Below are 57,671 nucleotides of genomic sequence, written 5' to 3' on the forward strand. Positions count from 1 at the left end.
AAAACAAGACCCAGAAAGCGTTTAAAAATAACGTATATTAGCAAAGTAATACTAATTAAAATAAACCCTCATGAAAAGAACTTTTACTCTATTTGCCTTGATTAGTTTATTCTTGGCAAGTTGCATAAAGCAAGACCAAACCTACGTTACTCTCAAAGGTCATATTCTTAATGCACCATCAGACACCATCTACATTTATGACAATTTTGACGCCTATCAAAAAGTTATTATTCTCGATGAACATAATAACTTTAACGATACCCTAAACATTAGAACTGCGGAATATTATTTTGAAATTGGAGAAGAATCTACCAACCTATTCCTTAGCGAAGGCGACGAGATGGAAATTACCTTAGATTACCTCTCTTTCGACGAAACTATCAATGCTAGTGGAAAAGGTCAAAAAATTAACAATTACCTTTTTAAAAGAGTATTATTAAGAGAAAAAAATATTTACGAAGACCCTACTTTCTTTGATAAGGATTCGGCTCAATTCTATCACAATCTTAATACCTTTTTTGATAAAGAAATACACACCTTAGAACGTTTGCATTTAGACTCTCACATATTTGCCGAAGAAAAAGAAGGTATAGCTATGACTAAGAAAAATATTGGTTATTTCTACCGCAGCAAACAAGAACTCAAGCAACTTGCTATGTTAGAAAATGCTCCCGAATTTACGCTCAAAGATACAGATGGCAACAGTGTATCTTTATCTGATTTTAAAAGCAAACTTGTATTGATAGATGTTTGGGCAACTTGGTGCAAACCTTGCATACAAGAAATTCCTGACCTCAAAGCTTTACTACAAGACTATGAAGAAAGTAATCTTAGCTTTGTAGGCATAAGCATAGACCAACAAGAAGATATTGAATTATGGAAAGAAAAGGTAGGAGAAGAACAACTACCAGGAACACAGCTCATTATGGATAACGGCTGGCAATCCAAATTTAAATCTGACTATGTGGTTTCAAGCGTGCCTCGCTTTATTCTTATTGATGAAGAAGGTAAATTTATAGATGTAGATGCTCCTAGACCTTCAGAAGGCAATAAGCTTAGGATATTAATTGACGAACATTTGTAAAAAAAGGGAGAGCAATTTGCTCTCCCTTTTTTTTATCGGTTGATATGAACCACATGAGGAAATGGAATTTCTACACCTGCTTTGTCCAGTGCCAACTTTGCATTTTCATAAGTATCGAAATAAACATCCCAATAATCGGCTGGTTTACAATAAGGTCTAACCACAAGCGTAATGGAACTCGAAGATAAGTCCGATACGCCAACATAAGGTTTGGGACTTTTAAGTACCTTTTTGTGATCTGTCAATACAGCCATCAATGCCGATTTAGCCTTTTTTAAGTCTGAACTATATGCCACTCCAACTTTTATATCTACTCTAATCTTTCCTTCGATCGTGTAGTTAACAATGTTACCGTTAGCTATAGCACCATTGGGGATAATGACTCTTTTATTGTCAGGCGACACCAATTGAGTGTTAAAAATATCAATTCCTCTAACCTCACCTATCAAACCCTGAGCCTCAATAAGATCGCCTATTCTGTAAGGTTTAAAGACCATTAATAGGACACCTCCAGCGAAATTAGCTAAAGAACCTTGCAAAGCTAAACCAACCGCCAAACCAGCCGCTGCTATGATAGCCGCAAAGGTAGTTATGTCTATTCCTAAGGTGGAAATAACTAAGAGTATCAACATAATTTTCAGTGACCAAGACAAAAGGTTATTAAAAAACCCTTGAAGAATTAAATCGTATTTGGTTTTTTTCATAATTTTATTGAAGCCCAAAAGCAACTTTTTAATTATCCAAGAGCCAATAAAATAAATAAGTAAGGCACCCAAGACTTTGGGACCATAATGCGTGATGAAATCAATTGCTTTTTCTAGCAACAAATCTGCTTTTTCCATGTTTTAAGTTTTTAAAGTTTAAGTGGTAAAAGTAATTAAAAAAGAAGTTCTTAAAAAGAAATGTAAACAGTTATACAAAAACAGCAATTTATTGTTGCGTTGACGAAACAATAAGCTCAATAGGCATGTAGAGTGTACTACAGTCTTTTATTGGTTTTATTCCAGCAAGTGAACTATGAATAAACTCTTTATATTTTGACACAACTTCATCAGCGTTAATATCTTGTATATAAATGAATTCTAAATTAGTCATGTTTTTAATTAGCTTACGGTCAATCTCTAGATTGTATTTTGGAATTGAGTAGCCAGAAATTACGAGAATATTAGTGTCTTTAGTATGTTCTAGTGCTGATTTTAATACGCTTCTGTTTTCCCCTCCCCATTCTTCTTCATAAGCAAATGATAATAAAGAGTAGAGTTTTTTTTCAGTCGCAAACATATATCTTCTTAGGATTTCCTTTATTGAGTCTTCCAAGACTGTTGAGTGTTTATTCGTAAAATAATGCTCATTATGTTCTCTATCCAAGAAGCCAAGCATACCATTTAACTTAAAGATTTGTGGATTATGGGCGAAGCTTCTATGTTTAGTTGTCATTTTGAGATTTGAAAAGGATGTTTTATGCCCCCAATCGTTTTCGAAAAACTCTTCGTATGATGACTCTATAAGATTATCGTAATTCCAACTTAATATTTTAATCTCTTTTTTTAACGAATAATCGTGCAATTGGTCTGTAAAAAAATCTTTATATCTAGTTTCTCTCAATCTCTTTATCAATTGATTGTTTTTGAAAATTTCTTTTCCTCGTATTTCAAGTATCGTTAAAGCTACTGAATACGTATGTTTAAATTCGTTAGATACAGGCTGATTTCTAACAAGTTGTCTTTTGCAATATGCGTCAACAGATAGTCCAAATTTTCTCACTCTTTCTACCATATCTTTTAAATTTGATATAAGTGTATTTGCTGCCTCTTCTTGTGTGAATTTTAAATCTCCAACTTGAAGTACTTCCTTAGCATTAAAATTCTTACTGTGTTTATAATTCTCAAGTAATGAAATGACACTAAAAATAGCATTATTCATTTCTTTAACGACTGGCATCCCATTTGCACTAGCCCCAGCCCCTAATAAGTAGGTTACATTTTTTTTCATGTTCTTTAATTTTGTTCAATCCAAATCTAAAGAATATCAATTTAAAACTCAACATTTAAATCATTATATTATATTTGTTTTCCCAAATGAATCAGATGGAAAATTTTGTTGTTTCGGCTCGTAAATACCGCCCTGCTACATTCGATACTGTAGTGGGTCAGCAGTCCATTACCAACACTTTAAAAAATGCCATCAAAAACAACCATTTGGCTCAAGCTTTTTTATTTTGTGGTCCTCGAGGAGTTGGCAAAACATCTTGTGCCCGTATTTTAGCTAAGACCATCAACTGCATGAATCTTAGCCCAGAAATAGAGGCTTGTAACGAATGTGAGTCCTGCCAAGGCTTTAACAACAACCACTCATTCAACATTCATGAATTGGACGCTGCCTCCAATAATGGCGTGGATAAAATTCGTGAGTTAGTAGATCAGGTACGCTTTGCACCACAAGTAGGCAAGTACAATATCTACATCATTGATGAGGTACATATGTTATCTCAAGCGGCTTTTAACGCTTTTCTAAAAACTTTAGAAGAACCCCCTGCTCATGCCTTGTTCATACTTGCTACTACCGAAAAACATAAAATCATACCAACCATTTTATCACGTTGTCAAATATTTGATTTCAAGCGCATACAAATTGCTGATATCGCTGAGCACTTGGCTTATGTGGCAAAAAATGAAGGTATTGACGCCGAGCAAGAAGCCTTGCACATCATTGCTCAAAAGGCCGATGGCGCACTGAGAGATGCTTTATCTATTTTTGATCAAATCATTAGTTTTTGTGGCGATAAACTGACTTATCAAGCCGTTATACAAAACCTTAACATACTTGATTACGACTATTACTTCAAAGTAACTGATGCTTTGTATCATTCGGATATTCCTACGGCACTCAACGAATTCAACGAAATCCTAAATAACGGTTTTGACGGCCATCATTTTATCAACGGCTTGGGCATGCACTTCAGAAATTTACTGGTAGCTAAGGATAGTAGTACACTAAGTTTATTGGAAGTTGGCGATAGCATCAAAACGCGATACCTCGAACAAAGCCAAAGTTGGCAACAACAACACTTATTACAGGCTCTTGAACTTTGCAATAAAGTGGACTTGAACTACAGAATGAGTAAAAATCAGCGTCTGTTGGTTGAAATTACCTTAATGCAAATTTGTGGCGTTAAAGAAGATAATACTACAGTAGAAAAAAAAACTTTCGTCGTTAAGCAAAAGCCGTCAAACGAAGTAAAAACTGTAGTAACAAAGGAAATTGAAGAGCAAAAAGTAGTTGCTACTCCATCAATCCTACCAAAAGATGAAGAAAAAGTAGAAATTGACATACCCAAGACATCCACAAAAGCCATTAAAATTGTCAACTTTAAAGACAACATTCCGAAAAAGACCATTTCCATTAACCCTCATTCTAAAACAGAAAAACAAGATGAGAAAAAGGATAATAGTGTAGTCCAAGAAGAAAAGCGTAATGAACAAGCGTTTTCACAAGAAGACCTCAACGAAAAATGGGAACAATACGCCAATGAAAAAGAGAACGTTGGCAAACACAATTTACTATCTATTCTAAAAGATAAAAAAGCCATATTGAAAGAAAGCTTCAATGTGTGCATAACATTAGACAATAAAGTTCAAGAAGAGGTGATAAACGATGAAAAGACTAAGCTTTTAGGGTATCTGAAGTCACAACTAGAAAACGATTACATCAGCTTAACAGTTGAGGTTACACCTCTTAAAGAAGAAGAAATGAAAGCTTATACTGCTGAAGATAAATTTAAAAAAATGGTCAAAAAAAATCCTGACTTATTGAATCTAAAGGATAAATTTGACCTCGAAATAGACTTCTAATTACTAAACAAAAAACTATGAAATCCAAATTAACCATTATTCTTATTCTAGTCGCTTTAGCATGGATAGGATATAACGTCAATAAAAACATGAATAAATTAGAGAATAGCTACGAGAAGGTGCAAAACGATCCTATGAATGCCAGAATTTATACCTTGGACAATGGGCTTAAAGTTTACCTTTCAGTATATAAGGATGCTCCAAGAGTACAAACTTATATTGCTGTAAGAGCTGGTAGTAAAAATGACCCTGCCGATGCCACAGGTTTAGCACATTATCTAGAGCATATGTTGTTTAAGGGCACGGACAAATATGGATCTTTAGACTATGCTAAAGAAGAACCTATGCTTAAAGAAATAGAAGCTTTGTATGAAGAGTACCGTCAAATTGATATGAATGATACTGAAAATAGAGACAGAGTTTGGGCTCAAATTGATTCTATTTCTGGAGAAGCTGCCAAATTTGCTATCGCTAACGAATACGACAAAATGGTTTCTAACATAGGGGCTAAAGGAACCAATGCCTACACCTCTGCCGAGGCAACCGTTTATGTCAATGATATACCTTCCAATCAATTAGAAAAATGGTTAGACATAGAGTCTGAGCGTTTTCGTATGCCAGTCTTTCGTCTCTTTCACACTGAACTAGAGGCTGTTTACGAAGAAAAAAACAGAGGATTAGATAGCGACGGTCGTAAAATGTTTGAGGCATTATTAGAAGGTCTTTTCCAAAAACATACCTATGGAACACAAACTACCATAGGTACTATTGAGCACCTTAAGAATCCTTCTCTTTCGGAGATTAGAAAATATTTCAACAAAAACTATGTGCCAAACAATATGGCTATATGTATGTCAGGAGATTTTAACCCTGATTCGGTAATCAATTGGGTTAACCAAAAGTTTGGTGCTTATGAAAGAAAAGACGACCCAGAGTTCGCACCTGGCGTTGAAGAACCCATATCCGAACCAATTATAAAAGATGTTTTCGGTCCTGAAACAGAAAGAATTTACTTAGGCTATCGTTTCCCAGGCGTCAAGGATAGAGAAACACAAGTAATGCGAATTATTGATATGGTGTTAAGTAATAGTCAAGCAGGTCTTATTGACCTTAACTTGAACCAGCAACAAAAAGTACTTCAAGCCAGTTGTTTCCCATACATCCTATCAGACTACAGTACGCATATTTTATATGGTTCTCCAAAGCAAGGGCAATCTTTAGACGAATTGAAAGACTTGCTTATCGCCGAAGTAGAAAAAGTTAAAAATGGTGATTTCCCAGATTGGCTTTTACCAGCTATTATTAGCGATATGAAACTTTCAAAAATTAAAGTTTACGAAAGCAACTCAAGTAGAGCCAATGAATTTGTACAATCGTTTATTCAACGTATCGAATGGAAAGACTACGTTAAAGAAATGGAAGTACTAGAAAGTATTACCAAAGAAGAAGTCATGGAGGTAGCTAAAAAATACTACCAAGACAATTATGTTTATGTCCGTAAAAACTTAGGCGAAGATACTGGAGTTATTAAAGTAAGTAAACCTGCCATCACCCCTGTTGAAGTTAATAGAGATTCTCAATCGGAGTTCTTGTCTAAAATCTTTGAAGAAGAAGTGCCCAATATAGAGCCTGACTTCTTAGATTATGAAAGTGACATAAAACAAGCTGACATCGGCGTACCATTATTGTACATGCAAAACAAAGAAAATAGCAGATTTAAACTATTCTATATCAGCGATAGAGGCAAAAATCACAGCAAAAAACTAAGCATGGCTATTGACTACCTCAACTTCTTAGGTACTGAAGATATGAGTCCAGCTAAGAAAAAAGAAGAGTTTTATAAATTAGGTTGCGAATTATCGGTAAGTAGCCAAAACGAACAAAGCTACATCTCTTTAACAGGTCTTGATGATAATTTTGAAGAGTCTGTAAAGCTTTTCGAAAAATTACTTGCCAATGTAGTTGCCAATGAAGAAGCATTAGAAAACCTCAAAATGAATACCCTTAAAAAGAGAGCTGATGCTAAACTCAACAAGCAAACTATTCTTTACAGTGGTATGAGCAATTATGCCAAGTATGGTCCAGTCAATCCGTTTACTAATACGCTTTCTGACGAGGAAATAATGGCAATTACTTCAGACGAGTTGATTGATATTATCCGAAACTTGACTTCTTATGAGCACCGTGTTTTATATTATGGACCAAAATCATTCGAAGAAACAGAAAAAAGTATCGCCGAATTACACCCTATTCCTTCTGAATTGAACCCAATTCAAGAAGTAGAGGATTTTAAAGAATTGGACATCAACAAAACATCGGTTTATGTTATCGACTACGATATGAAACAAGCCGAAATATTAATGGTAGCTAAAGGTCAAGCATTCAATGCTGAAAAAATGCCTCTTATCAAACTTCATAACGAATACTTTGGTGGAAGTATGGGAAGTATTGTTTTCCAAACTTTACGTGAGTCTAAAGCTCTAGCTTATTCGGTATATAGTGCCTACAGTACACCTAGAGAAAATGACAAATCGCATTATGTAACTGCCTATATAGGAACTCAAGCCGATAAATTGGCAGAAGCTATGGTGGGCATGAAAGAACTGCTAACAACTATACCTGAAGCAGAAGCTAATTTAGAAAATGCTAAAGAGGCAGTCATTCAAAAGATTCGTACAGAACGTATTACCAAAGACCGTGTGCTTTTCAACTACGAATCGGCTAAAAGACTGGGCTACGATTACGACTCTAGAAAAGATATTTTTGACAATATCAACAAGTTCGAAATGTCAGACTTAACTAATTTCCACAACGAGCACATCAGTGGTAACGATTACACCATTTTAGTACTAGGAAATAAAGATGATTTAAACATCGATGCCCTGAAAGAATATGGCGATGTAAAATTCTTGTCTTTAGAAGACGTATTCGGATACTAAATAGTAAATTTGCACACTTAAAAATTGAATAAAATTATCATGAGTAAAATAAAAGTTGACAACCCAGTAGTAGAATTGGATGGCGATGAAATGACGCGCATCATTTGGAAATTTATCAAAGACAAATTAATCCTTCCTTATCTTGATTTAGATATCAAATATTATGATTTAGGAATGGAAAGTCGAGACAATACAGATGACCAAATAACTGTTGATGCTGCTAATGCTATTAAGAAGTATAAAGTAGGTATCAAATGCGCTACCATTACTCCAGATGAAGCAAGAGTGGAAGAATTCGGACTTAAAAAAATGTGGCGCTCACCAAACGGTACTATAAGAAATATCGTAGGTGGTACTGTATTTAGAGAACCTATCATCTGCTCAAACGTACCACGATTAGTGCCTAACTGGACCAAACCTATCTGCATTGGACGTCACGCTTTTGGAGACCAATACAAAGCTACCGATACTGTAATCCAAGGCAAAGGTAAACTAACAATGACATTCACTCCTGAAAACGGAGAAGAAGTCAGCTGGGAGGTTTATCAATATGAAGGGCAAGGTGGTGTAGCTATGAGTATGTATAATACCGATGAATCTATCTATGGTTTTGCACGTTCTTGCTTTAATCAAGCACTAGCTAAAGGCTGGCCATTATATCTTTCCACAAAAAATACTATCCTAAAAGCTTACGATGGTCGTTTCAAAGATATCTTCGAGGAGGTATATCAAAATGAATTCAAAAGTGCTTTTGATGAGGCTGGACTAACTTACGAGCATCGTCTTATTGACGACATGGTTGCCGCTGCCTTGAAATGGAATGGCGCTTTTGTATGGGCTTGTAAAAATTATGACGGTGATGTTCAATCTGATACAGTAGCGCAAGGCTTTGGCTCACTAGGACTAATGACCTCAACACTAGTAACCCCTGAAGGCGATGTGATGGAAGCTGAAGCTGCTCACGGAACAGTAACTCGTCACTACAGACAGCACCAGCAAGGTAAAAAGACTTCTACTAACCCTATTGCCTCTATTTTTGCATGGACAAGAGGCTTAGCTTTTAGAGGTAAACTAGATAATAATCAAGCACTTATTGACTTCTGCCAAACTCTAGAGAATGTTTGTGTAGAAACTGTCGAAAGTGGTGTAATGACAAAGGATTTAGCTTTATGTATTCATGGCAAAGACTTGAACGAAAGTCATTATGTTGTTACAGAAGAGTTTTTAGAAGCTTTAGACAAGGGTTTAAAAGCTAAAATGGCTTAGATATTTTTTTATAATCCTAATACGGATTATTTTTTATAATTTTGGGTTTATGAAATGTGGCTTATCACATTTTATAAACCCTTTTAAATATGAAAAAAATTATCCTCCTTATCTCTGCATTATCTATAATGCAAATGTGTGTGTATGCTCAAAATGTAGGCGACACAATTGTCATCGAATCTTTTAACTATTCTCAAACCTACGGCGTTAACCAATGGTCTCCAGGTATTAGAGATACAATTATTGATTTTTCAATTTTACCAGACCAACCCATCGAAAAAGTGTTGATGTTGTACAACATGCGTTGTAAAAACAATTTAGTTTCCAATTCGAGTAATAGAGATCAAGGTTGTGGTGAGTGGGATTCGTCTTGCAATACTTACTTACACGACTCAACACGAACAGACTCAGTTACATATACTCACCCTAATTATGTCATTTCAAACTTTAGTGGGACAAATTTTTCTTACACCTCACAAGAAATTTACGACTTATACCAATATGAAGAAAACACTGTAACACTTAACAATATTTTATCAGAAAACAGTTACGACCTCCTCAATGGTAATACTAGTTCAAACTCTACTTTGAATGGCTCTAATAAATCAGGAAAATCACAATACTTATATACAGCGAATGAGCTTATAGCAGCTGGATTTTCTGCAGGCGAAATAGATGGAATTATAGTTAATGCCAATAACTCTGGCACTATACATTTTCTAAGGCTAAAATTGAAATCAACAAGCGACAATGAAATTTTAGCTAACAACCCAATAACAGATGGGCTTAGCCAAGTATTTTTTGATGATGTGTTTAACTTTCAAGTTGGTGAAAATAGACTTCAATTTGAAACCCCATTTGAATGGAATGGCACAGATAATCTTATCGTTGAATTCTCCTTTACAAACTCAACACCAACAAATGACATACAGCTAACAAGTACGCCTTCTAACAATTTAGGCATATTTACGAATAATGGCTATCATATCAATACATCTTTTGGTGGAAATGCAGAAATTCCAATTGACAACCTATCTTCTATTCAAAATGAAATTACCGTTTCTTTTTGGGCAAATGGAATTCCAAATTTAATGCCTACAAATACTTCCATTATTGAAGCTATTGATAGTAATGGTCAAAGAACATTAAATTTTCATTTGCCATGGAGCAACAGCAATGTATATTTTGATTGCGGTAATTCAGGAAATAATTATGATAGAATTTTAAAAGCTGCATCTGAAAATGAGTTTGAAGGACAGTGGAATCATTGGGCGTTTACTAAAAACACTAATACTGGATCTATGAAAATATACCTTAACGGTATAGAATGGCATAATGGAAATGATAAAACAAAACCTATAAACATTAACAAAATTATTTTGGGTGCTGATAAAAATGGCAATTTAAACTACAAAGGACTTATTGATGAACTAAGAATTTGGGATAAAGAACTATCACAAACAGAAATCAATGCTTGGAAAAATATCAATGTTGACAACACACATCCCTACTACTCAAACCTCAAATCCTACCTAAAAATAGATGAAGGCAATAGCACCCAACTAACAGATGAATCCAATAGCAATATCATAGCTGAAGGAAATTCACCACATTTTTGGAACTTTATAAGAGGAAATGAGCTCAATCGCTTTTTTAGTAATGACAACAACAGACCTAACATTACACTTTTAAGAGGCGATTACGATTTATCTGTTAATCAAACAAGCGTATATGACTCTATAATGAGACAACCTAATTTGGTAAAAAACTATACAATAACACAAAATATTGGCACTCAAATACACGATGAAGTTGAAGTCGTTTCTGAAACTTTCCTTTGGGAAGCAACTGAACAAAATGTGTATGATGCAATAACGGGCAATATATTATCAAGCAATACTATTTCTAGCGAGGGAACATACACCATAACCGACCTAGAATACCAAAGACGTTTTCCTTCAAAAATTGAGATTATGTCTTTTGTAACCCCCTATGGCTTAGGTCTAGATTTAGGTCCAAAAGGTAAAACATGGACATTTGATATGACCGACTTTTTACCCATTTTTAAAGGGCAAAAAAGAATGACTATGGAAAGAGGGGGGCAATGGATGGAGGATATGGATATAAAATTCTTATTTATTCTAGGGACACCTCCTAGAGATGTTATCGGATTTAATCAAATATGGCGACCTGAATCTAGGTCTTACATACATCTAGAAAGTGACCGATTCTTTGCTCCTAGAGAAACTAAATTAAATCCGTTAGCTAAATATTTTAAAATACGTTCTTCTATAACAGGACATGGTCAAGAAGGTGAATTTATAGGAAGACAACACTACATAAATATCAATGGTGGCAGTAGTGAATTTAATTGGCAAGTATGGAAAGAATGTGCTGAAAATCCTATCTATCCTCAAGGTGGAACATGGATTTACGATAGGGCTGGATGGTGCCCTGGCAGCCCAACGGACATTCAACACTACGATATTACACCTATGGTTAGCCCAGGTCAAAATGTAACTATAGATTACGGCGTATTAAACGCTAGCGGAACTTCCAATTATATAATAAACAATCAATTAATTACCTATGGAGATATCAACTTTGATTTAGACGCAAGTATTGTCGAGGTACAAGAGCCATCAAACCGAGTTGAATTTAGCCGTAATAATTCCATTTGTCACACTCCAAAAGTTGTAATAAAAAATACAGGAAAAACTATTCTAACCTCACTAAAGATTAAATATTGGGTAAATAACTCTACCAACCCTCTTACCTACAATTGGACAGGTAACTTAAAATTTGATGAAAGTGAAGTGGTAAGCTTGCCATCATCATTAGCCTTATGGTCAAGTGTAAATGCAAGTGATAATGTTTTTTATGCTAGTGTTGAATCGCCTAATGGAGGTCAAGATGAATATGAGTTTAATAATACATATAAATCAAAATTTGATATTCCAGAGGTAATGCCTGAAGAGTTAGTCATATTTTTTAGAACGAATAATGCAGCCTATGAAAGTAGTTGGAAAATACTAGATTCAGAAAATAATGTCATTTTATCAAGAGATAATATGAGTAATGGAACATTATATAAAGATACCATAGAATTAGCCTATGGATGCTACACATTTAGAGTCGATGATTCAGGTGATGATGGTATTGACTTTTGGGCTAATAATGACGGAATTGGTTTTTGTCGATTGTATAAAAATGGAGGGTCACTGGTCAAAAATTTTGAACCAGACTTTGGAGACAACATCAATTTTAAATTTACGGTTGGCTCACCCTTAACTTACGAACAGTTAAATATATCGGAAGATATTTCATTGTATCCAAACCCCACTAGAAATAGCTTTACAATTGAAGGAGAGGATATCGAACAAGCCGATATCATAATCTTGGACAATCTCAGTCGAAAGGTAAATCTGCCTTTAGACAGAGGTTATAACAAAGTCAAATTTGATTCAAAAAGCTTAGCAAAAGGAATGTATCTCATTCAAATTAAATTCAACAATAGTATTCAAACTAAAAAATTAATTATTGAGTAAACTCAAATTTGTTTTTTTCTTTAATATCCCATCAGAATTGATGGGATATTTTTTTTGAAGTAGTAAGACCATTGATAAGGTTTTTGATTAAAATCATAAATTTTTTATACCTTGTCAAAGTTTAACTTATTCAAATAAATAATATTATGAAGTATTTTTCAATTCCTCTTTTAGTGATATTTTCTGTGTTTTTCTTTTTTTCATGTGAAAAAGAAACTGAAACAATAATAATACCTTCTAATATAAACACTACTCCAAACTCAAGTCAAATCAACAAATTCTTTGAGGATAATTTAGATGAAGCAACTCAAACCATTAATGTTAATAGCTCTGCATCTAACCAAAGTATTACCTCAGACAAAGGTATTGTCTATACCTTTGGCTCAAATACTTTCATCAACACTCTAGGCAATCCAGTAAATGGAAGTTTTAACATTGAGCTAGTTGAAGCATTAACTAAAAAAGAAATGATGCTGTTAAATCGACCAACATTTACTCATAGCGGGCGACTACTCGTTTCTGGCGGTGTTGTTTATTTAAACGCCACTCAAAATGGCCAACAACTCAGCATCAACGATAGCAACCCTGTAATGGTAAGTATTCCGACTGACAACTATATTCCTATGGATTTCTTCGATGGTAGTTTTGACAATCAAGGTGGATTCGGTTGGGACGAAAGTGAAGATGATACCGTTATCACCAATACTAATGGCAATGGACAGGATTCTACATTTTTTGAAGATTTCTTCAGCTTTGACTTTGAAATAGATTCGATTGGTTGGATAAACTGCGACTACTTCTATAACTCTGCCGACCCTTTAACACAAGTTGAGGTTGTTTTACCTGATACTTTTAACGGAGACAATTCGGCTGTTTTCATTTATTATAGCGATATTAATTCAGTAGCAAGTCTTAGTGACTACGATGCAGATGGTACATTCGATTTGGGAGCATCTTACTCAACACCAGTTGGTATGGAGGTTACCTTTGTAGTCATTTCGGAAAGTGATGGAACATTCTTTTACAACTTTGTAACAAGCACTATTACACAAGACCATGTGGAAGTTATTAGCGCACTTACATCAGTAACTGAAGCTGAGCTAGAAGTACTTCTCAATAATCTGTAAAAGAGTTAAAATATTTTAGAATTGTATTTTTCTGAATATTTAGGAGAAATACCTTTATAAAAGTCTTCTATTTTTTGAAGGTCTTTTTGGATTTCTCCACTTGGTTGAAACATTTCACCTATACCTGCTTCTTTTTTTGCATAATCAAGATAGGCAAGTGCTATGGGTATATTAGCACCAACTGCAATGTGATAAAATCCAAGTTTCCATTTTTCTACTTTTGAACGACTACCTTCAGGTGCAAGTCCTAAAACTAATCCATCAGAAGATTTAAACAATTCGATAGCATAAGCGACGAGATTATTATGTTTAGACCTATCCACAGGAATACCACCCAACAGGCGAAAAATCCAACCATAGGGAAAGCGAAACAATTGACTTTTACCAAGATATTTGGCTTCTATCTCAAGCATATATCCAAAACATCTGCCAATAATGAAATCCCAATTGCTAGTATGAGGAGAGACAATGATAACGTACTTTTTCTGAGTGGGAATATCACTCACCACCTTCCAACCCATAATATATAGTATCAGTTTTGAAACTATTTTTTTCATATCAATTATTCAAAAAATTCTTTTTTAAAATTTATCAAATGTAACTTTTTTGTTGTTCTTGTAAGGGCGGTATACAACCATCTAAAGTATTCTTTGCTTAGCATATCAGAAGTAAAATAGCCCTGTTCAACAAAGACATTTTCCCATTGTCCCCCTTGAGATTTATGGCACGTAATAGCATATGCAAATTTGACTTGCAAGGCGTTAAAATATGGGTTTTGCTTAATCTCTTTATTACGCTGAGCTCGTTTTGGGATATCTGCATAATCTTTAGCCACCTCATCGTACAATTTTTTATATTCTTCGTAAGTCATAGCGGGAGTCTCTGATGTTAAGGTATCTAATAAGACTATACATTCTAAATTTTCTTCATCTGGATAATCTACTAAGCGAACAGATATTCTTGCAAATCTGAAATCATACAACTCATTGATTTCATAAATTCTCATAACCTCAACCATATCACCATTGGCAATAAAGCCAGCCTTACTTCCCTCAGGTAACCAAAAATAATTATTCCTTACCACCATCAAAAAATCGCCGGTAGATATATCATCTTCTAATCCTCTAATGCGGGCTCTTATTTGTTGATTGTATAAATTAGCTCTTTTGTTGGAACGGCAAATTACAACTGTCCCTTCTACACCACTAATAGAATAGGCGTCTTCCAAAGCTTCTTGGATATCCATTCCAACATCTAATCTCACCACCTCGCTATTGCACTTGACATGTGGTAAGTCAAAATCATTAGCACTAATTTTATCTCGTAAATGAGTAGCGTTTTCTAAAACCATAGAAGATGATTGTTGCCGAACAACTTGAGTCAATTCTGCAGAATAAACATCTTTTCTGTAGGTAATGCCTAATAAATTTTCATCGAGAGCAGGACTAATATCAAGGTTTACAGGAGGTAATTGAGCTGTATCACCAATTAAAATTAACTTGCACATTACGCCAGAATAAACGTACTCAATTAAATCGTCAAGTAGCACCCTCCCACCAAAACCTTTATCCGAGGCATCAGGAATCATTGAAGCCTCGTCTACTACAAAAATAGTATTGGTATGCTTATTTTCTTGTAAAGTAACATAGGTATTACCTTGAGAATTGGTACGCATCCAATAAATTTTTTTGTGAATCGTAAAAGCACTTTTCTTTGAGTACACAGACAATACTTTAGCTGCTCGACCTGTTGGCGCTAGTAAAACTACTTTTTTACCTACAGACCATAAACTATTTATTAGTGAACTTACAAGGGTTGTTTTGCCTGTCCCAGCATAACCTTTCAGTAAAAACAAACTGTTGGAAGATGAATTTTCTACAAATTCGGATAACTGATTTATAAGCTCGGATTGTTGAGAGGTCGGCTCAAAAGGGAATTTATTATTTAAAAGTTGGATTAATTTTGTGCTATTCATTGGTATTATGAAGTAGATACAAAACTACCAAAATATCCTTAAAAAAATTGTAGCTTTGCCAGTGCTAACTTATTTGAAGAATCATGAATAGAAAAACAACACAATTAATACTTTGGCCCGTTATTATAATATTAGCTTGGCTAGTATACAGAAGTCCAATCAGTTTGAAAGAATTTCAGGAAGAAACTAACTTCCGTAAATCCGCAGTTATTCAGGATTTAAAAGATATTCGAACTGCACAAATAGCCTTTAAAGACAAATACAGAGTTTATGCTGGTGATTTTAACAGCTTATTGTCTTTTGTAAAAAATGATTCTTTAGCAGTTGTAAAGGCTATCGGCGAAACTCCTGACTCTCTAACTGAAGACCAAGCACTTATGGCTGGAATAATAAGTAGAGATACTGTATTTGTGCCAGTTTATCAAACTATTTATAATCAAGATTATTTAGATACTAGAGATAATAGATTTCCTTTTGATTTAGAAAAGTTATCAATGGTGCCTTTTTCTGATGAAACGTTTAGTATAGAATCAGGAACTATCGAAAAAGGTAAAGTTGTCGTTCAAGTATTTGAGGTATCTACAACTTTTGGTACTTTCCTTAACGGATTAGACGCTACAAACAAAGGAATTGACTTAGACAATACCTTAAGAGTAGGCTCTATGTCAGACGCATCAATCAATGGAAACTGGGGCGAATAAACCAAATCATTCTCTAATTGATACAAAATCCTTAGAATTGCAATCTATTAAAGATTGTCATTTATCCATTCAAATTGGCTTGAATGGATTTTCTTTTTGCATAAGAAATAGCGCAGAAATTTTAGCTTTAGAATCGTATAAAGATTCATTGTCTCAACTTGAAAAAAGTATAGAAAAAAACAAGTGGTTATCTCAAGAGTATGCTTCAACAAACATCACTATTAGCACTAAAAAGTACACCTTAGTACCTGCCTCGCTTTACAAAAATGAGGATAGAAAGAAGTACTTAGAATTGAATCATATTAGAACAGAACAACTAGATAGTTTAGCAGATGAAGTTAAACCCATAGGAAGTTATGCCGTTTACGGAATATCCAAAGCTGAACAAGACATCATTACAACTTTCTTTCCTAAAAGTAATTTAAAACACTTCAGTTCAATACATCTTCCTAATATGTTAGCCCAACATAAAAATAGTGAAGGTAAAACTATGATTGTCAATGTTGATTACAAGCAAATGCACATTACAGTCATTGACCATTCGAAACTCTTATATTTCAATGTATTTAACTATAAGACAGCTCACGATTGCATCTACTATATACTATTTGTTTGCGAACAATTGGAATTAAACCCTGAACATATTTTACTGGAATTGATGGGCGATGTTAAAAAAGACTCCGAATTTTATGAGTTAGCCTATACTTACGTACGCCATGTCAAGTTTGCAAAACGAAGTGTTAATTTAAGTCCAAATATAGATTCTATTTTAGAACACGAGTATTACACACTTTTACACCAACACCTGTGCGAATAATTGGCGGAAAATATAAAGGTAAATCCATAGTTGCTCCAAGAAGTTTACCCGTCAGACCAACAACAGATTTTGCTAAAGAGAGTCTATTTAATATACTCAACAACTCCATAGACTTTGAAGAAATTAAACTTTTAGAACTTTTTGCTGGAACAGGAAATATTGGCTATGAATTTGCCTCCAGAGGTTGTCCACAAATTACTTCTGTTGACCTCGACTTTAATTGTATTCAATTTATAAAAAGAACCAATAAAGAATTGGGCTTACACCATAAAGTCATTCGATCCGATGTCTTTAGGTTTATTAAGTCCAATAAGGAAAAATACAATTTCATATTCGCTGACCCTCCATATAACCTCGAAAGGATAAAAGATATTCCTAAACTTATTTTTTCTAAAGACGTTTTAGAGAACGAAGGAACATTAGTGATTGAGCATGATAAATACACAGACTTTAGTGATAATGATTATTTTAAAAATGTACGTCAATATGGTCGAGTAATGTTTAGTTTTTTTAACTTTAACGCATGACAAAAAAAATAGCAGTTTTTCCTGGTTCCTTTTCTCCTTTCACAAAAGGACATCAGTCCATTGTGAATAGAGCCCTACCTCTTTTCGATGAAATTATAATTAGTATAGGTATTAATTCATCTAAAAATGATTACTTCTCCATTCAAGAAAAAGTGCAATGGATTGAAAATGTATTCGCTAAAGAAGACAAAGTAAAAGTAATGAGATACGAAGGGCTGACTATTGACCATTGTATCGCCGTAAAGGCTAATTATATCCTTAGAGGTTTGAGAGATTCTCACGATTTTAAATATGAAAAAGGAATAGCTCAAATGAATCATTCTATGCAAAATAACATAGAAACTATCTTTATTATAACAGAAGCCAAATACTCACACATCAGCTCAACATTAGTAAGAGATATTATCAAAAATGGTGGTGATGTAAGTCAATTTGTTCCTGAAGAAATCAATCTTTAATTTCTTTCCGAATCAATTACTTTTTTAACGCTAGAATAAGAATTTTTCATCAATTCAGGAATATCGTTTTTACTTCTCCACTCTACTCTTTCTATACCCTCCTCAGTTTGCGGAACAAATACACCAGAATAAGTAGAATTCATGAGATACCAGTGTGTTTCTTTTAGCACCATTTTACCATTCATAGAATATGTGTGATAGGTTTGAATCAGCTTGTGTTCAAGGACCAAGTCTTTAATGCCACACTCCTCCTCAACTTCTCTTAAAGCACATTCGGCAACATCTTCATTATTTTCTAACTTTCCTTTAGGCAAATCCCATTTACCATTTCTGTATATAAATAGATAATCTTGGTGTTTTTTTACTAAACCACCAGCTGCTACAATAAGTTCAAACTCTGCTTTGAAGCTACGCCAAGATGACTCAATATCATCAGATTTTACCCATAATTTTAAAGTGCCTTTTTGTGGTATAGTTTTTATAAAATCAGCCCAATTAAACGATTCATTATAATCGTATTGAGTGTAGGTGGGTTTTGCCACAGAATTAGATAAAATTAAGGAATGATGATTTATAAAAACTTCATACATTAGCACCATGATTTTAGACATTGAAACTGCCAAGCAAGTTGCAAAATCATTATTGCAAATCAAAGCTATTATTCTTAATCCTGATGAACCATTTGTCTGGGCCTCTGGCTGGCACTCTCCTATCTACTGTGACAATAGAATTAGTCTTTCTCATTCTGAGGTAAGAACCTTTATACGTCAACATTTGGTGGAAGGTGTTATTACAAGATATGGTAAGCCTGATGTAATTGCTGGCGTAGCTACAGGTGCTATTGCACATGGTGTTTTAGTTGCTCAAGAACTAGGCGTTCCTTTTGTTTACGTAAGAGCATCAGCTAAAGAACATGGTCGAAAAAATCTTATTGAAGGCAAGGTAGAAAGTGGGCAGACAGTTGTAGTCATTGAAGATTTAATAAGCAGTGGTAAAAGTAGTTTGGCAGCTGTTCAAGCACTAAGAGATGGCGGCTTAAAAGTAAATGGCATGGGAGCTATCTTTAGCTATGGCTTTGAACACGCTAAAAAAAGCTTTGAAGAAGCATATTGCGAGTTATTCACACTTGGTGATTATGACACGTTAATAGATCAAGCATTAGAAACAAAATATATCACCAAGGACGATGTTGAAATGCTAAAAGTATGGCGAGAAGACCCTTCAAATTGGAATAAATGAGTTTAATAGAAAGTCAAGCTGTTACTATCAATAAATCCGATGAAGAAATTTTTAACTTCATTAGTGATTTTACCAATTTTGCGACCCTAATGCCACCACAGGTACAAGACGTAAAAATTACCCAAGACAGTTGTTCTTTTAGCATACAAGGTATGCCAACCATTAACCTTAAAATTTACGAAAGAACACCTTTTTCTAGTGTTAAAATGAAAGCTGAAGATGGAAAGTTACCCTTTACCCTATCATGTTCTTTAGAAAAGGTAAATGAAACTCAATGTATTGCTCAATTTCATTTTGAAGCAGAACTAAATCCAATGATGAAAATGATGGTAGCCAAACCATTAGGTAATTTTTTAAACCTGCTGACTGAAAAACTAAAAGAAATTAAATCATAAATTTTATTTCACCCATATTGTAGAAATCTAAACGACCATTGACTTCTACAAGCAGTTGACCATTCTCATTGACAGAATTTATAATACCATCAAAAGTCTCGCCATTCTTAGAAAATTTTTGAACCTCACCCTTTTGATATAAATTTTGGTGATAAAGCTCATTAATCATTAAGGGCTTTTGTTTAAGTAAAAAATAATTTTTCTCAATATTCTTACAGATTAACTCTAATAATTCTGAAATAGTCGGGATTGTTTTTAGACACTCAGCCATAGACGTAGCTGCTGGTAATTGACTGATATTATTATTGATATTTATTCCTATGCCAACTACACTTTTTTCAATATTACTAGCTCGAATTGAATTTTCAACAAGAATTCCTGCCACTTTTTTACTATCTATAAGTATGTCGTTAGGCCATTTTATTTTAGTAGTAAGAGAATAATTGTTAAGAGCTTGGCACAAGGATAAAGCGATAAACTTATTGAACAAAAACTGTTGACTAATATCTAATTTAGGCTTTAGTAAAACACTCATACACAGCGACTTGCCAACTTCAGAAGACCAGCGATTATTTCTTTGACCTTTACCTGCTGTTTGTTCTTTGGCTATAACGACTGTTCCTTCAACCAAGGATATATTTTGGGACAAATCAATCAAATAGTTATTGGTGGAATCAACAGAAGAAAGTTCAATAATATGTTGTCCAACAAACAAGCAATCCATAAGACAAATTAACGGATAAATTTCTGTATTTTTGCCCCTTAATAAGAATCATAATTTCTAAACGTTTTAATGAGCATAAAAAAAGAGCTAAAAACATCAGATATTCTTGCCAACATCATTATTGAAGGGATGCAAGAAATAAAAGCTAAAGAAATTGTGAGTCTTGATTTAAGAAATATTGAAACATCCGTTTGTGATTTTTTCATCATTTGCCACGGTACTTCTAGCACTCATGCCTCAGCCATAGCTGATTCTGTAATAGAAGAAACACTAAAATCAATTAAAGAAAAACCATGGCATAAAGAAGGATTAACTAACGGTGACTGGATACTATTAGACTATGGGAATGTAGTAGCTCATATTTTCCAAAAAGAAACCCGAGATTATTACAATATTGAAAAATTATGGGGCGATGCTGATATTCAGCTTATAAAAGAAACTGCATAGACAATGAAAAATAAAAAAGAAGAGCCTAAAGGAATCAAATTCAATTTTTATTGGATTTATGCTATCATAGCTGTATTATTTTTTGGCATTCAAATTTTGAATGTGAATACAACATCTGAGACTTCTTGGCAAGAATTCAATAGAAAAATGCTTCAGAGCAAAGAAGTAGAAAAAATTGTTGTTGTAAACAGAGATATTGCTCAAATCTATATCAAAAAAGAATTCCTCAAGCGTGATAAATACGAAGATATAAGTAAGAAATCATTTGGAAATGCAGTCAATGAAGAAGGTCCACATTACTTTTTTCAAATTTCATCTCCTGACAACCTTGAAGAAAAGCTAAAAGAAGCACAAAAGGACTTTCAAGAAGAAGATAGGGTTGAGATAAAATATACCACCCAAAAAGATGTTATTGGCGATGCGTTTAGTTGGATTTTCCCAATTCTTATAATGGTTGCCATTTGGATATTTTTCATGAGAAGAATGAGTGGAGGTGCAGGTGGAGCTGGTGGTCAGATATTCAATATTGGCAAATCAAAAGCTACTCTATTTGACAAAACTAAAGTTAATGTTTCCTTTAAAGATGTAGCCGGATTAGAAGGTGCTAAAGAAGAAGTTGAGGAAATTGTAGATTTTCTTAAAAACCCGAAAAAATATACTGCTTTAGGAGGAAAAATACCAAGAGGAGCACTTCTTGTAGGCCCTCCAGGAACAGGAAAAACTTTGTTAGCAAAAGCTGTTGCTGGCGAAGCACAAGTGCCTTTCTTCTCTCTATCTGGCTCAGACTTTGTAGAAATGTTTGTTGGTGTAGGGGCTTCACGAGTTAGGGATTTATTTAAACAAGCCAAAGAAAAGTCACCCTCAATCATTTTTATTGATGAGATTGATGCTATTGGTAGAGCTAGAGGCAAGAGTAATATTACTGGTGGTAATGATGAAAGAGAAAACACATTAAATCAGCTACTTACTGAGATGGATGGTTTTGGAACTAACTCAGGAGTAATTGTAATAGGTGCTACCAACAGAGCTGACATTTTAGATAGGGCACTATTAAGAGCAGGTCGTTTCGACAGACAAATTTTTGTGGATTTGCCAGACCTTAATGAAAGAAAAGCAATTTTTGAAGTTCACGTAAAACCATTAACATTAGCTAAAGATGTGGATGTAGACTTTTTGTCTAAACAAACTCCGGGTTTTTCTGGTGCAGACATTGCTAATGTATGTAATGAATCCGCTTTAATAGCAGCTAGAAAAAATAAAAAAATCGTTGAAAAACAAGACTTTCTAGATGCCGTAGACAGAATCATTGGCGGTTTGGAAAAGAAGAATAAAATCATCTCAAAAGATGAAAAAAGAACAGTAGCATTTCACGAAGCTGGACACGCTACAGTTAGTTGGTTTATGCAATTTGCATCTCCACTAGTAAAAGTAACCATTGTTCCTAGAGGTCGTTCACTAGGTGCTGCCTGGTATTTGCCAGAAGAAAGACAACTGACAACGACAGAACAGCTAAGACATGAAATGTGTGCTGCATTAGGAGGTAGAGCAGCAGAAAAAATCATTTTCAATAAGATATCAACTGGAGCCCTTAGCGATTTAGAAAAGGTTACTAAACAAGCCTATTCAATGGTTTCTGTATATGGGCTTAGTGACAAGGTCGGAAATATTAGTTTTTATGATTCAAGCGGTAGAGAAAGCTTCAATAAACCTTACAGTGAATCTACAGCAAAACTGATAGACGATGAAGTTAGTAAACTTGTTGAAGATTGTTATCAAGAAACTATCAAGTTGCTAAAAAAACACAAAAGCAAACTCACTAAACTCGCTGAATTACTTTTAGAGAAAGAGGTTATCTTTAAAGAAGATTTATTGGCTATATTTGGACCACGACCATGGGACAAAGAAGAAATCAAGGAAGAAAAACCTAAACCAAAAAAAAGAAAAGCTAAATCTAAAAAAGATGAGCCAAAACAAGTGGACAACGCTAGTGAAGACAAGTAAACCTTATCAACTCAATCTCATAAAAGGTAAATTGTTGGAAAACGATATTCAGTCTGTAATCATCAACAAAATAGATTCATCTTACTTAAACTTTGGCGAAGCGGAACTAAAAGTTCTAGAATCTGATTTTGAAAGAGCTCAAGAAATATTAAACGATGTCGAAAAGTAACCTAATAACTAGAACCATTACGGGTTTACTTTATGGACTTACACTAATAGCAAGTCTTGTAATTAACTATAATACTTTCTATATCTTTTTCTTTATTGTGTTAGTACTAGGTCTTAAAGAATTTTATCAATTAGTAGAAAAAAAAGACATAATCCCTCATAAAAATCTAGGATTTATTATGTCTTTAGGTCTATATTTTTCGTCTTATTTACTACATGTAAATGAAAAAATGAGCTTTTTCACTCTCAATTTAGTTTTAGCTCTTGCCTTTCTGTTATTTGCTGTAGAACTTTTTAGAAATAAAGAAATTAGCTTCGTGAATATTGGCTCTACGATTTTAGGGGTAATTTATGTAGCATTACCACTATCATTACTTACATTTTTAGCTTTCGACACAAACAATCAATACAGCTATCACTTAATTCTAAGCCTATTTATCTTAGTATGGCTGAGCGATGTTGGCGGTTATTTTGCTGGCATAAACTTTGGAAAACATAAATTACTAGAACGCATCTCGCCAAAGAAAACATGGGAAGGTGTTGCTGGTGGCTTAGTGCTATGCATTATAGGTTCATCTATCTTAAGTCAATTTTTTCCCATAATGAACATCTACATGTGGCTAGTCCTTGGAGTATTAGTATGTATAAGCTCAGTAATTGGGGACCTAATAGAATCCATGTTAAAACGCTCAGCAAACATCAAAGATAGCGGCAATATATTACCAGGTCATGGCGGTATTTTAGACCGATTTGATAGCGTCTTATTCGTGATACCAATAGTTTATATTTTCAAATTTTTCATTTTATGAAACTCATTCACAAAGAAGGATACAGAATAATTCTCACAACAATAGTAATACTCTTAGGGTTAAACTATGCTATTGCCTATTTTGGCATAGAATGGCTCAATACAATTACGCTTATAGCTTCTATAATTTTCTTTTTCCTAATCCTACAATTTTTTAGAAATCCAATAAGAAAAGTTACTGCATCGGAAAATGAAGTCGTAGCACCAGCAGACGGAAAAGTTGTTGTTATTGAAGAAGTTGAAGAAACAGAATACTTCAAAGACAAGCGTCTTCAAGTATCCATTTTTATGTCACCAATTAATGTCCATGTCAACAGATATCCGATAAATGGCAAAGTAAAATATGCAAAATACCATCCCGGCAAATATTTAGTAGCATGGCACCCCAAGTCATCAACTGAAAATGAACGCACAACAGTAGTAGTTGAAAACGATAAAATAGCCGTGCTATTTAGACAAATAGCAGGAGCTCTAGCTCGTAGAATCGTTATGTATTCTAAGGAAAATGATATCGCTAACAAAGGTGAAGATTTTGGATTTATTAAATTTGGCTCAAGAGTAGATTTATTTTTTCCTATTGGCACTAAAATTGAAGTAGAACTAAATCAAATAGTTAAAGGAAATAAGACAATTATTGCTAGTTATTAATTAATAATTCGTACCTTCGAATAAACAAAACAATCACAAAATGAAAAAGTTATTATTAGTATTACTCGTAGGTTTTTTATGTAATACCGTAGTTGCACAGACTACAACTGAAAAAACCGAAAATGTAAAGGTTGAGCAAACAGTAAAAAAGTGTTCTGACGACAAAGCAAAAAAATGTTGCAGTAAAGACGCTAAAGCTGACAATAAATCAGAAGCTAAGTCTTGTTGTTCAGGAAAAAAATCAAGTTGCTCTAAAGACAAAGAATCTACATCAAAAAAATGTTCTAAGGGCGATGCATGTTGCTCAAAGACAGGTAAAAAAGTTGCAGATTGCGATAAGAAAAAGCAAGGATGTTGCAAGGCAGACGCCAAGCCATCTAAATAAAATTTATCTTATTTTATTAAAACTCGAATGGTTTAACTGTTCGAGTTTTTTTATTGAAACTAACCAAATAGAATGAGTTTTTATCATCATCAATTAAAAAATGGCATTAGAATTGTCCACAAAAAGACCACTGGCGCAGTTGCTCACTGTGGTCTTATTATCAAAGGAGGTTCTCGCAACGAATCTGATGAAGAACAAGGACTAGCTCACTTTATAGAACACGTTATTTTTAAAGGAACATCTAAAAGAAAAGCCTACCATATATTGAGTAGAATGGAAGATGTTGGCGGAGAACTTAACGCCTTTACTACCAAAGAAGAGACATGTATATACTCATCATTTATGCCTGAGTATTACAATAGAGCATTAGAGTTATTAAGTGATATTACCTTTAACTCAATTTTTCCAAAAAAAGAATTAGAAAAAGAAAAAATAGTAGTTCTAGATGAAATAAATTATTACAAGGATAACCCCTCAGAACTCATATTTGATGAATTTGAAGAACAAGTATTTAGCAACCACGCTCTTGGCAAAAATATTTTGGGCACGCCTCAACACATTCAATCGTTTAACAAAACTATGATTGAAAAATTTATTCAGAAAAATTACCTAAGCAATGAAATCATAATAAGTTCTGTAGGTAATATAAGTATGAATAAACTAATAAAGACTATTGAAAATCATTTCGCTCATTTACCTAAAAGTAATTTAAAAAGAGAAGAAGAACCATTTTCTAATTACCTCAAAAAAGAAGTCGAAGTAAAAAGAAATGGGTTTCAGGCTCATTGTATGCTAGGCGTTGAGGCTTATGGCATCAACCACCCTAAAAAAACAGCCATGATTTTACTCAATAATATTTTAGGGGGACCAGGATTGAATTCAAGGCTAAATCTAGCTATTCGTGAAAAATATGGCTTTACCTATTCCATAGAATCTAATTATACTCCCTACAGTGATACAGGCATATTTTCCATCTATTTAGCATCCGACAATGATAAAATAAACAAGAGTGTTAAGCTAACAAAAAAAGAACTTGTTAAATTTTGTCAAATACCTTTGGGCACACTTCAACTCAAAAAAGCCAAACAACAGCTTATCGGGCAAATTGCCATTGGGCAAGAAAGTGAAGTAAATTTGATGTTAGCAATGGGAAAAAGTATGCTACTTTATAATAAAGTTGATACCTTTGAATCTGTGAAAAACAAAATTGAAGCCATCAGCTCTAATCAACTTTTAGAGGTAGCGAATGAAGTGTTTAACTTAGATAATTTATCTTGTCTGATATATAAAGTATAATGGAGTTTTTACCTGAAAAAATAGAGCAATATGCTTGTAATCATACTCAAGAAGAAAATATTGTATTAGCTGAGCTAAACAGAGAAACTTGGGCAAAAGTTCTCATTCCTAGAATGCTTTCTGGGCACCTTCAAGGTCGTGCATTGAGTATGTTTAGCAAAATGATTAGGCCACAATGTATATTAGAAATAGGCACTTATACAGGATACTCGGCGATATGCCTTTCTGAAGGGCTAAAAGAAGGTGGTAAATTGTATACTATTGACATCAACGAAGAATTGAAATCAATGTCGTCAAACTATTTCGAAAAGGCTGGAATCTCAAAAAATGTAGTTCAATATGTTGGTAATGCTTTAGAAATTATTCCAAAAATAAAGGATGAATTTGATTTAGTATTTATTGATGCTGATAAAGAAAATTATAGCAACTATTTTGAAATAGTCATAGAAAAAATGCCAATAGGCGGCTTTATCATTGCTGATAACGTACTTTGGAGTGGAAAGGTTGTGGAGCAAGTGAACGATAAAGATCAAGAAACAAAGGCACTTAAAGAATTTAATACCCTTGTTCACAATTCAGAAAGAGTGGAAAATATTTTAATGCCAATTAGAGATGGACTAATGATTTGTCAAAAAATTAAATGAAACCACTGTCATTCGAAAATACAGAGATTGCTTTCCAAAGTAAATCAACTAAACAGTTAAATAAATCCTATTGGCTATTTAAATTAGTTGGCAATAATACTCTAGTAAAAATCTCTCCTTTTCTTCTAAAAATTTCCTTTGCTCTAAGACTTCCAATTAAAGGTTTGATAAAACACACCATTTTTGAACAATTTTGCGGTGGTGAATCTATTGACAATTGTGATAAAAGAATACAATCATTAGCTAATTATAACATCGGCACTATTTTAGATTATTCTGTTGAAGGAAAAAGTAGTGAAGATGATTTTAATAGAGTTACACAAGAAACTATACGAACAATTTTAAAAGCCAAAGAAGATGACAACATCCCTTTCGCTGTATTCAAAACATCGGGACTAGCACGTCTAGAATTGCTTGAGAAAGTTAGTAATTCGAAAATGGAGCTTAATGAAGAAGAAAAGGAAGAATTTAAAAGAGTAAAAGAACGTATCAATTCAATTTGTACAACTGCACATAAAAATAATGTTCGTCTTTTTATTGATGCTGAAGAAAGCTGGATACAAGATGCTATTGATGACATCGCTATTTCTATGATGAGAAAATACAATAGTGAACAAGCTATTGTATTCAACACCCTACAAATGTATCGTTGGGACAGATTCGCCTTCCTTAAGCAATCTTATGCTGATGCTGAAAATGGCAATTACTTTTTAGGGTTAAAAATAGTGAGAGGTGCCTATATGGAAAAAGAAAGAGAAAGAGCCGAAAAAATGGGCTACCCCTCTCCAATTCAAAAGGATAAAGCCAGTTGCGACAACGATTATAATTTGGCCTTAAGATTTTGTATTAACCATATTGATAAAATTGCACTGTGTGCTGGAACACATAATGAACAAAGCTCTATGCTTTTAACCCAGCTTATGGCAGAGAGTAATATCCTTAAAAACGACCAAAGAGTATATTTCTCTCAACTCTTAGGAATGAGCGAACATATAAGTTTCAATCTCTCTAAACACGAATACAATGTAGCCAAGTATATGCCCTACGGCCCTGTAAAAGATGTACTCCCCTACCTCATTAGAAGAGCTGAAGAAAACACTTCCATAGCAGGACAAACAGGCAGAGAGTTGGGATTAATAATTAAGGAAAAAAAGCGAAGAGCTTAATAACAAGAACAACTGTCTTGCTCAATAGAGAAGTTTTTTAAGGTGACTTTTTCATCACATAGGTCAAAACCAACACTTAGACGTTCTTTCTCAACAACATAATACTTACAAGGTTCGGCCCGTTGGTCACTTTTCTCAAAGTTTATACTTCCCCCCTCTAAAACATTCAGTACATCTTTTTGGTCTAAGCTGAGACAATCAAGATGACATTGAGCGTCAGGGCTAATATAAATGGTATCACTTTTAAGATGATATAAAACTCTGTAGTCCATATCAAAATACTGAGCGTATTCAACAAACCTACCTGGAAATGCAAAGCGTATAACCATAACACCCAGCAAGACACCAAAGAGAAAAATAAAAAAACGTCTGGCCATTATATACTTGCAATAATTAAATCAATTTCTTTGTAATCTAGGTTAAACCACTCTGCGACCATTTTATTGGTAAGCATACCATGACAAATATATACTCCTTGACGAAGTCCAACATCGCTTACAATAAGATTATCCAAACCACCAAAATCGCCAGTCTTTAAAATTATTGGCGTTAGTAGGTTGCTTAATGAATAAGAAGCTGTTCTAGCAACTCTTGATGGTATATTAGGAACACAGTAATGAACTACTCCATATTTATTGAATGTAGGCGTAGAATGATTGGTCAATTGTGATGTTTCAAAGCAGCCCCCCTGATCAATACTTACATCAATTATTACCGAACCATCTTTCATTTGGGATACCATTTGCTCTGAAACTACACATGGTGTTCTTTTATCATTGGAGCGCAATGCACCAATAACAACATCAGCTCGTCTAAGTGCTTTCTTCAAAACTTTGGGTTGGATAATAGAAGTAAAAACACGTGTATTTAAATCATTTTGAAGGCGTCTAAGTTTAGATAAAGAGTTATCAAATACTTTAACAGAAGCACCTAATCCCATGGCTGATCGTGCAGCAAACTCACCTACAGTACCAGCACCAATAATGACTACTTCAGTAGGAGTAACACCTGCTATACCACCTAACATTAAGCCTTTACCAAGATTGGCATTACTCAAACATTCAGAGGCAATAAGAATAGAAGTATTACCGGCTATCTCACTCATAGAACGAATTAAAGGCATCATTCCAGAATCGTCTTGAATAAATTCGTAAGCCAAGCAATTAATCTTTTTTTGAGCTAACTTTTCAATGAATTTTTTTGAGCGAGTTGTTATTTGTAAAGCCGAGATTAAGGTTTGTCGACCTTTCATCATTTCAATCTCTTCAATAGTAGGAGGCTCTACTTTTAAGATAATATCTGCTTGATAGATTTCTTTAGTATCATAAACAATTTTAGCTCCTGCCTCACTAAACTCAGAGTCAGGAAAGTTAGCACCTTCGCCAGCTTTAGATTCAATTAAAACTTCATGACCATGACTGACCAACAATTGAACGGCGTCAGGAACTATTGCTATTCTACTTTCTTGAAATGTAATTTCTTTAGGAACACCAATAAACAAGGATTTTGCTTGTTTTTTGAGCTCTAACTTTTCTTCTTGAGGAATTAAATCCCCGCTACCAAAAGATGAAATATTAGTCATTGAATACTAATTTTATAATTCTTTGTTCGTTTTCTACATCAATATAAATGTGGTCAAAGTCATCGGGCAATAAATCATCAATCATCGACGGCCATTCTACAAAACAATACGCTGAACTGTCAAAGTAAGATTCTATACCGATATCAAAAGCTTCACCTTTATCTTCTAAACGATAAAAGTCAAAATGATACACTTTCCCATTTATTTCACTAATATACTCATTTACAATTGAAAAAGTAGGGCTTTTAACGACATCTATGACCTTTAACTGCTCACAAATTGATTTTATTAATGTTGTTTTACCAGCCCCCATACTAGCGTGAAATGCAATTTTTTTACTCTTTGAATGCTTTAGTATTTCAGAACTAATGCCATCTAATTGACTTAGTTCATTACAAATCCACTTCATATTTTACTTTGGAATAAGCGTTACAATAGGAATAATCATTTCTTCAAGTGATATTCCTCCATGCTGAAAAGTTTCTTTGTAATGATTAACATAATAATTGAAGTTATTAGGATAGGCAAAGAAATAATCTTCTCTAGCAAAAATATATTTACTACTAATATTCACAGAAGGCAAAAATACATCTTTTGGATTATCAATTTCAAAGACTTCTTTATTATTATACTTCATATTTCTACCTTGCTTGTAGCGTAAATTGGTCGTTAAGTCTTTATCTCCTAACACCTTAGTAGGTTTTTTTACTAATACTGTTCCGTGGTCGGTTGTAATGACTAATTTGTGCTTATTTCTAGAAATAAAAGACATCATATCTTTTAAAGGCGAATGTTCAAACCAAGAAGTAGTTAATGAGCGGTAAGCAGCATCGTCTTCTGCAAGTTCTTTGATAACTTTCATATCCGTTCTGGCATGGGAAAGCATATCCACAAAATTATAAACTATTACATTCAAATTATTATGGGACAGGTTCTGCATATTATCGACTAGCTTTCTACCTGCATCTATATTTGTTATTTTATTGTATGACGTCTTAATTTGACTTTTACCGAGTCGATTTAACTGTGCCAAAAGAAACTGCTCTTCAAACATATTTTTGCCTCCCTCATCGGTATCATTTTTCCACCAATCTTTATGCAGCCGCTCCATTTCTAAAGGAAGGAGTCCAGAAAAAATAGCATTTCTAGAATATTGAGTCGCAGTTGGAAGTATGCTGTAATATAAAGATTCATCATCAATTCTAAAATCTGCAGTAATTGAAGATTCTATCATTTTCCATTGGTCATACCTCAAATTATCTATTACAACAAAAAAGGTACAAGTATCCTCATTTATATTAGGTAGTACCTTTTTACGAAAGACTTGGTGCGACATCAATGGAGAATCCTCTTGGTCGGTCAACCAAGACTTGTAATTAGATTTTACGTATTTGAAAAATTGAGCGTTAGCTTCTGCTTTTTGCATCTCTAGAATTTGTTTCATACCAGCATCACCAGAACGCTCGAGTTCTAACTCCCAAAAGGTGATTTTTTTAAATAATTCTTCCCATTCTTCTTTGTTCATAGATGCTCCAAGTTTCATACCTATGGCTCTAAATTCTTTTTGATAATCAGCATTTGTTTTTTGGCTAACTAATCGCTTTGTATCAATGTGTTTTTTAATGGATAACAAAATCTGATTGGGATTGACTGGCTTAATAAGATAGTCTGAAATTTTTGAACCTATAGCCTCTTCCATTATACTTTCTTCCTCGCTTTTTGTTATCATAATCACAGACAAATTAGAGCGTTTATCTTTTAACTTTATTAAAGTCTCTAATCCCGATAATCCTGGCATATTTTCATCCAAAAAAACCAAATCAAAATGCTGCTTCTCTATGAGTTCAATTGCAGTAACACCATTATTAGCCGTTACGATGGCATATCCTTTATCTTCTAAAAACATTATGTGAGGCTTCAAAAGATCAATTTCATCATCAACCCACAGAATGGTTATCTTTTCATTTAAATTCATATCTTCATCGAGAATTACAGAGATTAAAATTACAGTTATTTTTTGAATGAAAGCATCATCAAAAATCATAAACGACCCATTGTACGGTTTTATTAGTCTGCAGGGCGGAATTATTTTAAATTTAATAGAACACCCTTATTTTCAAAGACTTAGAAGAATTTCACAACTAGGACTAACCAGTCTAGTTTACCCTGGAGCCTTACACACGCGTTTTCATCATGCCATAGGTGCAATGCATTTGATGCAAAAAGCCATTAACGTTTTGCAATCCAAAGGTCATATAATAAGCAATGAAGAAGCCGAAGGCGCAAAAATTGCTATTCTACTACACGACATTGGACACGGTCCATATTCTCACTCCTTAGAGCATAGCATAGTTGAAAATATTTCACATGAAGAGTTATCCCTTTTCTATATGCACAAACTCAATGATGAGTTGGATGGAAAGTTAGACCTAGCAATTCAAATTTTCAAAGATGAATATTCTAAGTCATATTTACACCAATTGGTTTCCAGTCAGCTTGATATGGATAGGATGGATTACTTAAATAGAGATAGTTTTTACTCAGGAGTTCAAGAAGGAGTTGTTGGAGCCGAAAGAATTATTAAAATGCTAGATGTAGTAAATGACAAATTAGTCGTTGAAAGTAAAGGAATTTATTCAGTAGAAAAATTTCTCATCGCAAGGCGATTAATGTATTGGCAAGTCTATTTTCACAAGACAGTAGTAAGTGCAGAACAAATGCTTATCAAAGTCCTACAAAGGGCAAAAGAACTCAGTCAAAATAATATTGAATTATTTGGCACTTCAAGTCTTCAACTTTTTCTAAAAAATAATTTCACTATTGAAGATTTTAAATCTAATCCGAAAGTTTTTGAAGCATTTACCGAACTTGACGATTATGATATTATGGCGTCAATAAAAGAGTGGCAAAATCATTCGGATAATATTTTGGCTTCTTTATCCAATAAAATTGTAAAAAGAGAGTTATTTAAAGTGACACTTTTGGACGAACCAATGGATAACCTTAGCATTTCAAGAATCAAAAAAAATATTATGAATACCTATAATTTAGATGATACAAATGTTAATTACTTTTTATTGGAAGGTGAAATAACTAATAATGCATATAAATTAAATGATTCTGATATTAACATTTTATTCAAGGATAATCTAATTAAAGACTTGATTAGTGCAGCTGACAAATCAACCATTTCAGCACTATGCAATACGGTTAAAAAATATTTTTACTGCTACCCAAAAAACCAACTCATTTGAATTACTTTTGTAAAACATGGTTTACAGAATTGAAAAAATAGCCAAAATTCTTAAAGGGAAATTAGTAGGTGATGGCAATGTGCATATTACCAAGCTTTCAAAAATAGAGGAAGGTAGTAAAGGAAGCCTAAGTTTTTTAGCTAACAACAAATACGAAGAATTTCTGTACACTACAAAAGCTAGTGCTGTAATTATTGGTTCTGACTTTAAAATCGATTTTTCAAGAATTTCTACCAACCTTATAATTGTAGATGATGCATATCAAGGTTTTGCCACAATGTTACAAACATTTAGTGAGTCAAGAAATAATATCGAAGGAGTTCACAAACACTCAAGCATTGAAAAATCCGCCTCTATTGGCAAAAAATGTTATATCGGCTCGAATGTTTACATCAGTGAAAATGTAGTCATTGGAAATAATGTAAAAATATACCCTAACTGCTTTATTGGAGAAAACACTTCTATTGATGACAACACTATATTATATGCTGGGGTTAAAATATATGATCATTGTATAATAGGAAAAAATTGCATGATTCAATCTGGAGCAATCATTGGTGGTGATGGCTTTGGCTTTGCGCCAAATGCCGAAAATGAATACACCAAAGTTGCACAAATTGGAAATGTAATTGTGGAAGATAATGTTGAAATTGGAGCTAATACGACAATTGACAGAGCAACCATGGGCTCAACAATAATACGTCAAGGTGTAAAATTGGACAATCTCATTCAAATAGCCCACAACGTAGAGATAGGTAAACATACAGTTATTGCTGCTCAATCTGGTGTTGCAGGTTCAACAAAAATTGGAGAAAATTGTATGATTGGTGGTCAAGTTGGAATTGTAGGTCACCTTAAAATAGGAAATAATGTAAAAATTGCTGCCCAATCTGGTATACAATCCGACATCAACGACAATGAAATAGTTCAAGGCTCTCCTGCTTTCTCTATTTCAGACTATAAAAGAGCTTATGTTTATTTTAGGCAACTTCCTAAACTGAATAGTTTGGTAAATAGAATAGAAAAAGAAGTAAATAATATACTGAACAAATAAATGCCAAATTATCAACAAACTATATCCACGACTCAATCTATAAGTGGGTATGGGCTTCATACAGGAAGAAAATCCACCCTTACTTTTAAAGCTGCACCAATAAATACTGGCATTAAATTTATTAGAATAGATTTAGAAAATAATCCTGTTATTGAAGCTAGTATAGCTAACCTTGACCAAACAAACAGAAGGACACAACTCAAGAAAGATGATGCTATTGTACAAACAACAGAGCATTTACTTGCTGCTTTAAAAGGTTTAGAAATTGATAACTTATTTATTGAAATTGATAGCCCAGAACTACCTATTTTGGATGGAAGTTCAAAAATGTTCACTCAAGTATTATCAGAATCTGGTATTGAACAACAAAGTGCCCCAAGGAAAGTTTTTAAAGTAACAAAAACTTACCGCTATATAGACGAGGATACTGGTAGCGAATACATCCTAGAACCTGCTAGTGAATTTAAGATAGATGTGCAAATTGATTATAACTCAAAAGTACTTCAACTATCTTCAGCACAACTCAATAGCTTATCAGATTTCAACAATGAAATTTCTGATGCCAGAACATTTGTATTTTTACATGAAATAAAACCCCTATTTGAACAAGGACTAATAAAAGGAGGCAGCCTTAATAATGCTATTGTTTTTGTTGAAGAAAAAGTGAATTCTAAAGAACTTCTTAAATTAGCAGAAATTTTTAATAAAAAAGATATAGATGTTAAAGAGCAGGGAATTCTAAACAATATAGATTTAAGGTATGAAAATGAACCTGCTAGACACAAGCTTTTAGATGTTATTGGAGATTTAGCACTGTGTGGTCACTATATTCAAGGACATCTAAAAGTTATTAAGCCAGGACATAAATCTAATATTGCATTTGCTAAGAAATTAATTCAAATTATGAAAAAAGAAGCACCTATTTACGATCCAAATCAAAATCCTGTTAAGGATATTCATCAGATAATGGATATGTTACCGCATAGACCACCATTTCTATTAATCGATAAAATCATGGAGCTTAGCGACAACCACGTTGTAGGAATTAAGAATGTGACTATGAACGAAGACTTCTTCAATGGTCACTTTCCAGGAGCACCAGTAATGCCAGGTGTACTTCAAATAGAAGCTATGGCACAAGCGGGGGGTATATTGTTACTAAGCACAGTGCCAGACCCTGAAAATTATCTCACCTATTTTATGAAAATTGACAAGGTAAAATTTAAACAAAAAGTTTTGCCTGGAGATACTATAGTTTTCAAATCCGAGTTAATAAGCCCTATAAGACGAGGCATTTGCCATATGTTTGGACAAGCATTCGTTGGAGAAAAACTCGTTATGGAGGCCGAATTAATGGCTCAAATGAAAAAAGTAAAATAATTTGATGTCAAATACATTTTCGAACATATCGCCTAAAGCTAAGATTGGTAAAGGTGTGAAAATTGAGTCATTTGTTTCAATAGGTGACGATGTGGAAATCGGCGATAATTGCTGGATTGGCTCAAACGTCACTATAATGGATGGTGCTAGAATTGGTAACAATTGTAAAATTTTTCCAGGAGCAGTTATCTCAGCTATACCTCAAGATTTAAAATTTGGTGGCGAAAAAAGTATTGTCAAAATTGGAGATAATACTACCGTCAGAGAATTTGCAACTATTAATAGAGCAACCAATTATAGCGGAGTCACTTCAGTTGGCGAAAACTGCCTTATAATGGCTTATGTACATATTGCACATGACTGCCACATTGCAAACAATGTAATTCTTGTAAATAGTGTACAATTGGGGGGGCATGTAGAAATCGCAGAACATGCTATTGTCGGCGGAATTAGTGCTGTCCATCAATTTGTAAAAATCGGTTCATACGCTATGATTTCTGGAGGCTCATTAGTCAGAAAAGATGTGCCACCTTACATCAAGGTAGCCAAAGAGCCTCTGAGTTTTATTGGCATTAATTCTATTGGCCTTTCAAGGAAAGGGTTCAGTGAAGACAAGATTTTAGAAATTCAAAATATTTATAGAAACATATTTCAATCTAATTTGAATTATACTCAAGCTATTGAAAAGATTAAAAAGGATTTTTCTAATAGCAAGGAAATAGAAAACATTATCAAATTCATTAGTGAGTCTGAAAGAGGAATAATCAAAGGATACAAACAATAATCAGTATGGCAACAACAGCAGATTTTAGAAACGGACTTTGCATAAAACACAATAATGACTTGTGGCAAATAATAGAATTTCAACACGTAAAGCCAGGAAAAGGCCCCGCATTTGTAAGAACAAAGTTGAAAAATCTTACCAACGGAAGACGTCTAGATAATACCTTTACTGCAGGAGTAAAAATCGATGTTGTAAGAATTGAAAATAGAAAGCATCAATTTCTATATGCTGACGGCGACACCTATCACTTTATGAACACAGATAACTACGAACAAATTTATATAGATAAAAGTCTTATAAACGCACCGCAATTTTTGAAAGAAGGAGAAAATGCAGATATCCTTTTCCACGCTGAAGAAGAAAAGATATTAGGTTGTGATTTGCCAGCATCTGTTGTATTAGAAGTCACTTATACTGAGCCTGGAATAAAAGGCGATACAGCGACCAACACTCTCAAACCATCTACAGTTGAGACTGGTGCTACAGTTAATGTGCCACTATTCATAAATATTGGCGATAAAATAAAAATTGATACCCGAAAAGGAGCTTATTCCGAACGAGTAAAATCATAAATGCTAAAGGCATTTCATAGCAAAGGACTTACCGAAGCTGGTTGTGACGAAGCTGGCAGAGGATGTTTGGCAGGTCCTGTAGTAGCATCAGCAGTTATTCTTCCAACAAACTTCAGAAACAAACTACTGAACGACTCAAAACAACTCACTCACAAACAACGCCAAACTCTGGAACCTATCATAAAAGAAAAAGCTCTCTCATGGGCAATTGGTGTAGTATCTCCACAAGAAATAGACGAAATAAATATTCTTAACGCTTCTTTTCTTGCAATGCACAGAGCAATCGATAAACTTGAAAGAAATGTTGATTTATTACTCATCGACGGAAATCGATTTAAAACGTACAAAGACATTAAACATTTATGTATAGTTAAAGGAGATTCAAAATTTGCTTCGATAGCAGCAGCATCAGTTCTTGCTAAAAATTTCAGAGATGAATTAATGCTCGATTTGGATTCTAATTTCCCTCAATACGATTGGAAAAACAATAAGGGATACCCAACAGCCAAGCACAGAGAAGCTATTCGTCAAATTGGAGCATGTAAGCACCACAGAAAAAGTTATCAATTGCTACCAGCTCAAATTAAAATTGAATTTTGAAACAATATATAATTATTTAAATTTGAACTATCAATTTCATCTTACAATATGAAGCTAAATAAGAGCACAGTCATACTAACTTTAAGTCTTTTAGTTGGAATCATTTTCTTTTTGTTATATCAGAAATACCAAGAGCTTAACAAACAAACTACAGATGCCATTCAATCTATACCAATTAATGCTGCTTTGATAGTAGAGAGCGAAAATTGGAGCTCTACATTAAACGAATTAGAGAATACAACGCTTTGGAAAACGATATCAAATTCTGAAGATTGGACAGAAATCAGAAAAACAATTGAAAGTATATCCCTTAAATTTCAAGCTTACGATGAATTAAAACACTTTATAGACAATCAGAAGTTGTATTTATCTATTCATCACTCTACTAATGATTTTTACATTTTTCTTTCTACCGCTTGTAATACTGAAGAACTGAAACTGATAGAGATGAACGATACTTTAATTGGCAGTTTTAAAAGCAGAGAATACGACGGAGTTAAAGTATATGAACTAGATAATAATTGGAATTTATGCCATCACAAAGACATCTTGTTTATGAGCTCATCCTCTTTACTCATTGAGGATGGAATAAGACAATTAAATAATGAGATTAGCCTATTAGACAACACCGAATTCACAAAAGTACAAAGTACAAAAAGTACTTTTGCTGGAGCCCACATTTACACCAACTATTCTAATTTATCAAAGTTACTTTCTCAAAACACAAAGCTTTCTAAATCAGACGAAAAATGGATTAGCCGATGGGCCAATTGGGCCGAACTTGACTTAGAATTGTCAGACAATAATTTGACTCTTTCAGGATTTACACTAGTAGAAGATTCTTCCTCAAATTATTTAACCTCGCTATTTGGTCAGCTAGAACAGAAAATAGAAATAAGCAAAGTTGCTCCAAGAAACACCTATAAAATAACGGCTTTAGGTATAGAAAACTTCAATTTATTCTACGCCAATTACAAAGATTTTTTGGCGAAACATAACAATCTTTACGAACACAACAAAGCCCTATCTGATATCAAATCTAAATATAATTTAGACCTTGAGAATTACTTCAACGGCATAGTCTTGAATGAAATGGGTACAATAAGTACATTCTCCACTTCAGGAAAATCAGATGACTTTATATTTATCAAATCCAAAAAAGAATCTGAAGAATTACTTAACCACATCAACCCTAAAACTGATAACAAACCATTTTCAGAAAATTATCGAGGATTTAAACTATCCAAGTTTGAAATAAATGATGTATTTGCAAAACTTTATGGACAAATGTTTAGTTCTGTCAAAGAAAATTACTTTTCTTATGTGGACGGCTACCTTATTTTTGCCAATTCTACATCGTCATTAAAAGCTTTCATTAATAATTTTATTTCAAAAAAGGTGCTGGACAACAATGCCAGTTTTATCAATTTTAAAGATCAGATAGGTTCTCGCTGCAACTTCCTTTATTATACTAATCCATCAATAGGCAATTGGGATGAATCACTAATGAATAAATGGAAACCATTTATTATAAAAGAAAATTGGTCAAATGTAAGTGGCTTTGTTTATCAATTAAGTTCAAAAAATGAATTATTCTACAACAATGTGGTATTACAATACGAGTCTAATGTGGACGAAGAAACACAACTAGATTGGATAGTAAATTTAGAAAGAAATATTTCTACATCACCACAAATAGTATATAATCATAGTACTAAAAAGAATAATGTAATTATTCAAGATGATGATAAAATAGTTTATTTGATTAGCTCAAAAGGAAAGATTTTATGGAAAAAACAACTAGGAGGAATTATCTTAGACAAGGTTAATCAGATGGATTTCTTTAAAAATGGAAAGCTACAATACATTTTTAACACAGAGGACAGCTTATACATTCTAGACAGACTTGGAAGAAATGTTGAAAATTTTCCAATTAAACTTCGAGCAAAAGCTAAAAGGGGGCATTCACTACTAGATTACGACAAAAATAGAAACTACCGTATTTTAGTCCCTTCTGAAAATGGTATGGTTTACAATTATTCAAAAGAAGGAAAAGCAGTTAAAGGCTGGAAATTTGAAAAAATGAATATGCCTATCAGCCACCAAATTCAATACGTGAATATTAAAGGTAAAGATTACATTTATGTAATAGATAGTGATGGTAATACCAGTATCGTTGGGCGTAATGGAAAAAAACGTACTGATATTGGAAAAATTCCTATTAAATCATCATTCTATTTAGATAAAAAAGACGGCAGCATTTACACTGCTGATAAAAGTGGTAATATTTGGCTTACCACATTAAAAGGTAGTCAAACAAAAATTAAAACATCTGAACTAGAAAGTTTTAGCTTTTTTGCATCAAACTTCAATAATGATGATTTAATGGACTTATTTATCTCTGACGATTCTGGAGTAAAATGCTATAACCTAGAATCAGAAATTTTGGATTTTAATGTCCAAAATGAGTCTAATCCTAAAGTTTTTAAATTTAACAACCAATCTATTATTGGCTTTTCAAGTGAAGGAAGTTGTTATTTATTTGACTCTCGAGGCAAAGCATTTTCTGGAAGCCCACTCTTTGGAGGTGGTGATTTCGAATGTGTAGATCTAGATAAGGACAATAAGCTAAACCTAATTGTTGTTAATGAAAATATTCTTAATAACTACAGTCTTGAATAAGACTACCTCAACAAGCCAATACTTATACTAGGATGAAACTGCTTGGCATCTGTTGAAGATAAAGAAAATCTAAAATTGATTTGCTTTTGTTTTACTGGAATAAAAAAATGAGCTGACAAAGAATAGTTAGGCTTTAAGTCTATGTTATTAATATCACCTGTCGGAGTTATAAGTCCAAAATCAGCCCCTAATCCAATAGAGGAGGTCAGTAGCTTTCCGCCTCCTAACATTAAAGCTAAATTATCAATAGCTGCTGTTGCTCTAAGATTTAAATAATATTCTTTCTCATCATTTTTATAGAGTACTGACTGACCAATTAAGTCAGTCCAACCCACTGAAAAACCACTAAATAAAAGTTTATCACTTTCAACTTCTACTTCATCATCTAATTTATGCAATTCATTTTCTTCAATAATTTTAATCAAGTGTTTAGCATAATTAGGATTTGTGGCGTAACCCGCCTTTTTTAAACCTTTAGCCCAAGATTTATAATCAGTTATTTCATATTCAAACAATGCAGCATATCTTGGCCTTAGTAAAAACTCTGAATGATCATCATAAGAATCTCTTACTTTATTATATTTTCTAAAACATTCATTTTTTTTATCATCATCGTGGTAAACCCTCTCCCCTTGCCAATCGGAATGACATTTAATACCAAAATGATTATTTGATTTTTTAGCTAATTCACTATTTCCATCACCACTTTCTAAAATCCCTTGAGCAAGTGTTATACTAGCAGGAATTTTATATTTTTTCATCTGATAAATGGCTTCATCTTTATATTTATCGATATACTCTGTACGAGTCATATCTTGAGCTGAAAGCTGAAACGAAAATAGGAGTAAAAATAGGACTAGTCGATTTTCCATTCTTTAGATTGTAAGCGTTGATTCATACCTTCAATTCCTTGCAAACCTCCAGTATGGACAGCTAAAATAGTACTATTTGGAGGAAAATTATTATTCTTTATCATATCAAAAATACCATAAAACATTTTGGCAGTATAAACAGGATCTAACTGAATTGAAAAATCACTTTTGAACTCATTCATGAAGGTCACCAATTCCTGACTAACTTTTGCATAACCACCAAAATGATAATCGGATTGAATAGACCAATTTGAAGTGTTCACATACTTTTTCACTTCAGCAGTCAAAAAATCACCCCCTTTTAAAGCAGAAAATCCTAAAGCAAATTGAGTCGGTTTTATACCTCTAACAACTCCTGATAATGTACCCCCAGTACCAACGGGAACACAAACCATGTCAAAATCTTTGAAAGAAACCATCTCCTCACAAGATTTAACAGCAAGTTCATTTGTTCCTCCTTCAGGAATAAGGTAACAATCTCCATACATGGATTTCCAATCAACATTAGATTTTTTACGATAGGTTTCTCTATCTACAAATTGCAATTGCATACCCTCATTTTTTGCTCTTAGTAGAGTTGGATTCAAATTATCAGTAAAGTCGCCCCGAATAATGCCAATGGATTTTAAACCTAGTCTATTACAAGCCGAAGCCGTGGCTGCAATATGATTGGAAAATGCTCCGCCAAATGTTAAAATTGTACTTTGATTTTGCCTAACAGCCTCCGTCAAGTTATACCTCAATTTCCACCACTTATTACCCATACAATGAGGGTTATTTAAGTCCTCTCTTTGAATTAATAGTCTAACTTTCTTAGACTTCAACATAGGATTAGTAATTTCTTGAATTTCTTGTTTGACGACTGGTGAAAACATACACTAATATAAGCAATGAATATCGTAAATTTGTACCTTTCAAAATTCTATGGTAAACTTTTCAAACCAAAGTAAATTAGCAAAGGAAGATTTTTACAAAAGTAAAGATGGCTACATTATTTTCACAGAGAAATACCATTTAAAAAGAGGCTATTGTTGTAAAAGTGGTTGTAAACATTGCCCATACGGATTTAATAAAAAAACGGATTCTTTAAAAAAGAAATTAAAATGACAGCATTTAAAGATAGTATATCAGCAGGTATTCCCAATGAAATTCCTCAAAAAAAAGAATACGACCTTAGCATCAATCATGCGCCCAAAAGAAAAGATATTCTAAATGCTGATGAAAAAAAATTAGCCCTAAAAAATGCTTTACGATATTTTCCTAAAGAACAACATACGTTTTTAGCTGAGGAGTTTTCTCATGAATTAAACGAATATGGCAGGATATATATGTATAGATACCGACCAGATTATGAAATGAAAGCTAGAAGCATTGAGGATTATCCTGGAAAATCCTTACAAGCAAAAGCCATTATGCTAATGATTCAGAATAACCTAGACTATGCTGTAGCCCAACATCCTCACGAATTAATAACATACGGAGGTAATGGAGGTGTATTCCAAAATTGGGCTCAGTATTTATTGTGTATGCAATACCTGTCTGAAATGACTGACGATCAAACATTAGTTATGTATTCAGGTCATCCTATGGGACTATTTCCATCTCATAAAAATGCACCTAGAGTTGTTGTCACCAACGGAATGATGATTCCTAACTACTCCAAACCAGATGATTGGGAAAAATTTAACGCACTAGGTGTTACTCAATATGGACAAATGACTGCGGGTTCTTATATGTATATTGGACCACAAGGCATCGTTCATGGAACAACTATTACTATTCTAAACGCTGGTAGAAAAATAAGTAATGACGGATTAGCAGGAAAATTATTTTTAACTGCAGGTTTAGGGGGTATGAGTGGCGCTCAGCCAAAAGCTGGAAATATTGCTGGTTGCATAACCGTAGTAGCAGAAGTAAACCCTAAAGCAACGATAACAAGACACTCACAAGGGTGGGTAGATGAAGTCATTGAAGATTTGGACACTCTTGCTACTAGAGTTAAAAAAGCAAAAGAAAATAAAGAAGTTGTTTCCATTGCATTTCAAGGTAACATCGTTGAAGTATGGGAAAAATTTCTTGAGGAAGACATTTATGTGGATTTAGGTTCTGACCAAACTTCACTTCACAACCCTTGGGCAGGTGGTTACTACCCTATTGGTTTATCTTTTGAAGAATCCAATGAATTGATGGCTAATAACCCTAAAGAATTTAAAGTCAAAATTAAAGAAACCCTACACCGACATGCCAATGCAGTAAATAAACATACCTCAAAAGGCACTTACTTCTTTGATTATGGAAATGCATTTTTGTTAGAAGCATCTCGTTCAGGTGCAGACGTTATGGCTCAAGACGGCATACACTTTAAGTACCCATCTTATGTCCAAGATATTATGGGTCCAATGTGCTTTGATTATGGTTTTGGACCATTCCGTTGGGTTTGTGCAAGTGGCAAAAAAGAAGATTTAGACAAAACCGATAAAATAGCTTGTGAAGTATTAGAAAAGTTAAAATTAGACGCTCCAAAAGAGATACAACAGCAAATGGCTGATAATATTCGTTGGATTAAAAGTGCTAATGACAACCAATTAGTTGTAGGCTCTCAAGCAAGAATATTATATGCCGACTCTATTGGCAGAATAGAAATCGCCAAAGCTTTCAACGAAGCAATAAAAGAAGGAATTATTGGTCCAATAATATTAGGTAGAGACCACCATGATGTTTCTGGAACAGATTCTCCTTACAGAGAAACTTCTAATATATATGACGGCTCTAGCTTTACCGCCGATATGGCTATACACAATGTGATTGGAGATAGCTTCAGAGGTGCTACATGGGTATCTATACACAATGGCGGCGGTGTAGGTTGGGGAGAAGTTATTAATGGAGGATTTGGAATGCTTATTGACGGTTCAGAAGAAAGTGCTACAAAAATTCAGTCTATGCTACATTGGGATGTAAATAACGGAATAGCTAGAAGAAGCTGGGCTAGAAATGAAGAAGCCATTTTTGCTATTAAAAAGGAAATGGAAAGAACTCCAAAGTTAAAAGTAACACTGCCTAATTTTGTTGATGAATCCATACTTAATTCATTGGACTTCAAAAATTAGACTTTTTTAAGATTTTTTACTACTTTTAAAAACTCATTATAAGGTAATAGAGTTGTTATTTTTCAACCCTAAAACCGTAATTAAAGCAAACCATAAAGCATGAAGAAAGTTTACTTCTTTTACGGCTATTTTTTTCGAATTATAGCATTCATTTCAACAATTTTAAGCTCAACTCATACCCAAGCCTCTCAACCTCTACGCTCCTATAATGGTGAACTTAGCTTTTATTTAGAAACAAATCATCTTTTATTTATGCCTGCTATTACCATAGACTATATGAAAAGACTAAACACTAATTATGCTTTTAACATATCAGGTGGCGTGAGTACTATCAATAAGAAAAAAGGTTATGTTGTACCTCCAAATGTTGGGTTTCCTATAAATGGAAGTTTTTTATATGGTAAAAATGAAGGTATGTTAGAAGTTGGTGTAACCATGAGGCCTCAGTTTTTTCTAACTAAGGATTATGTCCATCATAATCATTTTAATTTTGAAGAAAAATTTGAAGAAAATTCGAATATAGTGTACTTCACCCCACGAATAGGGTACCGATACCAAGATAATAAACTATTAAACATAAAGGTCAGTGTTGGACCACAATTTGCTATTGCCAAATCCGATTATGCAAAATATACTGGAAGAATATTTAAAAACTATGAGTATTTAGAGAAAATATATTTACAAGTAGGCGTTGGTTTCAGGATAAAATAGAAGATTAAAAATTTATTCCGAAATGTAAATTAAGGTATAATTTTTCATCTGTTTCTTTAGGATTTTCTAAAAATTCATCGCTTCCAAAACGTTTTGTTTCTGATGACACATTTTGTAGATGATACCCCCCTACTATGTCAAGACAGAAATCATTAAAAATCTTAAATTGAAAGCCAGCTCCTATTCCTCTACCAATCTTGGAAAAGTTTTTTTCATAAGTAGCAACATCGCCAATTCTTACATCAGAATATGTTTTAGTATAATCGGAATAGCTACCATACACATTGATATAAATACCCATTGGGGCGTCCCAAGTAAAGTAATATTTGAATTCTGGTAGAATAAGATAACCCGAATATTGATAGGCGTCACTATCATAAAACACTTGAGTGCTATCTTGACCTACCCTACCTCTGTCACTACTTGAAATAAGTGTGAAATTCATCTTGTATGAAAATTGTGCAGCATTATAACTATATCCCGGATCAAGCATTCTCTCGTAAGAAATTGTGTAACCACCTTCAGGGGCAAATGGCTGGTATAAACTCGTACTTATCACATTCTTCGGAACCCTAAAACTTTGTGAAAAAAGAGAAGTCGAAAAAAGAAGGAAGAATATTAAAATTGATGTTTTTTTCATTTATTGTTTAAAGTACAAATATCGACATTATTTTTAATAGATATTTATCTTATAAGTATTTTATATTACGCCTTCAAAGTGTTATTTTTAAACTTTTTTTATTAAAAACTAAATGATTTAACTTATTTTTTTTCTAAAATGGCTGATTAAAGGTTAAATTATCACAATACACCCCCAACTAATAATTATTAATTATTATTAGGCTATTTTGTGTTAAATTTGCACCAATTTTAACGATATGGCTACAAAAATTACAAAAAATACTTATCTCAATTGGTATAGAGATATGCTCTTGTGGAGAAAACTAGAAGATAAGGCTTCTGCACTATACATACAACAAAAGATTAGAGGGTTTTTGCACCTCTACAATGGACAAGAAGCTATACTAGCAGGATGTAGAGAAGCTATTGATCCGTCTAAAGATAAAATGATAACGGCTTACCGAAATCATGTGCAACCAATTGCAATGGGTGTTGAACCAAAATATATAATGGCCGAGTTAATGGGTAAAATCACAGGTTGCTCAAAGGGAAATGGTGGCTCTATGCATATGTTTAGTAAAGAACACAATTTTTTTGGTGGACACGGAATCGTTGGTGGACAAATACCCCTTGGAGCCGGATTAGCTTTCGCAGACAAATACAACGGTAGTGATGCGGTAACTCTTTGCTTTATGGGTGACGGAGCCGTAAGACAAGGCTCATTACATGAAACCCTTAATCTAGCTATGTTATGGAAGTTACCTGTTATATTTATTGTTGAAAACAATGGATACGCTATGGGAACTTCGGTTGAAAGAACAGCCAATCACACTGAAATTTGGAAGTTAGGATTAGGCTATGAGATGCCTAGTGAGCCAGTTGACGGTATGGATCCAGTAGCAATGACCAAAGCTGTTGAGAAAGCTGTGAAAAGAGCTAGAAAAGGTGATGGCCCAACATTTTTAGAAGCAAAAACATACCGCTATAAAGGACACTCCATGTCTGATGCTCAGCATTATAGAACAAAAGATGAGGTTAGCGAATATCAAAAAATAGACCCTATTAATACAACTCTTGAGTATATCAAAAAAAATAAATATGCTTCAGACAAAGAGATAGAGGCAATTAATCAAGAGGTAAAAGAAACTATTGCTGATGCGATAAAATTTGCTGAAGAATCTCCATTCCCAGTAAAACAAGATTTATACGATAGCGTTTACGAACAAGAAGATTATCCATTTATAAAAGACTAAGAAGATGGCAGAAGTAGTAAATATGCCCCGATTGAGCGACACCATGACAGAGGGTGTTGTTGCAAAATGGCACAAAAATGTTGGCGACCAAGTATCTGAAGGTGATTTGTTAGCTGAAATAGAAACAGACAAAGCCACTATGGAATTTGAGAGCTTTCAAGAAGGCTTTTTACTACATATTGGTGTAGCAGAAGGTGCTAAAGCCCCAGTAGATAGTATATTAGCTATTCTTGGCGAAAAAGGTGAAGACATTAGTTCTTTACTTGAACAAGACAAAGCAAATCAAGAAGAGAAAGTAGAAGTTAAAAAAGCTGAAGCTCCAGTAAAAGAAGTAAAAACTGAGGTGGTAAAAGAAGCACCAAAAGTAGAAGTTAAATCTACTCCAAAACAAGAAAAATCTACCCCTAATAATGGCAAAAACGTCGCTTCTCCTCTAGCAAAAAAATTGGCTGACGAAAGAAATATTAATCTTGCTTTAGTCAAAGGAACAGGTGATTTTGGCAGAATAATCAAGAGAGATATTGACAATTATTCTGGAGGTTCATCAGTATCTACTGTCGAAAGTTATACAGAGATCGAAGTTTCTCAGATGAGAAAAGTAATTGCTCAACGACTAGGTGAAAGTAAATTTTCAGCTCCACACTTCTATCTAACTTGTGAAATTAGTATGGATAAGACCATAGAAGCAAGACAAGCAATAAATACTGTTTCCCCTATTAAGATATCATTTAATGATATGATTGTAAAGGCCTGTTCTATGGCCTTAGAGCAACACCCACAAATCAACTCTAGCTGGTTAGGCGACAGAATTAGATTCAACGACCACATACATATAGGTGTGGCAATGGCTGTGGAAGATGGTCTATTAGTTCCTGTCGTTAGATTTGCCAATAGTAAAAGACTTTCTGAAATTTCTAGTGAAGTAAAAGAGTATAGTGTAAAAGCTAAAGCAAAAAAATTACAACCTGAAGATTGGCAAGGCAATACATTTACCATTTCTAATTTAGGAATGTTTGATATTGAAGAATTCACAGCAATCATAAACCCTCCAGATGCTTGTATTTTAGCTGTTGGCGGAATAATTCAAAAGCCAGTTGTAAAAAATGGTGAAATTGTTGTTGGCAACACACTCAAAGTAACACTTTCTTGCGACCATAGAGTTGTTGATGGTGTTGTAGGTTCAAAATTCTTAGGAACATTAAAGAGTTATTTAGAAAATCCTGTTCTATTTATGGGAGCTAATAATATTTAACTTTTTTCACAAACTATTTAAAAGCCCTATCAAATCTGATAGGGCTTTTTTTTATCTTTATGCCATGCAAGAGTTGTTCAATTCAATAGAATATTTGAAAGGTGTTGGACCCAAAAGAGCGGAGCTCTTAAGGAAAGAACTTGGGCTTTATACTTTTGGTGATTTATTGCACTATTTTCCGTTTAGATATATTGACAAAACTAAATTCTACAAAACAAGTGAGATAAACAGCGATTTACCTTATGTACAACTTGTTGGTCACATCAACAATCTACAAGAAGTAGGCGCAAAACATAGCAAACGATTAACGGCAAAGTTTCAAGATGAAAATGGTGCTATCGAATTGGTGTGGTTTAAAGGCACTAAATGGATAAAAGATAGTATTAAGGTCAATAATAAGTATGTTGTATTTGGCAAACCTAACCTATATAATGGAAAGATAAATATCGTACATCCAGAATTAGAAACCATTGATGAAAAGCATCAAACAAAACTCAATGCACTTCAACCTATATATTCTACTACCGAATCGCTATCAAACAAAGGGTTAACCAATAAAGCAATTGGCAAACTTACTTCGGTATTATTACCACAGGTAATCAATAATATAAAAGAAAACCTCTCGAGTGAACTGATACAAAAACTCAATTTAATTCCTCGTCGTGAAGCTTATACGAATATTCATTTCCCAACTAATACCAAAACTTTACAACAAGCACAATACAGACTTAAATTTGAGGAATTGTTTTTCATACAATTACAACTAATAAGAATGAAAATCGTTCGCCAACAAAAGCTTAAAGGCTTTGCGCTTTCTCAAATCGGTGAACACTTCAACAATTTTTTTCACAATCACCTACCTTTTGAACTAACAAATGCTCAAAAGCGTGTTTTAAAAGAAATACGTCACGATTGCGCCAAAGAGTCTCAAATGAATCGTTTACTTCAAGGAGATGTTGGCAGTGGTAAAACACTTGTTGCCTTAATGAGTATTTTAATGGCAATAGATAATGGATTTCAAACCTGTCTAATGGCTCCTACTGAAATTTTAGCTCAACAACATTTTGAAACTATCTCTAATTTACTAGCTGAAATGCCCATAAAGATTTCACTTCTTACTGGCTCAGTAAAAAAATCACATCGCACCGTAATACACGAAGGCTTAGAAAAAGGAGAAACACACATTCTTATTGGCACACACGCTTTACTAGAAGATAAAGTAAAATTTAAAAATTTAGGCTTTGTTGTAATTGATGAACAACACCGTTTTGGTGTAGCTCAACGTGCTAAAATGTGGCTAAAAAATAATAAGCCCCCACACGTGTTAGTGATGACAGCTACTCCGATTCCTAGAACATTAGCTATGACTTTATATGGAGACTTAGACGTTTCTGTAATTGATGAATTACCCCCAGGCAGAAAAGCTATAAAAACCATTTGGAAATCTGAAAGTGGCAGACTAGCTATGTTAGGTTTTGTCCAAAAAGAAATAGAAAAAGGAAGACAAGCCTATATAGTTTACCCACTAATCAATGAAAGTGAAACACTAGATTATAAAGATTTGATGGACGGCTACGAAAGTATTTGCAGAACTTTTAAAGGAAAACAAATCAGCATTGTACATGGGCAAATGAAATCTGAAGACAAAGATTTCGAAATGAATCGATTTACTAAAGGAGAAACACAAATTATGGTTGCAACAACCGTTATTGAAGTTGGTGTAAACGTTCCTAATGCCTCAATTATGGTTATCGAAAGTGCTGAACGTTTTGGCTTATCTCAGCTTCACCAATTGAGAGGTAGAGTTGGTAGAGGAGCTGAACAATCGTATTGTATCTTGATGAGTGGCAATAAAATAAGTACGGAAGGACAAGAAAGACTAAAAACTATGGTTAGAACAACCGATGGCTTTGAAATTGCAGAGGTAGACCTGAAACTTCGAGGACCTGGCGACTTAATGGGTACGCAACAAAGTGGAATGCTAGAGTTAAAAATTGCCGATATAATGAAAGATAATGCGATTTTACAATATGCTAGACAACTTGCCCTTACTTTATTGGAAGAAGATCCAGAACTAAAACTCCCTAAAAACAAAGCTATTCTCAATCATTATAAAGAGATTAGCAACAAACAACTTGAATGGAGTAGAATATCTTAATATAATGAGCTATATAACACCTCATTCTTTTTCTTACTTTTGCCTTAATAATTTTACTCTAGATGAAGATTTCATACAATTGGTTAAAAGAATACATAGATGTTGATTTAGATGCAACAACTGTTGCTCGATACTTGACCGACACAGGACTTGAAGTTGAAGGAATAGAACACGTAGAAAGTGTTAAAGGTGGACTGAAAGGTATTGTTATTGGTGAGGTATTAACAAAAGAACAACATCCCAATGCCGACAGACTCAGCATTACAACAGTAAATATAGGTCAAGAAGAAGCTCTTAAAATTGTTTGTGGCGCACCAAATGTTGAAGCAGGACAAAAAGTTCCTGTTGCTACTATTGGAACTGTCTTGTATTCTGACAACGAATCGTTTAAAATCAAAAAAGGAAAAATTAGAGGTGAAGTATCAGAGGGTATGATTTGTGCTGAAGATGAAATTGGTCTTGGCGATAGTCATGAGGGCATTATGGTTCTCGATTCAAATGCAAAAGTAGGCCAATTAGCTAGTGAATACTTCAATATAGAAACGGACATTGTTTTTGAAATTGGATTAACTCCGAATCGTTCAGACGCCATGTCACACATAGGAGTAGCCAGAGATTTAGCGGCAGTACTTAACCACAACAACATAAAATGTCAGTTAAATTTTGCTGATATAAGTGCATTCAAAGAAGGGTCAGAAAAACCTCTATCTATAGAAGTTAAAGATGAAAAATCATGCCCTAGATACGCAGGTATAAGTATTAAAAATGTAAAAGTAAAAGCCTCACCAGATTGGCTACAAAAAAGACTTCAATCTATTGGTTTAACTCCAATCAATAATGTTGTAGACATCACAAATTATGTTCTACACGAAACTGGTCAGCCATTACACGCTTTTGACGCTAAAAAAATTGAGAAGGATACAGTTATTGTTCAACAGTTAGAAGATAAAACAAAATTCACTACTCTCGATGATGTAGAAAGAGAACTATCATCTGAAGACTTGATGATATGTGATGGTAAAAATCAGCCCATGTGTATTGCTGGTGTTTTTGGAGGTAAAAATTCTGGAGTTGAGAAAACCACAACAGAAATATTTCTAGAAAGTGCCTATTTTAACCCTGTATCTGTTAGAAAAACAGCTAAAAGACATGCCCTCAGCACAGATGCTTCCTTTCGATTTGAAAGAAGTGTTGACCCTAATCTAGTAATTTATGCTTTAAAAAGAGCTGCTTTGCTAATAGAAGACATTTGTGAAGGTTATGTATCTAGCTATGTAAGTGATTTATATCCAAACGAAATAAAAGACACAAAAATAGAACTCAACTTCAATAAAATAGACAAGTTAATTGGTGAAAAAATAGATAAAGACACCATTACATCTATTTTAAAAAATCTAGACATTAAAATAACAAAAGAAGACAAGGAAAAATTACTCCTTTCAGTTCCACCTTATAGAGTTGACGTCACTAGAGAAGAAGATGTTGTAGAAGAAATTTTAAGAATATATGGCTATAACAACATTCATATTCCAACTCAGCTTAAATCATCAATTGTATATTCTGACAAATTAGATGAAGACTATTTACAAAATGTCATTTCAGACCTACTCTCGAATAATGGTTTTAATGAATGTATGAATAACTCTTTATCCAAGTCTGGCTACTCGGAACTAATTACTGAAATTAAATTAGATGAGCAGGTGAAACTACTCAATCCATTAAGTCAAGATTTAGATGGAATGAGACAAAGCCTATTATTTTCTGGATTAGAAAGCATCGCTTATAATTTAAATAGAAAGAACCATAATTTAAGCTTTTACGAATTCGGAAAAACCTACCACATTATCAATAGTAAATATATTGAGAAAAAGAAACTTATTTTGCTAGCTTGTGGAAATGAAAAATCTGAAAGTTGGAACGAACAGAACAAGAAAAAAGATTTTTTCTGGATTAAACAAAAGGTTGAACACATTTTAAAGCGCCTAGGGTTTCATAATTTGAAAGGAAATAGTAACGATTTATCATACCTAGTCGATGCATATTCATTTAATTTTAAGAAAAATAAAATTGCTGATTTTGGTTTCGTTAATAAAGCCACTTTGAAAGCCTTTGGTATCAAAACAGAAGTTTTATATGCAGAGTTAGACTGGGATTTAATAGTTAAAAATATTCACTCTAAAACTAAATATTCTGAAGTCAATAAATTCCCTAGTGTAAGAAGAGATTTGGCACTTTTACTAGATAAAGATGTTGAATTTTCAAAACTATACTCATTAGCAAAACAAACGGAAACAAATTTGCTGAAATCAGTCAATTTATTTGATGTTTATGAAGGCGATAAATTACCAGAAAATAAGAAATCATACGCTTTAAGTTTTATTCTTGAAGACAAAGAAAATACCCTAACCGATTCACAAATTGATGGGGTTATGGATAAATTAATTAATACATTTGAACAGAAAGTAGGAGCTGAAGTAAGAAAGTAAATTCAATTTCTTATATTTGACATCACTAATTTAATAGAAAAACACCTAGTTATAATGAAAAAAGTTGCCATAGTACTAGCCATGATGTTTGGCGGAATAATTTCTCAAGCACAAGAAAGCGTAGTAAAAATTAGCGGTTTAGATGCTGCTTTTGGTATGTATGAAGTATCATACGAGCGTACATTCAATGAAGGAATTAATATTATTAAGCCAAGAGGAAGATCTAGAAAACAAGGAAAGTGGCCCAATATTTTAACTAAAGGTTCGATGCAATATTCACTTTCATTCTTTTCTTCTAAGCATGACCAAACTTTTGGTGCTGGGATGACTGCAGTAATAGATACTAACAGTAACCATGACCCTGGTAATTTAGTTTCTGGAACACAAGTTGTTGCCGATCCATTAGAGCATTCTGTATCTAGATTAGCAACTACCACAATTAGTGGTTTTGGCTTAGGAGTTGAATATAGAAGCTACATTAAAACGTATGAACAAAAAATTGGCGACCCTCCAAGAGGCTGGTATATTGCTCCTTTTGTTAACATACAATCTAAAAGTATTGATTTCGATGACAATACACCTCTTGAAACTAATCAAGCTATGAATTATCTAATGTACCCTAACAATCCTACCTATGTTGATGCTGTTTTTGGCAACTACTCGGGTCCTTGGTTAGGTACTGAAAATACTGACCCTGCATCACCTGACTTTGGTTCTCTTAGTACAAATGGAGCAAATACAAGCAATCCTAATGGCTCAAATGCTACAGTAAGTAATAATGACCTAAGCTGGCACGATGTGTCCTATAAGCATAATGAATTTGGTTTAATTGCAGGTATCGCTATTGGTCGTCAATGGTTGTTTTATGATAAGATATCTTTAGATGTACAAATCGGACCTCAATACAGCATCGTAAATAGAAGCGAAAGGGTATTTAATGGAAACGATGATTGGAATTTAAACCAAACTGCTGATAATGTAAATACTGTTGCTTCTGCTGCAGGCAATACTGCTGATTTTTATTTACAAACAAAATATGGAGATGTATATGCTTTTGATGGTAATGCTCCTGATTCAGATGTTGCAAATGGATATTATGGCATCGTCGATGAAAGTGGTACAAATGTTGTTATCAAAGCCAAAGGGAATGAATCATTAAAGTTCTCCTCTGGTTTTTATAGAGACTTACCTGGATTAACTGATTTTGCTAAAATAGAAACATATAGAATTAAAATTAGAGTAGGATACGCATTCTAGTCTTTAACACAATCACAACCTTAACATTTTATAGTATGAATTTTAAAATTTTATTTACTGGACTATTGTCTACAATCTTATTGACTTCTTGTTTAGATTGTATGGATTGTCAAAGTACTACAGATATTAGTTTATCAGTGGAGTATTATTCATCCAATAACGGCTCAATGAGTTTAGACTCAACAACTAATTTTAGTTATAGTGGCCCAGGATATGTCAACACAGCCCTACCTACTAATATTACTTCTTCAACTGACATCAGCCCTTACCTAAGTCCTATCACAATAAGAGAAGCGTGTGGTGAAGATTTAAAAGATATAAATAACTCTACCGTTAGTTTTGAGACAACAATCGGTGACTCCATTTCAGGAATTTATAAATACAATTGGTCTGAAAGTTGGGACTGTAAATAATCAAAATCCAGTTATAAAAAAAGCACATCTATACGATGTGCTTTTTTTTATTGTAATAATAGTCTTTCCTTTAAAACTCTGATGCAAAGTCAGTCCTGACACCATCCTTAAACGCTATAATAAATGCATTCTCATATCCATTAGAGCTAACTTTCAATAAATAAGACTCTGCTTTTTTGTAGCTATCGTAATTTCCACATATGAAGGTGAAAAAGTCATTACCTAATGGTACGGTAATTAAATCGTCATGCAAATAGATATCTATAGGCATATTAAATTCGCTGAAGTCACCTAATGCAACTCTGAAAATAGCTCCATCTAAAAAGGATAAATCTACATCACTATTTTTAATACCTGTTCTTACGTATTCTTTATAAATTTCTGTAAGCTCATTCTTGTATTTTTCATGATTTTTAAAAGCTTTCTTAGCACTTTTCAAATCATCTAATTCATTGTGAATAGCTACTTGATTTTGATAGGACAATAAGAAGTATTTATCCAATGAATTACATTGTTCTAATAATTCTATCGCTTTATCTTTCTTTCCTAGACCATATTGCATTACAGCTATATTGTATGTCAAATCTCTATCATCATACACTTGTTTGGAAAGCATTTCGATAATAGGCCCAACTTTCTTTTTATCTCTTTCTTCAGAGCTTCTGAAATAAGACATTGCTAAATTAGTGTTAACATAGCTTAATGTTAATTGTGAAACCTTAGCTTGATTGAATTTCTTCAAAGATGACTTAAATGCTTTGATAGCAAGAGGAAATTCTCCTGCATTAAATAGCACAACACCTTGATCATATAATTCTTGACCTTCTCTAAGCTTTTTTCTTAGGCGATCATCAAAAGCTGTAATTGTCTCATTTTTTAATACAGATTTTCCATCTCCTTTAGCTGATAAAGTGATAGGGTCGATATTAATACCTTTGGGGGGTTCTGATTTTATTTCAATTTTTTCTACTTTGTTTGAGTTTTTAGCTTTTTCTTTTTTCTTAGCTAAAGCTAATTGCTCTTTTCTTTGCTCCTCTGCTAAATCATCTTGGGCATATTTTAAGCGAGTAAGTACTTTTTCTGCTTTCTTAGTGTCATTTATGGCTTGATATACAGCCGCCAAGTTTCCGTAGGCTTTAAAAAAGTTTTTATCCATTTTAATTACTGACTCTAATTGCTCAGCTGCTAATACCTCGTTTCCATTTAAATAATTTAAAATGGCAAGATTATATAACCATTCCTTTTCTTTTTCTACAGAACTAGTAACCAGTTCAAGGTATCTTAATACTTTCTTCTGATTTCGATCATCATTACTAAGCTGATGAGCTAATGCAAGTTGTAAATTTGGAAAATTTAGGGCATCGTCATTTAGCTTAGCTCTTTTATAATTTTTAAATGCTGTCTTAAAAGAAAGAATAGCCTCTTCGTTATCAGACTGTTGCATTAATTGCACTCCTTTAGTGTAAGCCTCGTCAGCAAGTTTAACTTGCTCAGCAGTTCTATCGCTAAGTCCTTTAACCTTAGCGTACTCCATAACCTTAGCAACGTCAGAAATGATAATTAAATCATTTTGACTAATAGAAACAGCGACATTATCCTCAATAATAAGAGAATCAGCTGCCATTGAATTGAACGTTGCAAAAGCAAAAATCGCTATTAAATAAATAAATTTTTTCATCTAATTTGAATCGTTTTAGTATTGTACGAAAGTAATGAAAATTTAAAAACTAATAATTATTGTTTAATAATCTTATAAATAAGCTCATTTTCATTCTTTTTAAGTCTTAAAAAATAAATGCCGTTGAATAATTGTGAAGTGTTTATTTCCCAAACATTTGAATCTAAACCACTCTTTACAACTCTACCTCTAACATCACTAATCTCCCAAAGTATTTTGTCTTTAGAATCTAATGATACATTTAAGAAATTATTAAACGGATTAGGATATATATTAACCTCCTCGCTAGCCCAATTTGTCATTTCTAAAACTTCTATTTTATATATGCTTGATTCACCAATACAATCCGAATCATCAGTAACAACAACGGAATATTCTCCAGGTAAGCTTGGTTCGAATAAGCTGTCATTTGCGCCTACAATTTGTCCATTAGAGTCATACCACTGATAAGAATATGGTGGAATTCCAGAAAGAGGATTGCTTATTGTAGGCTCAAGAATAACTAATTGACCATTTTCAAAATCAATTATTGGATAAATAGCATTTGGCTCAAACATTACAATATCTTCTATAATAAAACACCCATTAGAATCGACCATCTTAATTGCATACTCATCTGCACATAAATTATTAAAGATTGTACTGCTATCAGCTGTATTAAGGCATATTAAATTGTACGGAGTAGTACCACCGCTCAATTGACTTATGCTAATTGAACCGTCACAAGTTCCATAACATGTAGGGTTGGATAGGTCATATGTAAATTCTAAAGGCTCTTTATCAACCAATTCTACAATATGACTATAAGTACATACATCGGGAGAGTTTGGTATAAAATAATTTGCAGAAAGTGTATAAGTGCCTTCTGAAAGCTGGTAAAAAGTATTATTAGCAGACGTATTTCCATTTAAGGTAACCCATGAATTGAAGTCGCTAATGACTGCATCTACTTGAATAATTCCATCACTGAAATCTGGACAAGAAATATTACTGGTGCTATATTCTATATCTGCTGAATAATAGGGTATATAAAAATCAAACTCTTGAACACAATCGTTTAAATCAACAATATTCATAGAATAATAGCCCGAATCTAAATTTTCAAACAAACCTGAAGTTTGATAAAGCGAACTATCTGTCTGGTCTAAAGAATAAAAATATACACCACTTGAGCCTCCGCCAGCAATAGCATTAATAGCACCGATATCTGATTGATTTGTGCTGCTATTAATAGTTGGAGCACCACAAAATATAGTGTCAATTGTCAATTCGGAAATGACAATAGGGTCTGGTTCATCAACAACAAATGATAAAGTGTCTAAACAATTCAATTCATCTTTTACAACTATATGATGAATTCCTTGATATAAACTATCAAACATTATTTCATCTTGCTGAATAAAAGGACTATTGTCTATCGAAAATGAATAATTACCCACTCCCTCAAGTGCCGAGGTGTAAATTTTTGCAGTACCATCTTCCTGGCAAATATCATAATGAATAAGGGCTGGAAGATTAGCATTTATATAATTTATAGTATCGACAGCTAAACAAGGCCTGTTAGGGACAATAAGTGAACTATCTTGTTTTTCACAGCCATGATTGTCCAAAATCTTAAAAGTATATGAAGAGTCACCACACAATTGATCAAATAAACTATCCGCTTGGAAAATTCCATCTTCAAACCCATAACTGTATGGTAATATTCCGCCTTCGGCTGACAATATCACCTCCGAATCAC

General features: G+C 33.5%; 52 protein-coding genes (1 of these 52 only partly in view). 37 read left to right on the plus strand and 15 right to left on the minus strand.

Annotated elements, in window-relative coordinates:
• Positions 1 to 70: 70 nt before the first annotated feature.
• Complete coding sequence (locus ISP71_04890; GenBank protein ID MBL6663422.1) at positions 71 to 1,084, plus strand: TlpA family protein disulfide reductase; 1,014 nt, start codon at positions 71 to 73, stop codon at positions 1,082 to 1,084.
• Positions 1,085 to 1,116: 32 nt separating this feature from the next.
• Here the strand turns inward: ISP71_04890 and ISP71_04895 are convergent, their stop codons facing one another.
• Both ISP71_04895 and ISP71_04900 read right to left on the minus strand, forming a co-directional pair.
• Positions 1,117 to 1,926, minus strand: a complete 810-nt coding sequence (locus tag ISP71_04895; GenBank protein ID MBL6663423.1) for a mechanosensitive ion channel family protein — start codon at positions 1,924 to 1,926, stop codon at positions 1,117 to 1,119.
• 88 nt (positions 1,927 to 2,014) lie between these two features.
• Complete coding sequence (locus tag ISP71_04900) at positions 2,015 to 3,076, minus strand: hypothetical protein (GenBank protein MBL6663424.1); 1,062 nt, start codon at positions 3,074 to 3,076, stop codon at positions 2,015 to 2,017.
• 95 nt (positions 3,077 to 3,171) lie between these two features.
• Here ISP71_04900 and ISP71_04905 point away from each other — a divergent pair, with 95 nt between their 5' ends.
• The 5 genes from ISP71_04905 (at position 3,172) to ISP71_04925 (ending at position 13,815) form a co-directional block, all read left to right on the plus strand.
• Entirely contained in the window at positions 3,172 to 4,935 is a 1,764-nt protein-coding gene (locus tag ISP71_04905) for a DNA polymerase III subunit gamma/tau (protein ID MBL6663425.1), read from the plus strand.
• 17 nt (positions 4,936 to 4,952) lie between these two features.
• Positions 4,953 to 7,874, plus strand: coding sequence for an insulinase family protein (locus tag ISP71_04910; GenBank protein MBL6663426.1), 2,922 nt, complete (start codon positions 4,953 to 4,955; stop codon positions 7,872 to 7,874).
• Positions 7,875 to 7,913: 39 nt separating this feature from the next.
• Entirely contained in the window at positions 7,914 to 9,140 is a 1,227-nt protein-coding gene (locus ISP71_04915) for an isocitrate dehydrogenase (NADP(+)) (GenBank protein ID MBL6663427.1), read from the plus strand.
• 89 nt (positions 9,141 to 9,229) lie between these two features.
• Positions 9,230 to 12,688 (plus strand): T9SS type A sorting domain-containing protein, encoded by a 3,459-nt coding sequence (locus tag ISP71_04920; GenBank protein ID MBL6663428.1) that lies wholly within the window; start codon positions 9,230 to 9,232, stop codon positions 12,686 to 12,688.
• A 146-nt stretch (positions 12,689 to 12,834) separates the two neighbouring features.
• Entirely contained in the window at positions 12,835 to 13,815 is a 981-nt protein-coding gene (locus tag ISP71_04925; GenBank protein MBL6663429.1) for a hypothetical protein, read from the plus strand.
• Between the two features lie 5 nt (positions 13,816 to 13,820).
• Here the strand turns inward: ISP71_04925 and ISP71_04930 are convergent, their stop codons facing one another.
• Positions 13,821 to 14,372, minus strand: a complete 552-nt coding sequence (locus ISP71_04930; GenBank protein MBL6663430.1) for a lysophospholipid acyltransferase family protein — start codon at positions 14,370 to 14,372, stop codon at positions 13,821 to 13,823.
• Between the two features lie 5 nt (positions 14,373 to 14,377).
• Complete coding sequence (locus ISP71_04935; protein MBL6663431.1) at positions 14,378 to 15,790, minus strand: AAA family ATPase; 1,413 nt, start codon at positions 15,788 to 15,790, stop codon at positions 14,378 to 14,380.
• Between the two features lie 83 nt (positions 15,791 to 15,873).
• On the opposite strand from ISP71_04935, the gene ISP71_04940 reads away from it, so the two are divergent.
• Genes ISP71_04940 through coaD form a run of 4 tightly spaced genes read left to right on the plus strand, consistent with a single transcriptional unit; the run spans position 15,874 to position 18,293 of the window.
• Positions 15,874 to 16,491, plus strand: coding sequence for a hypothetical protein (locus ISP71_04940; GenBank protein MBL6663432.1), 618 nt, complete (start codon positions 15,874 to 15,876; stop codon positions 16,489 to 16,491).
• On the plus strand, positions 16,472 to 17,308 hold the full coding sequence (locus tag ISP71_04945; GenBank protein ID MBL6663433.1) for a DUF3822 family protein: 837 nt from the start codon (positions 16,472 to 16,474) through the stop codon (positions 17,306 to 17,308). The genes ISP71_04940 and ISP71_04945 overlap by 20 nt, the downstream gene beginning before the upstream one ends.
• Positions 17,299 to 17,835, plus strand: a complete 537-nt coding sequence (locus tag ISP71_04950; GenBank protein MBL6663434.1) for an RsmD family RNA methyltransferase — start codon at positions 17,299 to 17,301, stop codon at positions 17,833 to 17,835. Before ISP71_04945 ends, ISP71_04950 begins: the two co-directional genes overlap by 10 nt.
• Complete coding sequence (gene coaD / locus ISP71_04955) at positions 17,832 to 18,293, plus strand: pantetheine-phosphate adenylyltransferase (GenBank protein ID MBL6663435.1); 462 nt, start codon at positions 17,832 to 17,834, stop codon at positions 18,291 to 18,293. The genes ISP71_04950 and coaD overlap by 4 nt, the downstream gene beginning before the upstream one ends.
• On the opposite strand, the gene ISP71_04960 is transcribed toward coaD, so the two are convergent.
• Entirely contained in the window at positions 18,290 to 18,883 is a 594-nt protein-coding gene (locus tag ISP71_04960; protein MBL6663436.1) for an NUDIX domain-containing protein, read from the minus strand. The two genes, coaD and ISP71_04960, sit on opposite strands and share 4 nt — an antisense overlap.
• A 7-nt stretch (positions 18,884 to 18,890) precedes the next feature.
• On the opposite strand from ISP71_04960, the gene ISP71_04965 reads away from it, so the two are divergent.
• Positions 18,891 to 19,532: an orotate phosphoribosyltransferase gene (locus ISP71_04965; GenBank protein ID MBL6663437.1), complete on the plus strand. Its 642-nt coding sequence runs from the start codon at positions 18,891 to 18,893 to the stop codon at positions 19,530 to 19,532.
• Positions 19,529 to 19,927: an SRPBCC family protein gene (locus ISP71_04970; protein MBL6663438.1), complete on the plus strand. Its 399-nt coding sequence runs from the start codon at positions 19,529 to 19,531 to the stop codon at positions 19,925 to 19,927. Before ISP71_04965 ends, ISP71_04970 begins: the two co-directional genes overlap by 4 nt.
• On the opposite strand, the gene ISP71_04975 is transcribed toward ISP71_04970, so the two are convergent.
• Positions 19,917 to 20,651: a biotin--[acetyl-CoA-carboxylase] ligase gene (locus ISP71_04975; protein MBL6663439.1), complete on the minus strand. Its 735-nt coding sequence runs from the start codon at positions 20,649 to 20,651 to the stop codon at positions 19,917 to 19,919. The genes ISP71_04970 and ISP71_04975 overlap by 11 nt on opposite strands.
• Positions 20,652 to 20,726: 75 nt before the next feature.
• Here ISP71_04975 and rsfS point away from each other — a divergent pair, with 75 nt between their 5' ends.
• The 9 genes from rsfS to ISP71_05020 all read left to right on the plus strand — a co-directional run bounded on the left by rsfS (position 20,727) and on the right by ISP71_05020 (position 28,214).
• Positions 20,727 to 21,098 (plus strand): ribosome silencing factor, encoded by a 372-nt coding sequence (gene rsfS, locus ISP71_04980; protein ID MBL6663440.1) that lies wholly within the window; start codon positions 20,727 to 20,729, stop codon positions 21,096 to 21,098.
• 3 nt (positions 21,099 to 21,101) lie between these two features.
• On the plus strand, positions 21,102 to 23,099 hold the full coding sequence (gene ftsH, locus ISP71_04985) for an ATP-dependent zinc metalloprotease FtsH (protein MBL6663441.1): 1,998 nt from the start codon (positions 21,102 to 21,104) through the stop codon (positions 23,097 to 23,099).
• Positions 23,086 to 23,268: a DUF2007 domain-containing protein gene (locus ISP71_04990; GenBank protein ID MBL6663442.1), complete on the plus strand. Its 183-nt coding sequence runs from the start codon at positions 23,086 to 23,088 to the stop codon at positions 23,266 to 23,268. The genes ftsH and ISP71_04990 overlap by 14 nt, the downstream gene beginning before the upstream one ends.
• Complete coding sequence (locus tag ISP71_04995) at positions 23,255 to 24,076, plus strand: phosphatidate cytidylyltransferase (protein ID MBL6663443.1); 822 nt, start codon at positions 23,255 to 23,257, stop codon at positions 24,074 to 24,076. Before ISP71_04990 ends, ISP71_04995 begins: the two co-directional genes overlap by 14 nt.
• On the plus strand, positions 24,073 to 24,723 hold the full coding sequence (locus tag ISP71_05000; protein MBL6663444.1) for a phosphatidylserine decarboxylase family protein: 651 nt from the start codon (positions 24,073 to 24,075) through the stop codon (positions 24,721 to 24,723). Before ISP71_04995 ends, ISP71_05000 begins: the two co-directional genes overlap by 4 nt.
• A gap of 40 nt (positions 24,724 to 24,763) precedes the next feature.
• Positions 24,764 to 25,108, plus strand: a complete 345-nt coding sequence (locus ISP71_05005; GenBank protein ID MBL6663445.1) for a hypothetical protein — start codon at positions 24,764 to 24,766, stop codon at positions 25,106 to 25,108.
• 72 nt (positions 25,109 to 25,180) lie between these two features.
• Positions 25,181 to 26,404: an insulinase family protein gene (locus ISP71_05010; GenBank protein MBL6663446.1), complete on the plus strand. Its 1,224-nt coding sequence runs from the start codon at positions 25,181 to 25,183 to the stop codon at positions 26,402 to 26,404.
• Positions 26,404 to 27,048 carry an O-methyltransferase gene (locus ISP71_05015; GenBank protein ID MBL6663447.1) on the plus strand — a complete coding sequence of 215 codons (645 nt, stop codon included), beginning with the start codon at positions 26,404 to 26,406 and terminating at the stop codon, positions 27,046 to 27,048. The genes ISP71_05010 and ISP71_05015 overlap by 1 nt, the downstream gene beginning before the upstream one ends.
• Positions 27,045 to 28,214 (plus strand): proline dehydrogenase family protein, encoded by a 1,170-nt coding sequence (locus tag ISP71_05020; protein ID MBL6663448.1) that lies wholly within the window; start codon positions 27,045 to 27,047, stop codon positions 28,212 to 28,214. The genes ISP71_05015 and ISP71_05020 overlap by 4 nt, the downstream gene beginning before the upstream one ends.
• On the opposite strand, the gene ISP71_05025 is transcribed toward ISP71_05020, so the two are convergent.
• From ISP71_05025 to ISP71_05040, 4 genes are read right to left on the minus strand one after another with little or no spacing between them, the layout of a single operon-like run.
• The gene (locus tag ISP71_05025) at positions 28,211 to 28,591 is read right to left on the minus strand and encodes a DUF4258 domain-containing protein (protein ID MBL6663449.1); all 381 of its coding nucleotides are present in this window, start codon (positions 28,589 to 28,591) and stop codon (positions 28,211 to 28,213) included. The two genes, ISP71_05020 and ISP71_05025, sit on opposite strands and share 4 nt — an antisense overlap.
• Positions 28,591 to 29,796 carry an alanine dehydrogenase gene (locus ISP71_05030; protein ID MBL6663450.1) on the minus strand — a complete coding sequence of 402 codons (1,206 nt, stop codon included), beginning with the start codon at positions 29,794 to 29,796 and terminating at the stop codon, positions 28,591 to 28,593. The genes ISP71_05025 and ISP71_05030 overlap by 1 nt, the downstream gene beginning before the upstream one ends.
• Positions 29,789 to 30,205, minus strand: a complete 417-nt coding sequence (gene tsaE / locus ISP71_05035) for a tRNA (adenosine(37)-N6)-threonylcarbamoyltransferase complex ATPase subunit type 1 TsaE (protein ID MBL6663451.1) — start codon at positions 30,203 to 30,205, stop codon at positions 29,789 to 29,791. The genes ISP71_05030 and tsaE overlap by 8 nt, the downstream gene beginning before the upstream one ends.
• 3 nt (positions 30,206 to 30,208) lie before the next feature.
• Entirely contained in the window at positions 30,209 to 31,771 is a 1,563-nt protein-coding gene (locus tag ISP71_05040; GenBank protein MBL6663452.1) for a bifunctional response regulator/alkaline phosphatase family protein, read from the minus strand.
• A gap of 46 nt (positions 31,772 to 31,817) precedes the next feature.
• On the opposite strand from ISP71_05040, the gene ISP71_05045 reads away from it, so the two are divergent.
• From ISP71_05045 to ISP71_05075, 7 genes are read left to right on the plus strand one after another with little or no spacing between them, the layout of a single operon-like run.
• Positions 31,818 to 33,050, plus strand: a complete 1,233-nt coding sequence (locus tag ISP71_05045; protein ID MBL6663453.1) for an HD domain-containing protein — start codon at positions 31,818 to 31,820, stop codon at positions 33,048 to 33,050.
• 16 nt (positions 33,051 to 33,066) lie between these two features.
• Positions 33,067 to 34,104, plus strand: coding sequence for a UDP-3-O-(3-hydroxymyristoyl)glucosamine N-acyltransferase (gene lpxD / locus ISP71_05050; GenBank protein MBL6663454.1), 1,038 nt, complete (start codon positions 33,067 to 33,069; stop codon positions 34,102 to 34,104).
• Complete coding sequence (locus ISP71_05055; GenBank protein ID MBL6663455.1) at positions 34,105 to 35,484, plus strand: bifunctional UDP-3-O-[3-hydroxymyristoyl] N-acetylglucosamine deacetylase/3-hydroxyacyl-ACP dehydratase; 1,380 nt, start codon at positions 34,105 to 34,107, stop codon at positions 35,482 to 35,484.
• Between the two features lie 4 nt (positions 35,485 to 35,488).
• Complete coding sequence (lpxA, locus tag ISP71_05060) at positions 35,489 to 36,268, plus strand: acyl-ACP--UDP-N-acetylglucosamine O-acyltransferase (GenBank protein MBL6663456.1); 780 nt, start codon at positions 35,489 to 35,491, stop codon at positions 36,266 to 36,268.
• A gap of 5 nt (positions 36,269 to 36,273) precedes the next feature.
• Positions 36,274 to 36,840 carry an elongation factor P gene (gene efp / locus ISP71_05065; protein ID MBL6663457.1) on the plus strand — a complete coding sequence of 189 codons (567 nt, stop codon included), beginning with the start codon at positions 36,274 to 36,276 and terminating at the stop codon, positions 36,838 to 36,840.
• Positions 36,841 to 37,440 (plus strand): ribonuclease HII, encoded by a 600-nt coding sequence (locus ISP71_05070; protein ID MBL6663458.1) that lies wholly within the window; start codon positions 36,841 to 36,843, stop codon positions 37,438 to 37,440.
• Positions 37,441 to 37,488: 48 nt separating this feature from the next.
• Positions 37,489 to 40,122 (plus strand): hypothetical protein, encoded by a 2,634-nt coding sequence (locus ISP71_05075; protein ID MBL6663459.1) that lies wholly within the window; start codon positions 37,489 to 37,491, stop codon positions 40,120 to 40,122.
• A gap of 2 nt (positions 40,123 to 40,124) precedes the next feature.
• Here ISP71_05075 and ISP71_05080 read toward each other — a convergent pair whose 3' ends face one another.
• Both ISP71_05080 and ISP71_05085 read right to left on the minus strand, forming a co-directional pair.
• Complete coding sequence (locus ISP71_05080) at positions 40,125 to 40,994, minus strand: glucosaminidase domain-containing protein (protein ID MBL6663460.1); 870 nt, start codon at positions 40,992 to 40,994, stop codon at positions 40,125 to 40,127.
• Entirely contained in the window at positions 40,979 to 41,869 is an 891-nt protein-coding gene (locus ISP71_05085) for a 1-aminocyclopropane-1-carboxylate deaminase/D-cysteine desulfhydrase (protein ID MBL6663461.1), read from the minus strand. Before ISP71_05085 ends, ISP71_05080 begins: the two co-directional genes overlap by 16 nt.
• Positions 41,870 to 41,918: 49 nt before the next feature.
• Between ISP71_05085 and ISP71_05090 the strand changes: the two genes are divergently transcribed.
• The 3 genes from ISP71_05090 (at position 41,919) to ISP71_05100 (ending at position 44,812) form a co-directional block, all read left to right on the plus strand.
• Entirely contained in the window at positions 41,919 to 42,101 is a 183-nt protein-coding gene (locus tag ISP71_05090) for a hypothetical protein (protein ID MBL6663462.1), read from the plus strand.
• Entirely contained in the window at positions 42,098 to 44,101 is a 2,004-nt protein-coding gene (locus ISP71_05095) for a urocanate hydratase (GenBank protein ID MBL6663463.1), read from the plus strand. The genes ISP71_05090 and ISP71_05095 overlap by 4 nt, the downstream gene beginning before the upstream one ends.
• A 99-nt stretch (positions 44,102 to 44,200) precedes the next feature.
• Positions 44,201 to 44,812 carry a hypothetical protein gene (locus tag ISP71_05100; GenBank protein ID MBL6663464.1) on the plus strand — a complete coding sequence of 204 codons (612 nt, stop codon included), beginning with the start codon at positions 44,201 to 44,203 and terminating at the stop codon, positions 44,810 to 44,812.
• Positions 44,813 to 44,816: 4 nt separating this feature from the next.
• Here the strand turns inward: ISP71_05100 and ISP71_05105 are convergent, their stop codons facing one another.
• A complete protein-coding gene (locus tag ISP71_05105) occupies positions 44,817 to 45,452 on the minus strand; it encodes a DUF3575 domain-containing protein (protein ID MBL6663465.1) in 636 nt (211 codons plus the stop codon).
• A gap of 238 nt (positions 45,453 to 45,690) precedes the next feature.
• Between ISP71_05105 and pdhA the strand changes: the two genes are divergently transcribed.
• The 6 genes from pdhA to ISP71_05135 all read left to right on the plus strand — a co-directional run bounded on the left by pdhA (position 45,691) and on the right by ISP71_05135 (position 54,252).
• Complete coding sequence (gene pdhA, locus ISP71_05110) at positions 45,691 to 46,686, plus strand: pyruvate dehydrogenase (acetyl-transferring) E1 component subunit alpha (protein MBL6663466.1); 996 nt, start codon at positions 45,691 to 45,693, stop codon at positions 46,684 to 46,686.
• A 4-nt stretch (positions 46,687 to 46,690) separates the two neighbouring features.
• Positions 46,691 to 47,938: a 2-oxo acid dehydrogenase subunit E2 gene (locus ISP71_05115; protein MBL6663467.1), complete on the plus strand. Its 1,248-nt coding sequence runs from the start codon at positions 46,691 to 46,693 to the stop codon at positions 47,936 to 47,938.
• Positions 47,939 to 48,002: 64 nt separating this feature from the next.
• The gene (recG, locus tag ISP71_05120; protein MBL6663468.1) at positions 48,003 to 50,096 is read left to right on the plus strand and encodes an ATP-dependent DNA helicase RecG; all 2,094 of its coding nucleotides are present in this window, start codon (positions 48,003 to 48,005) and stop codon (positions 50,094 to 50,096) included.
• A gap of 62 nt (positions 50,097 to 50,158) precedes the next feature.
• On the plus strand, positions 50,159 to 52,582 hold the full coding sequence (locus ISP71_05125; protein MBL6663469.1) for a phenylalanine--tRNA ligase subunit beta: 2,424 nt from the start codon (positions 50,159 to 50,161) through the stop codon (positions 52,580 to 52,582).
• A gap of 54 nt (positions 52,583 to 52,636) precedes the next feature.
• Positions 52,637 to 53,839: a hypothetical protein gene (locus ISP71_05130; GenBank protein ID MBL6663470.1), complete on the plus strand. Its 1,203-nt coding sequence runs from the start codon at positions 52,637 to 52,639 to the stop codon at positions 53,837 to 53,839.
• A 35-nt stretch (positions 53,840 to 53,874) separates the two neighbouring features.
• A complete protein-coding gene (locus ISP71_05135) occupies positions 53,875 to 54,252 on the plus strand; it encodes a hypothetical protein (GenBank protein ID MBL6663471.1) in 378 nt (125 codons plus the stop codon).
• Positions 54,253 to 54,322: 70 nt separating this feature from the next.
• Here ISP71_05135 and ISP71_05140 read toward each other — a convergent pair whose 3' ends face one another.
• Both ISP71_05140 and ISP71_05145 read right to left on the minus strand, forming a co-directional pair.
• Positions 54,323 to 55,930 (minus strand): hypothetical protein, encoded by a 1,608-nt coding sequence (locus ISP71_05140; GenBank protein ID MBL6663472.1) that lies wholly within the window; start codon positions 55,928 to 55,930, stop codon positions 54,323 to 54,325.
• Positions 55,931 to 55,986: 56 nt separating this feature from the next.
• A protein-coding gene (locus ISP71_05145; GenBank protein ID MBL6663473.1) for a T9SS type A sorting domain-containing protein crosses the window boundary here: on the minus strand, positions 55,987 to 57,671 show its final stretch. 5,374 nt of this gene lie beyond the right edge of the window; 1,685 of the gene's 7,059 nt are visible here — the last part of the coding sequence; the start codon falls outside the window, past its right edge; its stop codon occupies positions 55,987 to 55,989.

The organism is Flavobacteriales bacterium, from assembly GCA_016779995.1.
Classification (GTDB): Bacteria; Bacteroidota; Bacteroidia; order Flavobacteriales; family UBA7312; genus UBA8444.

Bases quoted from the DNA above. Each gene is read 5' to 3' on its own strand.
- ISP71_04890 (MBL6663422.1), top strand. From the start codon at position 71: ATGAAAAGAACTTTTACTCTATTTGCCTTGATTAGTTTATTCTTGGCA.
- ISP71_04895 (MBL6663423.1), bottom strand. From the start codon at position 1,926: ATGGAAAAAGCAGATTTGTTGCTAGAAAAAGCAATTGATTTCATCACG.
- ISP71_04900 (MBL6663424.1), bottom strand. From the start codon at position 3,076: ATGAAAAAAAATGTAACCTACTTATTAGGGGCTGGGGCTAGTGCAAAT.
- ISP71_04905 (MBL6663425.1), top strand. From the start codon at position 3,172: ATGGAAAATTTTGTTGTTTCGGCTCGTAAATACCGCCCTGCTACATTC.
- ISP71_04910 (MBL6663426.1), top strand. From the start codon at position 4,953: ATGAAATCCAAATTAACCATTATTCTTATTCTAGTCGCTTTAGCATGG.
- ISP71_04915 (MBL6663427.1), top strand. From the start codon at position 7,914: ATGAGTAAAATAAAAGTTGACAACCCAGTAGTAGAATTGGATGGCGAT.
- ISP71_04920 (MBL6663428.1), top strand. From the start codon at position 9,230: ATGAAAAAAATTATCCTCCTTATCTCTGCATTATCTATAATGCAAATG.
- ISP71_04925 (MBL6663429.1), top strand. From the start codon at position 12,835: ATGAAGTATTTTTCAATTCCTCTTTTAGTGATATTTTCTGTGTTTTTC.
- ISP71_04930 (MBL6663430.1), bottom strand. From the start codon at position 14,372: ATGAAAAAAATAGTTTCAAAACTGATACTATATATTATGGGTTGGAAG.
- ISP71_04935 (MBL6663431.1), bottom strand. From the start codon at position 15,790: ATGAATAGCACAAAATTAATCCAACTTTTAAATAATAAATTCCCTTTT.
- ISP71_04940 (MBL6663432.1), top strand. From the start codon at position 15,874: ATGAATAGAAAAACAACACAATTAATACTTTGGCCCGTTATTATAATA.
- ISP71_04945 (MBL6663433.1), top strand. From the start codon at position 16,472: ATGGAAACTGGGGCGAATAAACCAAATCATTCTCTAATTGATACAAAA.
- coaD (MBL6663435.1), top strand. From the start codon at position 17,832: ATGACAAAAAAAATAGCAGTTTTTCCTGGTTCCTTTTCTCCTTTCACA.
- ISP71_04960 (MBL6663436.1), bottom strand. From the start codon at position 18,883: ATGTATGAAGTTTTTATAAATCATCATTCCTTAATTTTATCTAATTCT.
- ISP71_04965 (MBL6663437.1), top strand. From the start codon at position 18,891: ATGATTTTAGACATTGAAACTGCCAAGCAAGTTGCAAAATCATTATTG.
- ISP71_04970 (MBL6663438.1), top strand. From the start codon at position 19,529: ATGAGTTTAATAGAAAGTCAAGCTGTTACTATCAATAAATCCGATGAA.
- ISP71_04975 (MBL6663439.1), bottom strand. From the start codon at position 20,651: ATGGATTGCTTGTTTGTTGGACAACATATTATTGAACTTTCTTCTGTT.
- ftsH (MBL6663441.1), top strand. From the start codon at position 21,102: ATGAAAAATAAAAAAGAAGAGCCTAAAGGAATCAAATTCAATTTTTAT.
- ISP71_04995 (MBL6663443.1), top strand. From the start codon at position 23,255: ATGTCGAAAAGTAACCTAATAACTAGAACCATTACGGGTTTACTTTAT.
- ISP71_05000 (MBL6663444.1), top strand. From the start codon at position 24,073: ATGAAACTCATTCACAAAGAAGGATACAGAATAATTCTCACAACAATA.
- ISP71_05005 (MBL6663445.1), top strand. From the start codon at position 24,764: ATGAAAAAGTTATTATTAGTATTACTCGTAGGTTTTTTATGTAATACC.
- ISP71_05010 (MBL6663446.1), top strand. From the start codon at position 25,181: ATGAGTTTTTATCATCATCAATTAAAAAATGGCATTAGAATTGTCCAC.
- ISP71_05015 (MBL6663447.1), top strand. From the start codon at position 26,404: ATGGAGTTTTTACCTGAAAAAATAGAGCAATATGCTTGTAATCATACT.
- ISP71_05020 (MBL6663448.1), top strand. From the start codon at position 27,045: ATGAAACCACTGTCATTCGAAAATACAGAGATTGCTTTCCAAAGTAAA.
- ISP71_05025 (MBL6663449.1), bottom strand. From the start codon at position 28,591: ATGGCCAGACGTTTTTTTATTTTTCTCTTTGGTGTCTTGCTGGGTGTT.
- ISP71_05030 (MBL6663450.1), bottom strand. From the start codon at position 29,796: ATGACTAATATTTCATCTTTTGGTAGCGGGGATTTAATTCCTCAAGAA.
- tsaE (MBL6663451.1), bottom strand. From the start codon at position 30,205: ATGAAGTGGATTTGTAATGAACTAAGTCAATTAGATGGCATTAGTTCT.
- ISP71_05040 (MBL6663452.1), bottom strand. From the start codon at position 31,771: ATGAATTTAAATGAAAAGATAACCATTCTGTGGGTTGATGATGAAATT.
- ISP71_05045 (MBL6663453.1), top strand. From the start codon at position 31,818: ATGAAAGCATCATCAAAAATCATAAACGACCCATTGTACGGTTTTATT.
- lpxD (MBL6663454.1), top strand. From the start codon at position 33,067: ATGGTTTACAGAATTGAAAAAATAGCCAAAATTCTTAAAGGGAAATTA.
- ISP71_05055 (MBL6663455.1), top strand. From the start codon at position 34,105: ATGCCAAATTATCAACAAACTATATCCACGACTCAATCTATAAGTGGG.
- lpxA (MBL6663456.1), top strand. From the start codon at position 35,489: ATGTCAAATACATTTTCGAACATATCGCCTAAAGCTAAGATTGGTAAA.
- efp (MBL6663457.1), top strand. From the start codon at position 36,274: ATGGCAACAACAGCAGATTTTAGAAACGGACTTTGCATAAAACACAAT.
- ISP71_05070 (MBL6663458.1), top strand. From the start codon at position 36,841: ATGCTAAAGGCATTTCATAGCAAAGGACTTACCGAAGCTGGTTGTGAC.
- ISP71_05075 (MBL6663459.1), top strand. From the start codon at position 37,489: ATGAAGCTAAATAAGAGCACAGTCATACTAACTTTAAGTCTTTTAGTT.
- ISP71_05080 (MBL6663460.1), bottom strand. From the start codon at position 40,994: ATGGAAAATCGACTAGTCCTATTTTTACTCCTATTTTCGTTTCAGCTT.
- ISP71_05085 (MBL6663461.1), bottom strand. From the start codon at position 41,869: ATGTTTTCACCAGTCGTCAAACAAGAAATTCAAGAAATTACTAATCCT.
- ISP71_05090 (MBL6663462.1), top strand. From the start codon at position 41,919: ATGGTAAACTTTTCAAACCAAAGTAAATTAGCAAAGGAAGATTTTTAC.
- ISP71_05095 (MBL6663463.1), top strand. From the start codon at position 42,098: ATGACAGCATTTAAAGATAGTATATCAGCAGGTATTCCCAATGAAATT.
- ISP71_05100 (MBL6663464.1), top strand. From the start codon at position 44,201: ATGAAGAAAGTTTACTTCTTTTACGGCTATTTTTTTCGAATTATAGCA.
- ISP71_05105 (MBL6663465.1), bottom strand. From the start codon at position 45,452: ATGAAAAAAACATCAATTTTAATATTCTTCCTTCTTTTTTCGACTTCT.
- pdhA (MBL6663466.1), top strand. From the start codon at position 45,691: ATGGCTACAAAAATTACAAAAAATACTTATCTCAATTGGTATAGAGAT.
- ISP71_05115 (MBL6663467.1), top strand. From the start codon at position 46,691: ATGGCAGAAGTAGTAAATATGCCCCGATTGAGCGACACCATGACAGAG.
- recG (MBL6663468.1), top strand. From the start codon at position 48,003: ATGCAAGAGTTGTTCAATTCAATAGAATATTTGAAAGGTGTTGGACCC.
- ISP71_05125 (MBL6663469.1), top strand. From the start codon at position 50,159: ATGAAGATTTCATACAATTGGTTAAAAGAATACATAGATGTTGATTTA.
- ISP71_05130 (MBL6663470.1), top strand. From the start codon at position 52,637: ATGAAAAAAGTTGCCATAGTACTAGCCATGATGTTTGGCGGAATAATT.
- ISP71_05135 (MBL6663471.1), top strand. From the start codon at position 53,875: ATGAATTTTAAAATTTTATTTACTGGACTATTGTCTACAATCTTATTG.
- ISP71_05140 (MBL6663472.1), bottom strand. From the start codon at position 55,930: ATGAAAAAATTTATTTATTTAATAGCGATTTTTGCTTTTGCAACGTTC.